This is a genomic window from Clostridium phoceensis, assembly GCF_001244495.1.
GTDB lineage: Bacteria > Bacillota > Clostridia > Oscillospirales > Oscillospiraceae > Lawsonibacter > Lawsonibacter asaccharolyticus.
In genome coordinates this window covers 789834-846308 of the sequence record NZ_LN866274.1, presented here as the reverse complement: position 1 = coordinate 846308, position 56475 = coordinate 789834, and the positions used below count along the sequence as shown (strand labels likewise).

53 protein-coding genes (1 of these 53 cut by a window edge) are annotated in these 56475 nt (G+C 62.5%); 26 read left to right on the top strand and 27 right to left on the bottom strand.

Annotation, left to right across the window (positions count from 1 at the left end; all coding sequences use genetic code 11):
• Together BN1969_RS04905 and BN1969_RS04895 are read left to right on the top strand one after the other, a co-directional pair.
• A protein-coding gene (locus tag BN1969_RS04905) for an aldehyde dehydrogenase family protein (RefSeq protein ID WP_050622458.1) crosses the window boundary here: on the top strand, positions 1 to 465 show its 3' portion. Its footprint begins 972 nt before the window's first position; the window shows 465 of its 1437 coding nt (coding positions 973-1437); the start codon falls outside the window, past its left edge; the stop codon is at positions 463 to 465.
• Positions 466 to 895: 430 nt separating this feature from the next.
• Positions 896 to 1864: a LysO family transporter gene (locus BN1969_RS04895; protein WP_050625391.1), complete on the top strand. Its 969-nt coding sequence runs from the start codon at positions 896 to 898 to the stop codon at positions 1862 to 1864.
• 51 nt (positions 1865 to 1915) lie between these two features.
• On the opposite strand, the gene BN1969_RS04890 is transcribed toward BN1969_RS04895, so the two are convergent.
• A complete protein-coding gene (locus tag BN1969_RS04890; protein ID WP_050623283.1) occupies positions 1916 to 2218 on the bottom strand; it encodes a helix-turn-helix domain-containing protein in 303 nt (100 codons plus the stop codon).
• A 125-nt stretch (positions 2219 to 2343) separates the two neighbouring features.
• Here BN1969_RS04890 and BN1969_RS04885 point away from each other — a divergent pair, with 125 nt between their 5' ends.
• The 4 genes from BN1969_RS04885 to BN1969_RS19035 all read left to right on the top strand — a co-directional run bounded on the left by BN1969_RS04885 (position 2344) and on the right by BN1969_RS19035 (position 5274).
• Entirely contained in the window at positions 2344 to 2853 is a 510-nt protein-coding gene (locus BN1969_RS04885) for a hypothetical protein (protein ID WP_050623282.1), read from the top strand.
• Between the two features lie 165 nt (positions 2854 to 3018).
• Complete coding sequence (locus BN1969_RS04880) at positions 3019 to 4290, top strand: putative DNA modification/repair radical SAM protein (protein ID WP_050623281.1); 1272 nt, start codon at positions 3019 to 3021, stop codon at positions 4288 to 4290.
• On the top strand, positions 4287 to 5135 hold the full coding sequence (locus BN1969_RS04875) for a TIGR03915 family putative DNA repair protein (RefSeq protein WP_050623280.1): 849 nt from the start codon (positions 4287 to 4289) through the stop codon (positions 5133 to 5135). The genes BN1969_RS04880 and BN1969_RS04875 overlap by 4 nt, the downstream gene beginning before the upstream one ends.
• Positions 5101 to 5274 carry a DUF4130 domain-containing protein gene (locus tag BN1969_RS19035; RefSeq protein WP_419185499.1) on the top strand — a complete coding sequence of 58 codons (174 nt, stop codon included), beginning with the start codon at positions 5101 to 5103 and terminating at the stop codon, positions 5272 to 5274. Before BN1969_RS04875 ends, BN1969_RS19035 begins: the two co-directional genes overlap by 35 nt.
• A 64-nt stretch (positions 5275 to 5338) precedes the next feature.
• Here the strand turns inward: BN1969_RS19035 and BN1969_RS04870 are convergent, their stop codons facing one another.
• The 3 genes from BN1969_RS04870 to htpG form a co-directional block, all read right to left on the bottom strand.
• Entirely contained in the window at positions 5339 to 6511 is a 1173-nt protein-coding gene (locus BN1969_RS04870; RefSeq protein ID WP_050623279.1) for an iron-containing alcohol dehydrogenase, read from the bottom strand.
• 12 nt (positions 6512 to 6523) lie between these two features.
• Complete coding sequence (locus tag BN1969_RS04865) at positions 6524 to 7063, bottom strand: flavodoxin family protein (RefSeq protein ID WP_050623278.1); 540 nt, start codon at positions 7061 to 7063, stop codon at positions 6524 to 6526.
• Between the two features lie 314 nt (positions 7064 to 7377).
• Positions 7378 to 9282 carry a molecular chaperone HtpG gene (htpG, locus tag BN1969_RS04860; protein ID WP_050623277.1) on the bottom strand — a complete coding sequence of 635 codons (1905 nt, stop codon included), beginning with the start codon at positions 9280 to 9282 and terminating at the stop codon, positions 7378 to 7380.
• Between the two features lie 236 nt (positions 9283 to 9518).
• Here htpG and BN1969_RS04855 point away from each other — a divergent pair, with 236 nt between their 5' ends.
• The 3 genes from BN1969_RS04855 to BN1969_RS04845 all read left to right on the top strand — a co-directional run bounded on the left by BN1969_RS04855 (position 9519) and on the right by BN1969_RS04845 (position 11630).
• Positions 9519 to 10325 carry an EcsC family protein gene (locus tag BN1969_RS04855; RefSeq protein WP_050623276.1) on the top strand — a complete coding sequence of 269 codons (807 nt, stop codon included), beginning with the start codon at positions 9519 to 9521 and terminating at the stop codon, positions 10323 to 10325.
• A 187-nt stretch (positions 10326 to 10512) separates the two neighbouring features.
• Complete coding sequence (locus tag BN1969_RS04850; RefSeq protein ID WP_050623275.1) at positions 10513 to 11097, top strand: DUF3793 family protein; 585 nt, start codon at positions 10513 to 10515, stop codon at positions 11095 to 11097.
• Positions 11098 to 11198: 101 nt separating this feature from the next.
• The gene (locus tag BN1969_RS04845) at positions 11199 to 11630 is read left to right on the top strand and encodes a flavodoxin (protein ID WP_050623274.1); all 432 of its coding nucleotides are present in this window, start codon (positions 11199 to 11201) and stop codon (positions 11628 to 11630) included.
• A 64-nt stretch (positions 11631 to 11694) separates the two neighbouring features.
• Here the strand turns inward: BN1969_RS04845 and BN1969_RS04840 are convergent, their stop codons facing one another.
• A complete protein-coding gene (locus BN1969_RS04840; RefSeq protein ID WP_050623273.1) occupies positions 11695 to 12150 on the bottom strand; it encodes a DUF3021 family protein in 456 nt (151 codons plus the stop codon).
• Between the two features lie 14 nt (positions 12151 to 12164).
• Entirely contained in the window at positions 12165 to 12602 is a 438-nt protein-coding gene (locus tag BN1969_RS04835; protein WP_050623272.1) for a LytTR family DNA-binding domain-containing protein, read from the bottom strand.
• Positions 12603 to 12835: 233 nt separating this feature from the next.
• Between BN1969_RS04835 and BN1969_RS04830 the strand changes: the two genes are divergently transcribed.
• The 6 genes from BN1969_RS04830 (at position 12836) to BN1969_RS04805 (ending at position 21029) form a co-directional block, all read left to right on the top strand.
• Positions 12836 to 14095: an HlyC/CorC family transporter gene (locus BN1969_RS04830; protein ID WP_050625390.1), complete on the top strand. Its 1260-nt coding sequence runs from the start codon at positions 12836 to 12838 to the stop codon at positions 14093 to 14095.
• A 115-nt stretch (positions 14096 to 14210) separates the two neighbouring features.
• Positions 14211 to 14873: a hypothetical protein gene (locus BN1969_RS04825; protein ID WP_147577004.1), complete on the top strand. Its 663-nt coding sequence runs from the start codon at positions 14211 to 14213 to the stop codon at positions 14871 to 14873.
• 411 nt (positions 14874 to 15284) lie between these two features.
• The gene (locus BN1969_RS04820; protein WP_050623270.1) at positions 15285 to 16616 is read left to right on the top strand and encodes an MATE family efflux transporter; all 1332 of its coding nucleotides are present in this window, start codon (positions 15285 to 15287) and stop codon (positions 16614 to 16616) included.
• Positions 16617 to 16663: 47 nt separating this feature from the next.
• Positions 16664 to 17353, top strand: a complete 690-nt coding sequence (locus BN1969_RS04815) for an anaerobic ribonucleoside-triphosphate reductase activating protein (RefSeq protein ID WP_050623269.1) — start codon at positions 16664 to 16666, stop codon at positions 17351 to 17353.
• Between the two features lie 277 nt (positions 17354 to 17630).
• Positions 17631 to 20006, top strand: coding sequence for a ribonucleoside triphosphate reductase (locus tag BN1969_RS04810; RefSeq protein ID WP_050623268.1), 2376 nt, complete (start codon positions 17631 to 17633; stop codon positions 20004 to 20006).
• Positions 20007 to 20120: 114 nt separating this feature from the next.
• Positions 20121 to 21029 (top strand): NAD(P)/FAD-dependent oxidoreductase, encoded by a 909-nt coding sequence (locus tag BN1969_RS04805; protein ID WP_077138695.1) that lies wholly within the window; start codon positions 20121 to 20123, stop codon positions 21027 to 21029.
• Positions 21030 to 21097: 68 nt separating this feature from the next.
• Here BN1969_RS04805 and BN1969_RS04800 read toward each other — a convergent pair whose 3' ends face one another.
• The 4 genes from BN1969_RS04800 to BN1969_RS04785 are packed head-to-tail and all read right to left on the bottom strand — an operon-like array spanning position 21098 to position 25427.
• Positions 21098 to 22327 (bottom strand): pyridoxal phosphate-dependent aminotransferase, encoded by a 1230-nt coding sequence (locus BN1969_RS04800; RefSeq protein ID WP_050623267.1) that lies wholly within the window; start codon positions 22325 to 22327, stop codon positions 21098 to 21100.
• 4 nt (positions 22328 to 22331) lie between these two features.
• Positions 22332 to 23627, bottom strand: a complete 1296-nt coding sequence (locus BN1969_RS04795) for a GntP family permease (protein ID WP_050623266.1) — start codon at positions 23625 to 23627, stop codon at positions 22332 to 22334.
• Positions 23628 to 23681: 54 nt separating this feature from the next.
• On the bottom strand, positions 23682 to 24062 hold the full coding sequence (locus tag BN1969_RS04790) for a RidA family protein (RefSeq protein ID WP_050623265.1): 381 nt from the start codon (positions 24060 to 24062) through the stop codon (positions 23682 to 23684).
• A gap of 42 nt (positions 24063 to 24104) precedes the next feature.
• Entirely contained in the window at positions 24105 to 25427 is a 1323-nt protein-coding gene (locus tag BN1969_RS04785; RefSeq protein ID WP_050623264.1) for a metal-dependent hydrolase family protein, read from the bottom strand.
• 239 nt (positions 25428 to 25666) lie between these two features.
• Here BN1969_RS04785 and BN1969_RS04780 point away from each other — a divergent pair, with 239 nt between their 5' ends.
• Positions 25667 to 26326, top strand: coding sequence for a helix-turn-helix transcriptional regulator (locus BN1969_RS04780; RefSeq protein WP_050623263.1), 660 nt, complete (start codon positions 25667 to 25669; stop codon positions 26324 to 26326).
• Positions 26327 to 26451: 125 nt separating this feature from the next.
• Here the strand turns inward: BN1969_RS04780 and rpsI are convergent, their stop codons facing one another.
• Together rpsI and rplM are read right to left on the bottom strand one after the other, a co-directional pair.
• Positions 26452 to 26856, bottom strand: a complete 405-nt coding sequence (gene rpsI, locus BN1969_RS04775) for a 30S ribosomal protein S9 (protein ID WP_050623262.1) — start codon at positions 26854 to 26856, stop codon at positions 26452 to 26454.
• Between the two features lie 18 nt (positions 26857 to 26874).
• Positions 26875 to 27303, bottom strand: coding sequence for a 50S ribosomal protein L13 (gene rplM, locus BN1969_RS04770; protein WP_050623261.1), 429 nt, complete (start codon positions 27301 to 27303; stop codon positions 26875 to 26877).
• Between the two features lie 266 nt (positions 27304 to 27569).
• On the opposite strand from rplM, the gene BN1969_RS04765 reads away from it, so the two are divergent.
• The 3 genes from BN1969_RS04765 (at position 27570) to BN1969_RS04755 (ending at position 31751) form a co-directional block, all read left to right on the top strand.
• Positions 27570 to 28334, top strand: coding sequence for a tRNA 2-thiocytidine biosynthesis TtcA family protein (locus tag BN1969_RS04765; RefSeq protein WP_050623260.1), 765 nt, complete (start codon positions 27570 to 27572; stop codon positions 28332 to 28334).
• A gap of 155 nt (positions 28335 to 28489) precedes the next feature.
• Positions 28490 to 29197 carry a coenzyme F420-0:L-glutamate ligase gene (locus tag BN1969_RS04760; protein WP_050623259.1) on the top strand — a complete coding sequence of 236 codons (708 nt, stop codon included), beginning with the start codon at positions 28490 to 28492 and terminating at the stop codon, positions 29195 to 29197.
• A gap of 202 nt (positions 29198 to 29399) precedes the next feature.
• Positions 29400 to 31751, top strand: coding sequence for a stalk domain-containing protein (locus BN1969_RS04755; RefSeq protein ID WP_050623258.1), 2352 nt, complete (start codon positions 29400 to 29402; stop codon positions 31749 to 31751).
• Positions 31752 to 31913: 162 nt separating this feature from the next.
• Here BN1969_RS04755 and BN1969_RS04750 read toward each other — a convergent pair whose 3' ends face one another.
• The 9 genes from BN1969_RS04750 to BN1969_RS04710 form a co-directional block, all read right to left on the bottom strand.
• Positions 31914 to 33239: a hypothetical protein gene (locus BN1969_RS04750; RefSeq protein WP_050623257.1), complete on the bottom strand. Its 1326-nt coding sequence runs from the start codon at positions 33237 to 33239 to the stop codon at positions 31914 to 31916.
• A gap of 2 nt (positions 33240 to 33241) precedes the next feature.
• Positions 33242 to 34150, bottom strand: a complete 909-nt coding sequence (locus BN1969_RS04745) for a PstS family phosphate ABC transporter substrate-binding protein (RefSeq protein WP_050623256.1) — start codon at positions 34148 to 34150, stop codon at positions 33242 to 33244.
• Positions 34151 to 34297: 147 nt separating this feature from the next.
• Positions 34298 to 34870, bottom strand: a complete 573-nt coding sequence (locus BN1969_RS04740; RefSeq protein WP_050623255.1) for a prolyl-tRNA synthetase associated domain-containing protein — start codon at positions 34868 to 34870, stop codon at positions 34298 to 34300.
• A 206-nt stretch (positions 34871 to 35076) separates the two neighbouring features.
• The gene (gene eno, locus BN1969_RS04735; protein WP_050623254.1) at positions 35077 to 36378 is read right to left on the bottom strand and encodes a phosphopyruvate hydratase; all 1302 of its coding nucleotides are present in this window, start codon (positions 36376 to 36378) and stop codon (positions 35077 to 35079) included.
• Between the two features lie 109 nt (positions 36379 to 36487).
• The gene (gene gpmI, locus BN1969_RS04730) at positions 36488 to 38002 is read right to left on the bottom strand and encodes a 2,3-bisphosphoglycerate-independent phosphoglycerate mutase (protein ID WP_050623253.1); all 1515 of its coding nucleotides are present in this window, start codon (positions 38000 to 38002) and stop codon (positions 36488 to 36490) included.
• Between the two features lie 203 nt (positions 38003 to 38205).
• Positions 38206 to 38979 carry a triose-phosphate isomerase gene (tpiA, locus tag BN1969_RS04725; RefSeq protein WP_050623252.1) on the bottom strand — a complete coding sequence of 258 codons (774 nt, stop codon included), beginning with the start codon at positions 38977 to 38979 and terminating at the stop codon, positions 38206 to 38208.
• A gap of 314 nt (positions 38980 to 39293) precedes the next feature.
• A complete protein-coding gene (locus tag BN1969_RS04720) occupies positions 39294 to 40490 on the bottom strand; it encodes a phosphoglycerate kinase (RefSeq protein ID WP_050623251.1) in 1197 nt (398 codons plus the stop codon).
• A 54-nt stretch (positions 40491 to 40544) separates the two neighbouring features.
• The gene (locus BN1969_RS04715) at positions 40545 to 41033 is read right to left on the bottom strand and encodes a tRNA (cytidine(34)-2'-O)-methyltransferase (RefSeq protein ID WP_050623250.1); all 489 of its coding nucleotides are present in this window, start codon (positions 41031 to 41033) and stop codon (positions 40545 to 40547) included.
• 85 nt (positions 41034 to 41118) lie between these two features.
• On the bottom strand, positions 41119 to 41301 hold the full coding sequence (locus BN1969_RS04710; RefSeq protein WP_050623249.1) for a hypothetical protein: 183 nt from the start codon (positions 41299 to 41301) through the stop codon (positions 41119 to 41121).
• 109 nt (positions 41302 to 41410) lie between these two features.
• Between BN1969_RS04710 and BN1969_RS04705 the strand changes: the two genes are divergently transcribed.
• The 4 genes from BN1969_RS04705 to BN1969_RS04690 all read left to right on the top strand — a co-directional run bounded on the left by BN1969_RS04705 (position 41411) and on the right by BN1969_RS04690 (position 46339).
• The gene (locus BN1969_RS04705; RefSeq protein ID WP_050623248.1) at positions 41411 to 42022 is read left to right on the top strand and encodes an MBL fold metallo-hydrolase; all 612 of its coding nucleotides are present in this window, start codon (positions 41411 to 41413) and stop codon (positions 42020 to 42022) included.
• Between the two features lie 173 nt (positions 42023 to 42195).
• Positions 42196 to 43251 carry an ABC transporter ATP-binding protein gene (locus tag BN1969_RS04700; protein WP_077138694.1) on the top strand — a complete coding sequence of 352 codons (1056 nt, stop codon included), beginning with the start codon at positions 42196 to 42198 and terminating at the stop codon, positions 43249 to 43251.
• On the top strand, positions 43248 to 45284 hold the full coding sequence (locus BN1969_RS04695; RefSeq protein ID WP_077138693.1) for a DUF7088 domain-containing protein: 2037 nt from the start codon (positions 43248 to 43250) through the stop codon (positions 45282 to 45284). The genes BN1969_RS04700 and BN1969_RS04695 overlap by 4 nt, the downstream gene beginning before the upstream one ends.
• Positions 45284 to 46339 carry a DUF4340 domain-containing protein gene (locus BN1969_RS04690; protein WP_050623247.1) on the top strand — a complete coding sequence of 352 codons (1056 nt, stop codon included), beginning with the start codon at positions 45284 to 45286 and terminating at the stop codon, positions 46337 to 46339. The genes BN1969_RS04695 and BN1969_RS04690 overlap by 1 nt, the downstream gene beginning before the upstream one ends.
• A 44-nt stretch (positions 46340 to 46383) precedes the next feature.
• Here BN1969_RS04690 and BN1969_RS04685 read toward each other — a convergent pair whose 3' ends face one another.
• The 6 genes from BN1969_RS04685 to BN1969_RS04660 all read right to left on the bottom strand — a co-directional run bounded on the left by BN1969_RS04685 (position 46384) and on the right by BN1969_RS04660 (position 53030).
• Positions 46384 to 46950 carry a chromate transporter gene (locus tag BN1969_RS04685; protein ID WP_050623246.1) on the bottom strand — a complete coding sequence of 189 codons (567 nt, stop codon included), beginning with the start codon at positions 46948 to 46950 and terminating at the stop codon, positions 46384 to 46386.
• Positions 46947 to 47555 (bottom strand): chromate transporter, encoded by a 609-nt coding sequence (locus BN1969_RS04680; RefSeq protein ID WP_050623245.1) that lies wholly within the window; start codon positions 47553 to 47555, stop codon positions 46947 to 46949. Before BN1969_RS04680 ends, BN1969_RS04685 begins: the two co-directional genes overlap by 4 nt.
• Before the next feature lie 101 nt (positions 47556 to 47656).
• Positions 47657 to 49579: an NAD(+) synthase gene (locus tag BN1969_RS04675; protein ID WP_050623244.1), complete on the bottom strand. Its 1923-nt coding sequence runs from the start codon at positions 49577 to 49579 to the stop codon at positions 47657 to 47659.
• 108 nt (positions 49580 to 49687) lie between these two features.
• Positions 49688 to 51607, bottom strand: coding sequence for a M56 family metallopeptidase (locus tag BN1969_RS04670; protein ID WP_050623243.1), 1920 nt, complete (start codon positions 51605 to 51607; stop codon positions 49688 to 49690).
• A 1-nt stretch (position 51608) separates the two neighbouring features.
• Complete coding sequence (locus tag BN1969_RS04665) at positions 51609 to 51983, bottom strand: BlaI/MecI/CopY family transcriptional regulator (protein ID WP_050623242.1); 375 nt, start codon at positions 51981 to 51983, stop codon at positions 51609 to 51611.
• 123 nt (positions 51984 to 52106) lie between these two features.
• Positions 52107 to 53030: an SH3 domain-containing protein gene (locus tag BN1969_RS04660; protein ID WP_050623241.1), complete on the bottom strand. Its 924-nt coding sequence runs from the start codon at positions 53028 to 53030 to the stop codon at positions 52107 to 52109.
• Positions 53031 to 53283: 253 nt separating this feature from the next.
• Here BN1969_RS04660 and BN1969_RS04655 point away from each other — a divergent pair, with 253 nt between their 5' ends.
• The 3 genes from BN1969_RS04655 to BN1969_RS04645 form a co-directional block, all read left to right on the top strand.
• A complete protein-coding gene (locus tag BN1969_RS04655; RefSeq protein ID WP_050623240.1) occupies positions 53284 to 54687 on the top strand; it encodes an AAA family ATPase in 1404 nt (467 codons plus the stop codon).
• 45 nt (positions 54688 to 54732) lie between these two features.
• The gene (mtaB, locus tag BN1969_RS04650; RefSeq protein WP_050623239.1) at positions 54733 to 56025 is read left to right on the top strand and encodes a tRNA (N(6)-L-threonylcarbamoyladenosine(37)-C(2))-methylthiotransferase MtaB; all 1293 of its coding nucleotides are present in this window, start codon (positions 54733 to 54735) and stop codon (positions 56023 to 56025) included.
• Positions 56022 to 56475: MBL fold metallo-hydrolase (locus tag BN1969_RS04645; protein ID WP_050623238.1), on the top strand; the 454-nt coding region annotated here is incomplete at its 3' end. The genes mtaB and BN1969_RS04645, both read left to right, overlap by 4 nt.

Sequence of the window (56475 nt, the reverse complement as noted above, 5' to 3'; positions counted from 1 at the left end):
AAGTTCATCGCTGTGACCGGCGGCGGCATCGAGAACGTGGGCAAGGAGCACTTCTTCTCCAGCGAGAAGCTGACCACTCTGCTGACCCTGTTCAAGTACTACGGGGAGTTTGAGAACGCACTGACCATGATGCAGGCCATGTTCAACGTGGGCGGCAAGGGCCACAGCTGCGGCATCTACTCCTTCGACGACGACCACATCCATCGTCTGGGCATGTGCGCCCCCGTGTCCCGCATCATGGTGCGCCAGCCCAACAACCGCGGAAACTCCGGTTCTTCCACCAACGGCATGCCTCCCACGTCTTCCATGGGGTGCGGCACCTGGGGCGGCAACATCGTGTCCGAGAACATCTGCCTGAAGCACTACATGAACACCACCTGGGTGGCCCGTCCTCTGCCCGAGGATATGCCCAGCAACGAGGAGCTATTCGGCGAGTTCAACAAGCCGGACATGGACGTGGAGTGATCTGAGAGCCAGTTCTGATCCATTCCGTGCCGGCCCGGCCGGGCCGGCACGGTTTTCCAGAGAGGCGGCGCGAGGCCGCTGAAAGGTCCAAGGCGGAAAGCCGAGGCCGGGGCCCCGAAGGGGGCCGCTGACCTCCGTTTCCATCGCTACCCCTGTACAGAAGGCCGCCGGACATGCCTGCCAGTCGGCAGGCCGGGGCCCGGTCCCCTTTTGTATTGTCTCCTTCTTCCCACAAACGCCCGGTCCGAAAGGACCGGGCGTTTGTGGTGTTTCCCAATGAGGCGGGACTGGCCGCGGGGACTTCCTCCATTTTTCTGGACTTTTTTCTTCACCCATGCTATAATAATTTTTTGTCCGCGTCCGGAGGGCAGGAGACCCGCCCTCCGTTTCTTTTCGTCTATTCATGTCAGGAGTGATCCCGTTGCAGCAGATGTCCGGCACCCTTCTTGATCTGATCCTCTATCTGGCTCTGGTGGCTCTTGGGGCCTTTCTGGGCTCCCGCCCCCAGATCCAGTCCCTTCCCATGCCCTGGCTGGGCCGGTTTCAGACGGCGGCTCTGCTGCTGCTGATCGTGACCCTGGGGGCCGAGCTGGGGGCCAACGAGGAGATCATCTCTTCCCTGGGCACCATTGGGCTCAACGCCCTGGCGGTCACCCTCACCTCCATGGTGGGCAGCATGCTGGCTGTCCACGCCCTGAGAAAATATCTGCTGAAGCTGAACGCTCAGGGCCGTTCCTGCCAGGAGGCACCGGAGGACAGCGACCCGGGTTCCGGGGAGGCGGTCCACGTGGACCACAGCCTGACCTTCGCCATCGTCTTCACCGTAGCGGCGGGCATTCTGGCGGGCCGCTTCCTGCTCCCCGACGCCGCCGTAGCCCACTGTGGCACGGTCATCCGCTGGGGGCTGTACCTGCTCCTCTTTCTGGTGGGCCTGGATATGGGCCGGCAGGGCAGCCTGATCCGGGATATTCGGGCCGCCGGGTTCCGGGTCCTTCTGGTCCCGCTGGCAGTTATGGCGGGCACCTTTGCGGTGACGGCCCTGGTAGGGCTGTTCCTGCCCCTGGGCCCCAAGGACTGCGTAGCGGCAGCGGCCGGATTCGGCTGGTATTCCCTGGCCCCCACCCTGCTGGCTCCGTACTCCCTCACCGTATCTGCCACCGCTTTCCTGTCCAACATCATGCACGAGCTGTTTTCCATTGTGGCCGTCCCCATCGTGGCCCAGAAGCTGGGCTATATCGAGGCGGTGGCCCTCCCCGGTGCCACAGCTATGGATACCCTGCTACCGGTGGTAGTCAGCGCCACTGCCGACCGCATGGCCATCTACTCCTTTGCCTCGGGACTGATTCTCTCCCTAGCCGTCCCAGTGCTGGTCCCCGCCATCATCGCGCTCCCCCTCTGAACACTTTCCAGAACAAGAGCACCGGCTCAGGCCCACGCCCAAGCCGGTGCTCTATTTTTCCCGCATGGCGTCCACCAGACGCTCCAGCGCCTCCGCCTCCCGCTCCGAAAGGCCGTCCATCCGCAGACACCTGCTCTCCTCCCTGCTCTGGAACACCAGAGCATCCACGGAGAGATCCAGAAGCTCCATCATCTGGAACAGAAGAGGCACCGAGGGCTTCCGACGGGAGCCCTCGATATTCTTCAAATGAGTGGGCGTGATATCCAGAAGCTCCGAAAGCGCATCCTGAGTCAGCCCCTTCTTCATGCGGGCCGCGCGGATGGCATCCCCCAGGGCCCTTGTTTCCATGCTCATTTCTGACAACTCCCTCTCCGTTATCTTACAGATAATCTTTTCCCTTGCGAATTATCTGAAAGAGTGCTAGCATAGTATCTATAAGATAACTAAAAAAGATACCTGAGACGAAGAGGCCGCCGTCTATGATGAAGTCCGTCATTCTGCTTTTGATGATATTAGGGGTAGGAGGATGGGTCCTTTCTCACAGTGCCTCTTATATCGCCCACAGGAGGGCGGCTCATGGGCCGCTGACCCGAGACTTTTTTCATGGAAACTCAGAGATACCCCCGGCATTCCGCCAGGCCCTGGAGGAGACCATCGTCTTCCTGGATAACCGGCGGGACTGGGCCGCCGGGAGTGCGCTGGACGCCGGCACGACGGACCTGTGCTGGATTGAGATCAAGGACCGTGACCTCTTGCTCCGGGCTGGTCTCTTTTCTCCTGGAAACTTGGGCCGCCTCCAGATCCGCAGGCGTCTGCCCCTCCTGCCCTCGGGTGCGCTGCCCCTCAGCGGATCGGAGGCGGCCCAACTGACTCATTTTCTCCTCGCCGCTCTTCAGGTGTATTACCGGGGCGCACCGGAGGTCACTTCCGCCGGCCCCCGGTGTCTCCGTGCGGACTTCTCCCCTCTCCATGGCACTCCAGAGCACTAAAAGGGCGCGGGGCCCGATCCGCAGATCGGGCCCCGCGCTCCTCCAATATGGGCACCGTATCACCTTCCCCCATTGGAAAGGTTTTGGCATGTTCTCTCCCCTTGACAGAAACATATGTTTGGTTTATTATAATACATATGTTCGATTTCAAGGGAGGGAGACCCCATGGACCTGATGGACAAGCTGACCATCCTGGCGGACGCCGCCAAGTATGACGCCGCCTGCACCTCCAGCGGACTGGACCGGGCCGGACGGGCGGGCCGGCTGGGCTCCACCATGGCGGCGGGCTGCTGCCACTCCTTCTCCGCTGACGGGCGGTGCATCTCCCTCCTGAAGATCCTCTATACGAACATCTGCGCCTACGACTGCCAGTACTGTGTCAACCGCCGGTCCAACGATCCGCCCCGGGCTGCTTTTACTCCCCGGGAGCTGGCCGAACTCACCATCCAGTTCTACCGCCGCAACTATATTGAGGGGCTCTTTCTCTCCTCCGCCGTGCTGCGGGACCCGGATTATACCACCGAGCGGATGATCGAGGCACTGCGCCTGCTCCGCCAGGATTATGGCTTCGGCGGCTATATCCACGCCAAGGCCATCCCGGGTGCAGACCCCCTCCTCACCCAGCAGCTGGGCCTGCTGGCCGACCGGCTCAGCGTCAACATCGAGCTGCCCAGCGCCAAAAGCCTGGCCCTGCTGGCCCCGGACAAGGGCCGGGCCGGTATCCTGGCCCCCATGGCCCAGATCCGGGATGGGATCACCCAGTCCCGGCAGGAGCTGGCCAAATACCACCATGCCCCCCGCTTCGCCCCGGCGGGCCAGTCCACTCAGATGATCGTAGGTGCCACGCCGGAGAGCGACCGCCACATCCTGATGCTCACCCAGGGGCTCTACGACAAGTACCATCTGAAGCGGGTCTTCTACTCCGCCTATATCCCCGTCTCCTCCAGCTCCCTGCTCCCCGCTCCCCAGGGCTTTCAGCCGCCCCTGCTGCGTGAGCACCGGCTGTATCAGGCGGACTGGCTGCTGCGCTTCTACCACTTTCGGGCCGAGGAGCTGCTGGACGAGGGGCGGCCCGACTTCGACCTCCGTCTGGACCCCAAGTGCGGCTGGGCCCTGCGCCACCTGGACCAGTTTCCTGTGGAGGTCCAGCGGGCTGACTATGAGGCCCTGCTCCGGGTGCCCGGCATCGGGGTCACCAGCGCCAAGCGCATCCTCACAGCCCGGCGGGCCGGACCCCTGTCCTTCTCCGGCCTGAAAAAGCTGGGGGTGGTCCTCAAGCGGGCCCAGTACTTCATCACCTGCTCCGGCCGCATGTTGGCGGGTCTGCGAGTGCGGGAGGAGGGCATCCTGTCCCATCTGGCTGCCCTGGATCGCCCCGCCCTGGCCCAGGTCCAGCCGGAGCAGCTCTCCCTCTTTGGAGAGGAGGGGGCCTCATGAGCTGGCAGCAGGTCTGCTTCGATTATGACGGCAGTTATCCCGGCTTTCTCACCTGTGTGTTTGAGAGCTATGCCCACCGCGAGGAGGCCGTCTGCTTCACCTCACCGGAAGAGGACCACCTCACCCTCTGGCCGGAGCGGCATGTGGACACCGACCAGGCCAAGGCGGAGCGGGTGTACCGCTCTCTGTCCAAAAAGATCTCCCCCCAGGCCTGCCGGCTGGTGACCCAGGCTTTTCTCACCTGTCTGCCCGAGCGGGAGCTGCACATGTACCGTTTCCTGCGGCTGGGCTACCAACGTGGGGCGGACATCACCCGGGATCTCACCGACGACCGGGTCCACGTGCTGTGGAAGGCGGTGCAGCACCTGGGGAGCGAGGCCCATCTGCTCAAGGGGTTCCTCCGCTTCTCCGATCAGCAGGGGGTGCTGGTAGGGGAGATCGAGCCCAAAAACCGGGTGCTTCCCCTCCTCCGCCCCCACTTCTGCACCCGGTACTCCGGGGAGCACTTCCTCATCTACGACCGCACCCACCGGGAGCTGCTGATCCATCAGCCCAGTCGGTGGGCCATTCTGCCCGCGGAAGACTTTGCCCCTGCCCCGCCGGGGCAGGAGGAGGTGACCTACCGGCGTCTGTGGAGGCGGTTCTATGACACCATCGCCATCCGNCCGCCCCCACTTCTGCACCCGGTACTCCGGGGAGCACTTCCTCATCTACGACCGCACCCACCGGGAGCTGCTGATCCATCAGCCCAGTCGGTGGGCCATTCTGCCCGCGGAAGACTTTGCCCCTGCCCCGCCGGGGCAGGAGGAGGTGACCTACCGGCGTCTGTGGAGGCGGTTCTATGACCCCACCGCCATCCGGGAACGGGAAAATCCCCGGTGCCGGATGACCAACATGCCAAAGCGGTTCTGGGGCACTATGACGGAATTCCAGCCCGACGAGGGCGCACTCCCCGCCCCTGGACCGCGGCGGGAGGGATGGTGAAAAAAGCGCAGCGCCTGGAGAATACTCCGGGCGCTGCGCCTTATTTGCAGAGCTTTCTGTCTGGTCAGCCCAGGCTCTCCCGGAAGATCTGAAGGATCTCCTCCCGATCCAGATCCTTGTAGCCCCCGGTGAGGTGGATGGTCACGTCAGCCAGCCCCTCCAGCATGTCCTCCGTCACGCCCAGCGCACTGGTATTCATGGTCAGCCCAAGCTCCTTCATCCAGCCCTCCATGGCCGCCAGCCCCTCCTCCGCCGTCTGGAGGTCGGTCTTGTCCGCCGGGTCCACTCCCCACACCTGGACGGCGAACCGCTTGAATTTGTCCAGCCCATAGGGGAGGATGTGCCGGTAGTAGGGCAGGGAGACCGCCGCCAGCGTCATGCCGTGGGTGGCGTTGGTGTAGCCCCCCACCGCCTGGCCCAGCATGTGCACCATCCAGTCGGTGGACTTGCCCCGGGACACCAGGGTGTTCAGCGCCCAGGTGGCGGTCCACATGATGTTGCTCCTGGCCTCGTAGTCCTGGGGATCCCGGTTGGCAGCCCGGCTGGAGCACAGGAGGGAGCGCATCAGCCCCTCGCTGAGATAGTCGCTGGTGTTGTCATCCTCCCCGGAGAAGTACTGCTCGCAGATGTGGTTGAAGATGTCGTAGATACCCGCGACCATCTGCTCCCGGGGCAGGGTGAGGGTGAAGCGGGGATTCAAAATGGAGAAGCGGGGCATCACCGCCTCGTCAGCAAAGACGTGGCCGATCTTCTGCCGGGTCTCCTGGTTGGTGATCACCGAGCCGGCGTTCATCTCTGAGCCAGTGCCCACCATGGTGAGCACACAGCCCACCGGCAGGATGGGGCAGTCTGGCTCCTCAAAGCGGAGATAGTATTTCTCCCATGGGTCCTCCGGACAGTGGACCGACACAGCGACCGCCTTGGCATAGTCGCACACCGAGCCTCCGCCCACCGCCAGCAGCAGGTCAGCCTGGTGCGCCCGAGCGACCCCAATGCCCTCATACAGTTTGGCCAGGGTGGGGTTTGGCATGACTCCAGCGATCTCCGCCACCTGTTTTCCCTCCTGGTCCAGAATGGCCCGCACGGCGTCATAGATACCGTTGCGCTTGATGGAGCCCCCGCCGTAGATGAGGACCACCCGGTCCCCATATTTGGGCAGCTCCTTGTGGAGCCCCTCCAGCGACTGCTCTCCAAAGTACAGCTTGGTGGGGTTGCAGTAAGTAAAATTTCCCAGCATGACAGTTCCTCCTTATACTTGACGGCCCATGGCCCGGGCCCGCTCCAGGGCGGGATGCCCGGCAGTCTCCCCCGGTCCATTCACCCCTCCGGCAAAGACTGTCCCTGCCAGTCTGGCCTTTTCAAAACAGTCGATCCACCCGGTCAGGCCGCTCTCCGCCCTCGCCGGGACCTGGTCATCCTCCTCCGCCGCCGCGGTGAGCAGATAGATGTCCCGGAAGGCGTAGTCCGACGCAAACAGGGCATTGGCTCGGTCCAGCAGGGTCTTCATCTGCCCGCTCATCTCGTAGTAATAAATGGGGGTGGCAAAGGCGATGACCTCTGCCCGGCCCATTTTCTCCGCGATCTCCACTGCGTCGTCCTGGATCACACACTGGCCGGCGCTTTGACAGGCCAGACAGCCCATGCAGAAGGCGATGGATCTTCCCCGCAGGGAGATCTGCTCCACCTGGTGACCCGCCTCCCGCGCGCCGGCGGCAAAGGCGTCCCCCAGGGCTTGGGAGTTGCTCTTCTCCCTCAGGCTGGTGCTGATGACCAAAATTCGTTTTGACATATTCGTTCCTCCTTATTCCTGTTCTGCTGCATCTGCGGACCCATCATAAACCCTGGAGTCCACTTCAAGTCAAGCGTTTTTTTACTGATTTTTTTGGGGGGAGCCGGTCTCCCGTCCCCCGATGTCCCCTGAAGCAAAACAGGCCGGCCGGCGCAGCTCTTTGGCTGCGCCGGCCGGCACAAAAATCGTGCGTTTTCAGTTTTCTTGATCTCGATCGCACTCCCGGGACAGAGCCCTCCCCCGGTGTCCCCATCTCCCGGTGGCGGGGACTCAAAAACAGATCGAGACTTGGAACTTGGGGAAAGCCTTCCGGCTCACACCATCAGGGAGCAGACCAGCTGCGCGTACTCCGCCGGGTCCTCCAGCGGCAGATCTGCCAGCAGGAGAGCCTGTCCGTAGAGCAGCTTGGCGTATTTGGAGACCGTATCCTTGTCCCCTGCCTCCACCGCCTTTTGGAGCGCGGCAAAGGGAGCGGAATCTGGGTTGAGCTCCAGCACCCGCTGGGCCCGGGCGGCGCGGTCCCCATCCACCTTCCGCATATACTTCTCCATCTCCAGGGAGACCGGGCCGTCAGCCGTCAGGCACACCGCCCCCGACTTCAGGATGGAGGAGGCACGGACCTCCTTCACCTCCTCGCCCAGGGCCTCCTTGACAGCCTCCAGCACAGGTTTGCCCGCCTCCGCCTTCTCCTCGGCCATCTTCTTCTCCTCATCGCTCTGGGGCAGGGCATCCTCGTCATTCACCGACTTGAACGCCTTCCCGTCGATCTCTCCCAGGCCGCGCATGACAAAGTCATCCACGTCCTCGGTGCAGTACAGGATCTCGTACCCCTTGTCCAAAATGCGCTCCACCTGGGGCAGCTTTGCGATCTTCTCAGCGCTCTCGCCGCAGGCGTAGTAGTAATAGGGCTGATCCTCTGGCATCCGCTCCCGGTACTCCGCCAGGGTGGTGTCCTTCCCCTCCTTAGAGGACCAGAACAGCAGCAGATCCTTGTGCTGGCCGTACTCGGCTACCACGCCATACTTGATCTGGGTACCGAAGGACTTCCAGAATGTCTCGTACTTCTCCCGGTCCTCCTTCTGGAGCTTCATCAGCTCCCCCTTGATCTTCTTCTCCAGGGCAGAGGCAATGACCTTCAGCTGGCGGGTGTGCTGGAGCACCTCCCGGCTGATGTTCAGGGAGAAATCCTGGGAGTCCACCACGCCCCTGACAAAGCGGAAGTGGTCAGGGAGCAGGTCGGCACACTTGTCCATGATGAGCACGCCGGAGCTGTAAAGCTGAAGCCCTTTCTCATACTCCCGGGTATAGAAGTCGTAGGGGGTGTGGGAGGGGATATAGAGCATGGCCTTGTAGGTGACGGCGCCCTCGGCGCTGGTGTGGATCACGGTCAGGGGGTCCTGCCAGTCCCCAAATTTCTCCTTGTAGAAGGCGTTGTACTCCTCCGGCTTCACTTTGCTCTTCTGCCGCTGCCACAGGGGCACCATGGAGTTGAGGGTCTTCCACTCCTTCACTGTCTCCCACTCGGGCTTGTAGTCCTCTCCGGCGTCGGCGGGCTTCTCCTTCTGACGGTAGTCCTCCACCTCCATCACGATGGGATAGCGGATATAGTCGGAGTATTTTTTGATCAGCTCTTGTAATTTATAGGTCTCAAGATACTGATCGTAGTTCTCCTCGTCGGCGTTGGGCTTGATGTGCATGATGATATCGGTGCCCGGCGTCTCCTTCTCGCACTGGGTGACGGTGTAGCCATCCGTGCCAGCGGACTGCCACATCCACGCCTCCTCCGCGCCATAGGCCCGGGAGATGACGGTGACCGCGTCCGCCACCATAAAGGCGGAGTAGAAGCCCACGCCGAACTGACCGATCACATCCACCTTGGAGGCCGCCTTGTCGTCCCGCTCCAGCTCCTGCTTGAACTGGAGGGAGCCGCTCTTGGCGATGGTGCCCAGGTTGGACTCCAGCTCGTCCTTCGTCATTCCCACTCCGTTGTCGGACACGGTGAGGGTCCGCTTCTCCTTGTCGGGAACGATGGTGATCTTCAGATCCTTGCGCTTGACCTCTACGCTGTCATCGGTGAGGGCACGGTAGGCCAGCTTGTCCTCCGCGTCGCTGGCGTTGGAGATGATCTCCCGCAGAAAGATCTCCTTGTGGGTGTAGATGGAGTTGATCATCAGATCCATCAGCCGCTTGGACTCCGCCTTGAACTGTTTCTTTGCCATGATGGATGCCTCCTATATTGTAAAATCTAAGTTTTTGTAAATTTAGCACTCAATATTTATGAGTGCTAAATTACTATACCGCCACTTGCGGAAAAATGCAAGAGCGTTCATAATTTTTTTACAAAATTTCGTCATTCGGGCCGGGGAAGTGACAAGTTTTAATCCCAATTTCAGGACAGGCGCCCCGGCTGTGTGATATCCTCACCTCATCCATTATGCACAGAGGAGGGAGAGCCGTGCCGCAGAAGAAAGCTGTCACACCTTGGGAAAAGGAATTTGCCCGGCTGGAGCGCCGCAGGAGAGCCTATCAGGCCCGCCATGCCCGTCCGCCGGAGTCCAGGCTGGACCGGGCGCTGGAGGACAAGGTGCCGCCCAAACTCCGGGAGGCCCTTAACTCCGCCTTTGTCAAGGCATTTGATCTGGTCTTCCAGCGGGGGACCGGGCTTCTGGAGCGCACCTTTGATGCCGAGGCGGCCCGGCAGCAGTTTGAGATCGACCAGTTTGCCGCCCAGCTGAAGGGGGACCGGAGCTCTCTGCGGGTCTTTTCCCGCCGAGCGGGACGGACCGGGGCCCTCAATTTGGCCCTTTCCGGGGCCGAGGGCACTCTCCTGGGGCTGCTGGGGATCGGCCTGCCCGATATCCCGCTCTTTACCGGCGTCCTGCTGAAAAGCCTCTACCAAATGGCTGCCCGTTACGGCTACGGGTGGGATACCCCGGCAGAACGGTACTATCTGCTCCTTCTGGTCCAGGGCGCCCTGTCCTATGGGGAGGAGCTGGCCGCATGCACCGCGCTGCTGGACGAGTTTGCCCTCACCCCCTGTCCGCCGGAGGACTATGACCAGGGGACACAGATCCGCCGGACTGCCTCTCTCCTAGCCGACCGCCTGCTGGTGATGAAATTTGTCCAGGGCATCCCCATCCTAGGCATGGCTGGGGGCATCTCTGACGCCCTCTGTCTGGAAAGGGTCCAGCGCTATGCCGGGTTAAACTATCATCGCCGCTTTCTCCTGGACCACCGGCCCGATCCCCGGCCTTTCGCATAGAGCAGGGTCATGTCCCTCCCGCATCCCAGGTGCCCGCCCCCGCCAAAACGGGAGCGGGCAAAATCAGTGGTTGACAGGAAGGAAAAACTGTGGTAGATTTTTATTGGTTAGCACCAGCTAACGAAAGGGACTAAAATTTTACAGCCAAACGCCGAAAGGCGTGATTTTTCAAAGGAGAGATTAGCTTATGCTAACTTCTGAGGTCCGGCCGGCCGAAGCGCGCTTTGAGCTGACCCTGGCCTTTCACTGTGCGCCGGCCCTGGCAGGCATCAAGCCTGCGGATCTCATTGCCCTCCCGGGGGAAGGAGATGAGACCGACGCCCTGCTGGCGTCCTACTCCGCCGCCCTGGCCGGGGCGGGGATCTCTCTGCGGCCCCTGTGCCGGTGCCGCAGCCGCTGTCTGGTACTGGTGTACCGGCGGGACCGCCTGGAGCGCCAGCTGGAGCAGGAGGAGGTGGCCCGTCTGCTGGAACGGGACGGCTATCCCCTGGCCGGCGGGCTGGAGGCCATGCTGGACCACCTGGCGTCCCGGATGGCGGGGAGCGGTGGGTTCCCCCATGAGGTGGGGCTGTTCCTGGGATATCCCGCCGAGGATGTGGAGGGCTTTCGCCGGCATGGCGGCCAGGGCTATAAATACAGCGGGCTGTGGAAGGTCTATTCCGACGTGGAGAGGGCCCAGAGATGCTTCCGGCAGTACGGCTGCTGCCGAAGGGCCCTGTGCCGCCGCCTGGAGGCCGGCTGCCGGCTGGTCCAGCTGTTTCGGACAGCTTGACGGAGATAGGGGATAGAGGCGGGGAGATCCGCGGCGCCCGGATGGGCCCGCCCCCCCGTTTGCTATACAAACCAAATTTTTATTTTCAGGAGGTCACATACATGAGCAGGATGGCAGTGATTTACTGGTCCATGACGGGCAACACGGAGGCGATGGCCAACGCCATCGCGGAGGGGGCCGCCGGGGCCGGAGCTGAAGTGGATGTGAAGCAGGTGTGCGACACCACGGTGGACGAGGCGCTGGGCTATGGACTGCTGGCACTGGGCTGCCCCGCCATGGGGGCGGAGGTGTTGGAGGAGGCGGAATTTGAACCCTTCTTCACCGAACTGGAGGGCCGTCTGGGCGGCAAAAAGGTGGCTCTGTTCGGCTCCTATGACTGGGGCGACGGTCAGTGGATGCGGGACTGGGCCCAGCGGGCGGACAGTGCCGGAGCCAATGTGTACCAGGACGAGGGCCTGATCCTCCACCTGACCCCCGATGAGGAGGGGCTGGAGCAGTGCCGCACCTTCGGGGCGGGCTTTGCCAAGTATTAAAGGGATCGGATCAAGAAAAAGAGGACGGATGTCTCCCCAAGAGGGCATCCGTCCTCTTTTTTCTCTAACTCTCCGGTCCCCGCTTCTGGTACTCGCTCAGCTTCCGGTTCAGGGAGCGGGTGTCCCGCCGCAGGGCCACATGGAGGCCGAACCACATGGCGGACAAGCCCCACTCCAGGAAGAGCACCAGGAAGATGCCTCCCCAAAGCGGCACATTGGAAAACCAGCCCAGGGCCAGCGCGCCGCCCACAAACCCCAGGTTGCACAGCAGCCCCCACCAGACGGTCCGCACCCGCAGGGCGGACGGCTCCAGCTCCCGGCCCTCCGGGAAAAGGAAGGACTCCAGAATGGCCACCGCCATGGAGACCAGCAGCATCTGGAGCATGGTGAGCGAGGATACGGAGCCCTCGCCGGCCAGGGCGTTGAAGATGGCCTTGAAAAAGACCAGCGCCAGGGTATAGACAGCCATATGAAATTTCATGGACAGGCCCCAGCTGTAGAAACGGATAAATTCTCCCATGATGGACCTCCTTTTTATAGTCCCAGCCGCTCCCGCAGCAGGGGCGCGTAGTGCCGGGAGACCACCAGCCGCTCCCCGTTCTCCAGGGATGCCTCGATGCGGCCGCCAGTCCGGCTCTTCAGGCTGCGGATGCGGTGCAGGTTGATAACAGCGGACTTGCTGACCCGGAGATAGCCCAGCTCTCCATACCGCCCCTCCAGCTCCGCCAGGGTGAGGGCCGTCTGATAAAAGGCAGAGGCGGTATAGAGAAAGGTATGTTCGTCCACACTCTCACAGTAGAGCGTCTCATCCGGGCTGAGCAGGATGATCTCCCGGTTTTCATCCCATACGCACAGCTTCTGAAGGCCGGAGCGCACCAGAGACAGGACGCGGAGCATCTCCTGATCCAGCCGGGGGCAGCGCAGGACCACCTCGTTTTCCAGCACGGGTGCGTATTCCACCCTCACTTTCATAGAAAAACCTCCCTTCTCTGTGAGCATACCAGAACCGGGACGCCAGAGCAAGCCAGGAGCCGCCAGGATGCCATTTGGGGCCGGCAGCCTGCCTCCAGGCCAAATTTTGCCGGGATACAGCGGAATTTGTCCGGTATAAGATTTGCATTTTTTTAATATCTGTGATATACTCCTGTGCTAAGCACCCGGAAGACCGGGAATTTATGACAGAAAGCTGAGTTGATTTGTCCCCCATGGACAGTACCAGTATTGGAATGACCGTTGCTCTTGTCATCCTCGTGGCCATGTCCGCTTACTTCTCCGCCACAGAGACCGCCTTTACCTCCCTGAACCGGATCCGCCTGAAGAGCCGGGCGGACAACGGGGACCAGCGGGCTGCCAGGGCCCTGGCTCTGGCGGAGGACTATGACAAGCTGCTGTCCACCATCCTCATCGGAAACAACATCGTCAACAACGTGGCCACCACCATCGGCGCGGTGCTGTTCATCCGGCTGCTGGATGACGTGCGGGGGCCCACGGTGTCCGCCATCGTGCTCACTGTGGTGATCCTGATCTTTGGCGAGGTCTCGCCCAAGAGCCTAGCCAAGGAGAGCCCGGAGGCCTGGGCCATGCTCTCTGCCCCCCTGCTGCGGGCCTTTGTAGCCGTGCTGACCCCGGCCAATTTCCTGTTCACCCAGTGGAAGCGCCTGCTCTCCCTGATCATCCACAAGCGGGAGGAGGACGGCATCACCGAGGAGGAGCTGGTCACTATGGTGGACCAGGCGGAGAACGAGGGCGGCCTGGACGAGCACGAAAGTGAGCTGATCCGCAACGCCATCGAGTTCCACGACCTGGAGGTGTCCGAGATCCTCACTCCCCGGGTGGATATCGTGGCGGCGGAGGAGAACAGCACCATGGAGGAGGTGGGCTCCCTCTTTGCGGAGAGCGGTTACTCCCGCCTGCCCATCTATCAGGACAGCATCGACAATATCGTGGGCGTGATCCATGAGAAGGACTTCTACGCCGCCCGCTACCGGGGGGAGACCATGATCTCCGCCCTGAAGGCCCCGGTGCTCTACACCACCGGCAACACCAAGATCTCCGAGCTGATGCGCATCCTCCAGCGGAACAAGGCCCACATGGCCGTGGTGGTGGATGAGTACGGGGGCACGGAGGGCATTGCCACCCTGGAGGACATCGTGGAGGAGCTGGTGGGCGACATCTGGGACGAACACGACGAGGTCATCGAGGAGTTCAAAAAGCAGGAAGACGGCAGTTATCTCATCGCCTGCTCCGCCGACCTGGACGATATGTTCGACCTGTTCGCCGTCAAGGGCGCCTGCGCCGCCACCACCGTCTCCGGCTGGGTGATGGAGCAGGTGGGCCGGGTCCCCGAGGAGGGGGACCACTTCCAGGCCGAGGGCCTGGATGTCATCGTTACCCGGGTGGAGCACCGCCGGGTCATCGAGATCCAGGTGCGGGTACTGCCCGAGGAGGAGCCCGAGACTAAATAAAGAACACTGCCCCTGCCTGCGGCTCCGCGGGCGGGGGCTTTTCGCACCCGGGCCGTTGCGTCTAGGGGAGAAGCGTGGTATCATAGCCCTGATTTGAGAGACGGGAGGAATGGCCGTGAAACGGGACAAGAGCTCCCCTTGGGAATTTCTGTGGTACGCCCTGTACGCCTTCGCGGGACTGGGACTGGAGCTGGTGCTGATGGGCGGAGTGGAGCCGGCCCTCTTCGGCGGTACGCCGCCCTCCCGCTATACCGCCGCCCATACGCTTCTCCACTGGGGGATGACTATGGCCTGCTGGGGGCTGACGGCCGCCCTGCTGGTGAGACAGGCGGAGAAAAAGCTGGGCTTTTCCCTGCTGGAGGCCAGGCCTGTCCCCCGGAAGGGGGCGGGGCTCGCCATTGGGCTGGCCGCCCTGTGCATCCTGCTGAACGCGCTGGACTGGGGGACTCTGAAGGTGATCGGAGAGTTTCAGAAGAAGGGGCCCCTCCTGTTCGCCGGCCAGTATCTCTACTACGCCTTTGAGGTGGTCCTGGTCCTTCTGATCGCAGCCTTTGGACAGCGGTTCTGGGAGGCGCTGAGGAAAGGGCGGAGCCGGTTCCCCTTCGGCGGCGTGGTGCTGTGCTGCACCTGGGGCGCCATCCACACGCTGTCCAGGGGGAGCCTCTCCACCGGCCTGGGGGTGATGGCCTTCGGGCTGATGTACGGGGCGATATATGTCCTGCTGGGGCGGGATGCCCGCACCTCCTATCTGGCTATGCTGGCGGCCTTTGTCATCTGAAGCGGCGCGGACCTTGGGCGGTCAGTCCTCCGGACTGGCCGCCTTTTTGTGCCTGTTTCAAGCCCACCGCCCCCGATCCCGGTTGACAGATCCGCCCGCCGCTTTTATAATAGAGCTATCCACCAGGAGAGGAGGGCTCCCATGAGGCTCTACGGAAAATTTGCCATTGTATCCGGCTCCGGACGACCCGATGTGACAGAGCGTTGTACGGAGCCTGACGGGATGGGATCTGGCACGCGCAGGCCCGCAAGAAGGGCTTGAGCGCCTTTTTGATCCCTTCTGTTCCATTCTCATGACTCAGGCCGCGGACAGTGTTCTGTCCGCGGCTTTTTCGCGCCCGTTTCCGGCGGAGGGCCTGTATCCCCGCCCTTCGCCCACTTCTATACCTGTCTTGAGAAAGGAACGATGGATATGAACTCCGATACGCTGGATCTGACCCGGGGGAGCGTCCCCCTCTGCCTGATCCGATTCTCCTTCCCACTCCTGCTGGCCAATCTGCTCCAGTCCTTTTACAGCATGGCGGATCTGCTGGTGGTGGGCCGCTTCGTGGGTGAGACCGGCCTGGCCGCTGTGAGCAGCGCCTCCACCCTGTGCTTCCTCCTCAACGCGGTGTGCATGGGCTTTTCCGCCGGTGGGACGGTCCTCACCGCCCGGGCCCGGGGCGCCGGGGACCGCCTGGAAGAGGAGGAGGCCGCCGCCGCGCTGCTCCTGCTGGCGCTGGCGGGCTCCGCCCTGCTGACGGCGGCCGCCCTGCTCTGCTACTGCCCGCTGTTCACCCTGATGGCCCTGCCTTCCCGGGCTATGGGGGACGCCTGCGGCTATATGGCCATCCTCTGCTGGGGCACCCCCTTTGTCTTTGGATACAACGCCGTCTGCGCCATCCTGAAGGGCCGGGGCGACTCCCGCGGTCCCCTCCGGTTCGTGGCCGCCGCCGCTGTGGTCAATCTCCTCCTGGATCTGATCCTGGCAGGTCCCTGCGGCCTGGGAACCGCCGGGACCGCCTGGGCCACCGTGGCGGCCCAAGGCGTCTCCTTTCTGCTCTCTCTGGCCCACCTGCACCGCTGTGTCCCCCTCTCCCTCCGGCGTCTCCCCCTCCGCCCCGCCGCCCTCCTCTCCCTTCTCCGGCTGGGCCTCCCCTCTGCCGTCCAGATGGCGGTGGTCAACCTCTCCTACCTGATCCTCACCGGCCTGCTCAACCCTTTCGGCGTCTCCGTGGCGGCGGCGGCCGGCATCGGCCTGAAGGTCAGCACCTTCGCCGGGATGCCCTGCTGGGCGCTGGGCTATGGGGTGACCGCCATGGTGGGGCAGAACCTGGGTGCCGGCGATCCGGACCGGGTGCGTCAGGCCGTCAGGAGCGGCCTTCTCCTCAGTCTGGGGGCCACTGCCCTTCTGACCGCCCTCGTCCAGCTGGCCGCCGCCCCCATCATCGCCCTCTTCGAACCGGAGAACGCGGCCGTGACGGCAGAGGGGGTGCGCTATCTCCGCATCTGCTGCTCCGTCAACGGACTGATCTACGCTGCCATGTATGTCTTCGACTCCTTCGCCATCGGCTCTGGGGCTTCCTGGGTGGCTATGTGCAATGCCATGCTGGACGCGGCCCTGCTCCGTCTGCCCCTGTGCTGGCTACTGGCCTTCCCCCTCGCCCTGGGCCCCGCCGGCATTTACTTGGGCCAGGCGTTCTCCCCCATCCTGCCCGCCCTGGCGGGGCTGTGCTATTTCCGTCTCCGGTGCCGCCGGTCTTGACGGCTCCCCCTCCCGCCGCTACAATAGAGCTAAAAGGAGCGCTGACCATGGACATTCAGGGACTGCAAAAATTGACGCTGCTGGACTGGCCGGGCCGGGTGGCCTGCACGATTTTCCTGGGGGGCTGTGACTTCCGCTGCCCCTTCTGTCACAACCGGGACCTGGTGACCGGCCCCCTCCCCGCCGCCATGGACAGCGGGGAGCTGCTGGCTTTCCTCGCCAAGCGGAAGGGGCTGCTGGACGGGGTCTGTGTCACCGGCGGAGAGCCCCTGCTCCGCCCCGGGCTGGAGGGACTTCTGGAGGAGATCAAGGCCCTGGGCTTCCCCATCAAGCTGGACACCAACGGCAGCCACCCCCAGCTCCTGGCCAGGCTGTGGTCCCTGGGGCTGGTGGACTACGCCGCCATGGACATCAAAAATTCCCCGGAGCGGTACGGAGAGACCGCAGGGGTCCCCGGCCTGGACCTGGGGCCCATCCGGGAGAGCGTGTCCTGGCTGCTGGAGGGCCATGTGGACTATGAGTTCCGCACCACCGTGGTGCGCCAGTTCCATGACAGCGCCTCCTTCCGCGCCATCGGCCCCTGGATCTCCGGCGCCCGGCGGTACTTTCTTCAGGCCTTCATCGACCGGGACACCGTGCTCCGGCCCGGTCTGAGCGCCTGGTCCCGGGAGGAGATGGAGGGGTTCGCCGCCCTGGTCCGCCCCTGGGTCCCGGCAGTGGAGCTGCGGGGCATCTGAATCCCCCCTCCGCGTTTTTGGCTAATTTTTATGGCAGAGCACTCCCGTCCCACGGGGCGCGGGAGTGTTCTTTTTCAGAAAAATCGCCGGTTTTTGCCCCGTTTCTTCCCAAAACATGTGCCGGCGCTTCCTGCTTTTTTGCTCCAGGAAAACAAAATATTGTGTTTCCGCCGGAATTTTGCACAAGATATTGACGGGCCATTTCCTTCATGGTATAGTAGGAGCAGTCGCGGCGGCCAAGCCGCCGCGGGACTGAAGAATGTGGAGGGACCGTGTGATGTATCAGGTGACCAAGCGGGACGGCACCGCCGCCCAATTTGAGATCGGCAAGATCAGCGCCGCCATTACCAAAGCCTTTGAGGCGCTGGAAAAGCAGTATCATCCCAGCGTGATCGACATGCTGGCTCTGCGGGTCACCGCCGACTTCGAGCCCAAGATCCGGGACAGCCGCATCGCGGTGGAGGACATCCAGGACAGCGTGGAAAAGGTGCTGTCCGAGGCGGGCTACGCCGATGTGGCCAAGGCCTACATCCTCTACCGGAAGCAGCGGGAGAAGGTGCGCAATGTCAACTCCACCCTGCTCAACTACCGGGAGCTGGTGGACAACTACCTCCAGATCAACGACTGGCGGGTGAAGGAGAACTCCACCGTCACCTACTCGGTGGGCGGGCTCATCCTGTCCAACTCCGGCGCCATCACCGCCAACTACTGGCTCAGCGAGATCTACGACCAGGAGGTGGCCAACGCCCACCGCAATGCCGAGATCCATATCCACGACCTGTCCATGCTCACCGGCTACTGCGCCGGCTGGTCTCTGAAGCAGCTTATCCAGGAGGGGCTGGGGGGCATCCCGGGGAAGATCACCTCCTCCCCGGCCAGTCACCTGTCTACCCTGTGCAACCAGATGGTCAACTTCCTGGGCATCATGCAGAACGAGTGGGCAGGGGCCCAGGCGTTCTCCTCCTTTGACACCTATCTGGCTCCCTTTGTCAAGGTGGATCACTTGACTCAGAAAGAGGTCAAGCAGTGCATCCAGTCCTTCGTCTACGGGGTGAACACCCCCAGCCGCTGGGGCACCCAGGCTCCCTTCTCCAACATCACCCTGGACTGGACCGTGCCCAAGGATCTGGAGAACCTGCCCGCCATCGTGGGGGGCAGGGAGATGGACTTCACCTACGGGGACTGCAAGACCGAGATGGACATGGTGAACAAGGCGTTCATCGAGATCATGATCGAGGGCGACGCCAACGGACGGGGCTTCCAGTACCCCATCCCCACCTACTCCATCACCCGGGACTTCGACTGGTCTGAGACGGAGAACAACAAGCTCCTGTTTGAGATGACCGCCAAGTACGGCACCCCCTACTTCTCCAACTACATCAACTCCGACATGGAGCCCTCCGACGTGCGCTCCATGTGCTGCCGTCTGCGCCTGGACCTGCGGGAGCTGCGGAAAAAGTCCGGCGGCTTCTTCGGCTCCGGCGAGTCCACTGGGAGCGTGGGGGTGGTCACCATCAACCTGCCCCGCATCGCCTATCTGGCCAAGGACGAGTCCGACTTCTACCAGCGGCTGGACAAGCTGATGGACATCGCCGCCCGGTCCCTCAAGACCAAGCGCACCGTCATCACCAAGCTGCTGGAGGCGGGGCTCTACCCCTATACCAAGCGCTATCTGGGGACCTTTGACAACCACTTCTCCACCATCGGCCTCATCGGTATGAACGAGGTGGGACTGAACGCCGGGTGGCTCCGGGCCGACCTGACCCACAAGGAGACCCAGCAGTTCACCAAAGACGTGCTCAATCACATGCGGGAGCGGCTGAGCGACTATCAGGAGCAGTACGGCGACCTCTACAACCTGGAGGCCACCCCCGCCGAGTCCACCACCTACCGCTTTGCCAAGCACGACAAGGAGGAGTTTCCCGACATCATCACCGCCAACGAGAACGGAACTCCCTACTACACCAACTCCTCCCACCTGCCCGTAGGCTACACCGAGGACATCTTCTCCGCTCTGGACGTGCAGGACGAGCTTCAGACCCTCTACACCTCCGGCACCGTGTTCCACGCCTTCCTGGGGGAGAAGCTGCCTGACTGGAAGGCGGCGGCGGAGCTGGTGCGGAAGATCGCAGAGAACTATAAGCTGCCCTACTATACCATGTCCCCCACCTACTCCGTGTGCGCCGACCACGGCTATCTGTCCGGGGAGCAGCACACCTGCCCCATCTGCGGCAAGCCTGCGGAGGTGTACAGCCGCATCACCGGTTACTACCGGCCGGTGCAGAACTGGAATGACGGCAAGACCCAGGAGTTCAAGGACCGGAAGGTATATGACCTCACCGCCTCCCACCTGTGGAAGGCGGGCCGGGCCGGCAGCCAGGTGACCTTCTCCCAGGAGGGCGCCCCCCAGGCGTCCGGCGGGGAGTCCCTGCTGTTCACCACCCGTACCTGCCCCAACTGCCGTCAGGCGGAGGCCCTGCTCCAGAAGGCGGGAGTGCCCTATCAGAAGGTGGTGGCAGAGGAGTCTCCCGACCTGACCACCCGGTACGGGGTGCGTCAGGCCCCCACCCTGGTGGTCCAGGGGGAGAGCATCACCGGACTGGGCCCCATCAAGCGGTTCGCGGAGGAGCACCGGGCCCGGGAAGTAGGCTGACCGCGCCTTGATCCCAAGTTCCCTCCCCCCTTGCGGCGGCGGGGGCACTGAGACGGATCGGGACATCAGGAAANGGGCGGCTTTTACAAAGGAGAGAGGACCCTTAGGACTGATATCATCGGGGCGGGGGGCGGCCCCGCCGGCCTCACTGCCGCCCTGTACGCCGTCCGGGCCGGCCGCTCCGTGCTGGTCCTGGAGGAGGCCGCTCCCGGCGGACAGATCAACTTCTCCCCCCTGGTGGAGAACTACCCCGGCCTGCCCGGCGTCAGCGGCCTCCAGCTCTCTGAGGCCCTCACCCGCCAGGCGGAGGAGCAGGGGGTGGAGCTGGACTATGCCCAGGTGCTGGGCTTCCGCCCGGAGGAGGGGGGCTTTGCCGTGGAGACCGACGGCGGCCCCCTCCACTGCCGCGCCCTGATCCTCGCCCCTGGCACCCGGCACCGCCCTCTGGGCCTGGAGGGGGAGGAGGCCCTCACCGGACAGGGGGTGTCCTACTGCGCCGTGTGTGACGGCCCCTTCTATCAGGGCCGGGACACCGCCATCGTGGGGGGCGGGGACACCGCCCTGCAGGAGGCCCTGTTCCTCTCCGGCGTGTGCCGCCGGGTGACCCTGATCCACCGCCGGCTGGAGTTCCGGGGCAGTCCAAAGCTGGCGGAGCGGGTACGGACCCGGGACAATATCCGCCTGCTGCTGGGCTATACACCGCAGGCCCTGCTCCAGGCGGAGGGCAGGCTCACCGGTCTGAGGGTCCGCCAGGCCTCCACCGGACAGACCCTGGAGCTCCCCCTGGACGGGGTGTTCGCCGCCGTGGGGCGGGTCCCCGGCACCGCCCCCTTCCGGGCCCAGCTGGAGCTGGACGATGAGGGCTATTTCCGCTCCGGTGAGGACTGCCGCACCCGCCTCCCCGGCGTCTTTGTGGCCGGGGACTGCCGGGCCAAGGAGGTGCGCCAGCTGGCCACCGCTGTGGGCGACGGCGCGGTGGCCGGCCTGGCCGCCGCCCGGTTCGTAGAGGACGGACAAGGCTGAATCTTCACCCTCCAAAACACAGATCTCCCTCCCCGCCGGAGACACCGGCAGGGAGGGAGATCTCTTTCTTATTCTGTGATGCCCAGCTGGGCGGCCCGCTTGGCCAGAGCTGCGCACAGGCGGTCGATCCCGTCCAGGCTCTTCTGTCGGTCAGCGAACACACCGTAGATGATGCGCAGGTGGCCGGCTCCCTGGTCTCCGTAAAATTTTCCGTCGTTGACCAGCGTCTTGGCCTCCTCCGCCAGATAGGCGGTGATCTCGCTGGAGTCTCCCAAGCGGCTGACATTGACCCAGCCATAGAAGCCCGACTCCATCAGGGGCATGGATACTCCGGGCACCGCATTGAATTTCTCATAGGCATAGCGGCGGCGGAAGTCCTGCTCCGCCACATAGTCCTGAATGAAGGATGTGTCCTCATAGGCGGGGATCATGGCCATCTGGACCATGGTATTGGCCGCACCCTGGATATTCACCGCAGTGGCGTACATGGTGTCCATGATCACATCATCCGCGAAGATATAGCCCACCCGGTAGCCGCTCAGGGCCATGCCCTTGGAGCAGGAACAGACTGTGACCGTGCGCTCCCACATGCCGGGCAGTGAGGCCATGGTGACCATCTCATGTCCCGGAAACGCGGTATCCTCAAAGGCCTGATCGCAGACACAGATCAGGTCATGCTTGATGATGAACTGGGACAGCTCTGTCAGCTCCTCCCGGGTGAACACCCGGCCGGTGGGGTTGTTGGGGGAGGAGAGCAGCACCATCTTCGTCTTGGGCGTCAGCCGCTTCTCATACTCCTCCACCCGCAGGCGGTAGTTGTCCTCCTCATAGGTGGGCACCTTCACCACCACGCCGTTGAGCAGCTGGGGGTCCAGGAAATTGCTTGGATAGCTGGGGTCGTGGACCAGCACCTCGTCTCCCGGCTCAATAAAGGGGGTCATAGCAAAATACAGGCCCACGTCAGAGCCGGGATTGATGATGATGTTCCGCTGGGGGTTTACTTTGATGTGGTTGTCCCGCTCGATTTTTTTCGCAATGACCTCTTTCAGGTCCGCATTGCCGATGGGCGGGGTATAGTGGCAGGCCACCCCCTGCTGGATGACCTCCACACTGCGCTCCAGTACCTTCTGTGGGATCACCCGGTCTGGATAGAAAGGGTCCGCCCAGCACATCAGGGTGCCGCCCTCCGCTTGGAGCTTGGACACCGCATCTCCCACGTCTGCCTTTCCCGCTTTTTCAGAAAACAGGCCGCCGTCCAGGGTACGGAACAGGGGCCGCATCTTGTCTCTTATGCTCATAAGCTCAAATCACTCCCAAATGGGCCATGATGATGTTGACGATCGTGGCCAGTGTGGTGGTAACGACAGTCACCACAAACAGGTGCTTGTAGCCCTCCTTGTGGGTCACGCCGCAGTAGGACAGGGTCAGGACAATCGCGCTGTTGTGGGGCAGGGAGTCAAAGGTGATCTGGGAGATGTTGGCGATCCGGGTCAACGCCTCCGGATTGCCGCCCATAGCTACCAGCTTGTCCGTAAAATTGTCCAGGACAAAGGCCAGGCCGCCGGTGGCGCTGCCCGTAAAGCCAGCAATCACCGCGATGCACACAAACAGCATGATGTATGGGCTGCCAAAAGAGGCCTTTTCCAGCAGGCCCAGCAGCAGGTTGTAGCCGGGCACCGCGCCCACCACAGAGGCCAGGCCGCAGATAGCGGCAGTCTGGATCACAGACTGAGAGTTCTTCGCTCCCTCTGCCATCGTATTGACGATCTTGTGGAAGCCCTCGTATCGCTTCCAGAACATCAGTGCCAGCACAACACAGCCGATAAACAGGGCCGCCCAGGCGGGCCAATGGATCAGGTTGAGCAGAAGGACCACGATACCCATGGGAATCAGCAGGAGGAAGGGGTTGGGCAGTCCCTCAGTGTTCAGATCCACGTCGTCGGTGTCGCCTTCACGGGGGATAAAGCCTTCCCCTTTGGCGATGTACTTCTGTCCTGCCCGGTGGAGATACCACAGGTTGCCGCCGCCCACGATGGCAAAGCCGGCGATAGCCATCCAGAAACCGGCCATGGGAGTGGTGCCGAAGGCATTGGCGGGGAGCACGATGTTGTTGATGGGCATGCCGGGCAGGGTCTGCATTGCCACCGCACCGCCCAATACGCAGGCGGGGATCAGGCTGCGGGAGATGCCGGCAGCCTTAAAGAAGGCAGCGGCCAGGGGATACATGGTGAAAATAATGACGAACACGTCGATGCCGCCCACAGACATGGCCAGGGTAGCCAGATAGACCGCCGCCACCGCGCTGGCGGGCCCCAGCTTGCGGAACACGCCGCTGGCCACCGCCATGGGCAGGCCGGACATCTCCAGCATCTTGCCGAACATCTGGCCGCCCAGGAAGATGGGGAACAGGGCCAGCACCATGTTGGCCACGCCGCCCATATAGACATTGGCGTAATTTTCAAACACATTCACGCCGCCGGTGGCTGCCACCAGCAGAGCCGCCACAGTGGACAGCAGGATCAGGGAATAGCCTCGGACGGAGCCGAGGATGATCAGGATCAGTGCCGCTACGATGCCAATAAAGCTGATAATTTCCATGGAGTTCCCGCCTTTCTAATTTCTATGATTGGGTGGGAGAGCTGGGCCGCAGCATCACAGCGCCGCGACCGCCTCGATTTCGACCAGTGCGCCCTTGGGCAGCTTGGCTACCTCCACAGCGCTGCGGGCAGGCAGGACCTCTCCCTGGAAGAACTGGGCATAGACCTCATTCATCACCGCAAAGTCATCCATATGCTGAATGAATACGGTGGTCTTGACCACCTTGTCCATGGAGGTGCCTGCGGCCTCCAGGATCTGAGACAGATTGGTCAGAGACTGTCTCGCCTGGTCGGCCACGTTGTCCGCGTCGATGCTGCCGGTCTTGGGGTCAATCGGCAGCTGGCCGGAAACGAACAGGAAATTTCCCGCTGCTACCCCCTGAGAATAGGGGCCAATAGCGGCAGGGGCCTTTTCGGTATTGATGCGTTTTGTCATGGTTTCCTCTCCTTTTTACCGTGATATGGTTTGTCTCCTCACTCAGATCAGGCGCCAATCGCAGAAGGTGCCGCCCTTCATCTCATAGCCGGGGGCCAGCACGCTGAAGCGGCGGACATTCAGGTTGGGCAGGGTGCTCCAAATCAGCCTGCAGTGCTTGGCCACCAGGCGCAGCTTCCGCAGATCAGAGATATTTTCATCCGGCTTGCCTTCCACCACAATGAAGTCGCCCATCAGTCCGGGCTTGAGGGTGCCGGTCACATCCTGCAGCCCACACAGCTCCGCACCGGTGGAAGTAGCTGCCTTGATGGCCTCCATCGGAGACAGGCCGCACTGGACCAGCAGCTCGATCTCCCGGACGGTGGCGTTGGTGCCGTCCACCGGGTCAGAGGGCAGAAGATCGGTGCCCACGCAGATCTTTACGCCGTGCTTATGGGCCCAGGTCACGCCCTGCCGGTGGGTCTTGGCGGCCTCGCGCCCCTTTTCCACCTGGTGAGCCGGGCATCCGTGGGCCAGCAGATAATCATCGCTGGAGGAGACAGAGATCGTTGGGACAAAATAGGTGCCGTGCTCTGCCATCAGCTTGGCAGTCTCTTCAGACAGCGTGTAGCCGTGCTCCACCGAATCCACCCCCAGCAGGACGGACTGACGGATGGCCTTGTCGTTGGACAGATGAGCGAAGCACTTCTTTCCGGCCCGGTGGGCCACGTCCACCACTGCCTTTACCTCTTCATCCGTCATCTGCATATCGCACAGGCCCTCATTCGCGGAAGCCATTCCCCCGGTGTACATCATCTTCAGCTGGTCTGCCCCTGCCGCCAGCTGCTCCCGGGCAGCCTTCATAAATGCGTCTACACCGCTGCACATGACCACGGAGTTTTCCTCTGAGCCGTGTCCATTGTGGGCCACCAGTCCCTTTCCGCAGGCAATGATGTTGGGGCCGCAGAGCATGTTCTTGTTGATGGCCTTTTTCAGTCCAATGTCGATGTCATCGGGAATAGCGGCACTGCGGATGGTGGTAACGCCGCAGTCCAGCGCCTCGGCCGCCCGCCGGTAGCTCAGCAGTGTGCGGTAGGGGATGCCAAACTCATCAAAGCTGTTGCCCAGCCCCCGATAGGGGAGCATGAGGTCCAGATGAACATGGCAGTTGATCAGTCCGGGCAGAATGGTGTGCCCGGACAGGTCAAAGACCGCATCCTCCGGCCCCGCCTTGGCCAGGACACTCTGGTCCATTTCTCCCACATACTCCACCACGTCCTCATTGAATTTGTCCTCTATATTGTCAAAGACATAGAGGCCGTTTTCAATGGCCGGTGCGCCGGTTCCATCCACGATGCGGACATTTTTCAGATAGGTGCGTGACATGATTGATGCTCCTTTCAAATTTCTTTCCGTTCTTAGCAGCAAATCACTTGCTCTTCATATACTGTAATAAATTTTATTATATACTGAATTTTTATCATGTCAATGTCTGATTCCTACTATATCTCCCTTTTATTTTTGTTTCTTTTTCATAAATAAACTCTTTTTTTGCAAAAAAGGTTGTGCGCCATTTTCGTTTGTGATATTTTGAATTTAACAGGCTTTCAGGAAAGGAAGATGTTATGGAACAGACAGAAATCGTGTTGACTCCCGCGGAGCGGCTGATCCTGAACTCTTACCGGGATCTGGTGTGCGGTCTGGAGGATTATCTGGGCATAGGATATGAGATCGTGCTGCACAGCCTGGAGTCCATGGAGCACTCTGTCATTGCCATCGCCAATGGGCACTATACAAATCGTCACGAGGGTTCTCCCATTACTGATCTGGCCCTGGATATGCTCCGCTCCATCCAGCAGGAGGATGGGAAAAGCCATATTTCCTATTTTTCCCGCAACCGCAGCGGCGAACCGCTGCGCTCCACTACCATCGTTATCTATGGTGAAAACCGCCGGGCCATTGGCCTGCTGTGTATCAACTTTTATCTGAACACCCCCCTCTATAAACTGATCGGCCATCTGACCGAAGATGCGATGGATGAGCGCCCTATGCTGACAGAAACTTTTGTGGACAATGCGGAGGAACTGCTTACCCGGGTCGTGGAACAAATCAGGGATGAAGTGGAGCAGGACATCCATATTCTTCCTTCTCTAAAAAACAAGGAGATCATCAAGCGATGCAGCAGTCAGGGGATCTTCCAAATCAAGAGCGCAGTCACCAGCGTGGCGAAGATCCTCAACATCTCCAAAAATACGGTGTATCTGCATTTGAAGTCCCTGGATTGATCCGGAAGCTTTTTATTCACAGAACAACAGGCCCCTGACAGCCTATCGGACTGTCAGGGGCCTGCTGGCACAAAAGAGGGACGCCGCAGAAGCGGCGTCCCTCTGGGAGCACTTGTAGGAAAAAATCAGCGCTTGCTGAACTGGGGCGCACGGCGGGCGGCCTTCAGACCGTACTTCTTGCGCTCCTTCATACGAGGATCACGGGTGAGGAAGCCGGCGGCCTTCAGGGCGGCGCGGTTATTCTCGTCAGCCAGCAGCAGGGCGCGGGCCACACCGTGGCGGATGGCACCGGCCTGGCCAGTGACGCCGCCGCCGGAGACGGTGGCCACGATGTCGAACTTGCCCTCGCTACCGGTGGTCACCAGGGGCTGGCGGACCAGCAGCTTCAGGGTCTCCAGGCCGAAATACTCATCGATGTCGCGGCCGTTGATGGTCACGGCGCCAGTGCCGTTGGGGAACAGATGAACGCGGGCCACGGAGGACTTCCGACGGCCAGTGCCATAGAAATAAGGCTTCTTGCTCTTATACATGCTCGTCTACCTCCTTGCTTACAGAGCCCACAGCTCAGGCTTCTGAGCGGCGTGCTCATGCTCACCGCCGCGATAGATCTTCAGGCGGGACATGGAATCCTTGCTGATCACATTGCGAGGCATCATGCCGCGGACAGCCAGCTTCATGGCCAGCTCGGGGCGCTCCCGCATCAGGGTGCTGTACTGCACTTCCTTCAGGCCGCCGATCCAGCCGGAGTGGGTGCGGTAATACTTCTGCTCCAGTTTCTTGCCGGTGAGGACGGCCTTCTCCGCATTGATGATGATGACGAAGTCGCCGCAGTCGGCGTGGGGGGTGTACTCAGGCTTCAGCTTGCCCCGCAGCAGGTTGGCGGCGGCGGCAGCGGTCTTGCCCAGAGGCTTGCCAGCAGCATCGAGGACGTACCACTTACGCACGATGTTCCCCTTGTTGGCCATAAAAGTGGACATAGGTGAGACCTCCATTTTCTTTCCTTATCTGAAAAATCATTTTGCAGACAAAATCAGTCGCTCCCCTGTACAAGCGGAGCGTTTTGTATTATAGTATTTGGGAATCCCAATGTCAACGGGTTTTTCCATCTTTTTTAATTTCTATTTCATAATCTCCCGTTTTCTCTCGCTTTCTGTTATTATCTCTTTTTATCTCATTTTCAATTTGAATTTTATTTTTTGAAAAAAGTTGTGAAAATGAGGAAAAAACCTGAAAAGGAGGCCCTATGAACCGAATCCTTTCTCTGGTCCGCCGCTGTGTGGAGGATTACGACATGATACAGCCTGATGACCGGGTGGCGGTGGGGGTCTCCGGCGGCAAGGACTCCCTCACCCTTCTGGTGGCGCTGGCCAAGCTGCGGGAATTCTACCCCATCCCCTTCACAGTGGAGGCCTTCACCCTGGACATGGGGGCGGCAGAGGGCCGGCCCGGGATGGACTTTTCTCCTATTGCCCAGTTGTGCCGGGAGATGGAGGTCCCCTACACCATCCTCGGCAGTGAAATCCAGCACATCATTTTTGATGTGCGGAAGGAGAAAAACCCCTGCTCCATGTGTGCCAAGATGCGGAGGGGGGCCCTCCACAGTGCCCTGCTGGAGCAGGGCATCCACAAGATCGCACTGGGCCACCACTACGATGACGCAGTGGAGACCTTTTTCATGTCCCTCATCTTTGAGGGCCGCCTGTCCTGCTTCCAGCCCGTCACCTGGCTGGACCGGACTCAGATCACCCAGATCCGCCCCCTGCTTTACTGCGGGGAGAATCTGGTGCGTCACACCGCCCGGCGCCTCTCTCTCCCGGTGGTGGAGAACCCCTGCCCTGCCAACGGCAACACCAAGCGCCAGGAGATCAAGGAGCTGATCTACGAGCTCCAGGGCCGCTACCCCGGGCTCAAGTCCCGGGTCTTCGGCTCCATGCAGCGCCTCCCCCTGCCCGAGTGGGGCCCGGTGGAGCACCGCCGCCGCCCTCTGCCGGAAGAGATCGGCGAATAAGCGGGAAAACTTGCGCCAAAGCGTGGAAAACAGGAGCCCCTGGTGATATAATAGGAAAATCAAATCAACGCACAGGACTGGATGCCCTGGAAAACTGGGCATCCTTACCTTGATACAACGCAGCGGCAGGACTGCCGCCTGAGAGGAGCATCTCCATGAGCGAAGAACAGAGCACCTATTCCGCAAACCCCGGCAAGCAGCTGGTCCGCACGGTGGACGGGGTGGACTACCAGCGTATCCCGGTAAAGACCCACCTGATCACCAACACTGACGACATGGCCGACGTGGTGGTCCGCTACGCCAAGGACCGGATGCAGGAGGGGGACATTCTTTTCATCTCCGAGAAGGCGGTGGCCTGCACCCAGAACCGGGCCATCCCCATGGAGGACATCAAGCCCCGGAAGCTGGCCGTCACCCTCAGCCGCTATGTGACCAAGACCCCCGCCGGCATCGGTCTGGGCATCCCGGAGACTATGGAGATGGCCCTTCGGGAGTGCGGCACCCTGCGCATCCTGTTCGCCGCCTTCTGCAGCGTCATTGGCAAGCTGTTCCGCCGGAAGGGCTGGTTCTACATCGTGGCCGGGCCCAAGGCCCGGGGCATCGACGGCCCCACCGAGGGCACCATCCCTCCCTATGACCACTACGTGGTCCTCACCCCCGCCGACCCCATGGGTACCTCCCGCAGGCTGGCCCAGGCTCTGGGCCACCCGGTGGCAATCGTGGACATCAACGACCTGGGGGCCAACATCCTGGGCTGCTCCCAGAAGGAGCCCTCCATGGCCCTGCTGGCCAGGATCCTGGGGGACAACCCCTTGGGTCAGTCCAGTGAGTGCACCCCAATGGGCATCATCCGCAAAGTATGACATACGAGCCCGCGCCCCGGAGGGAATCCTCCGGGGCGCCGCTTTTTACTCCCTCTTTGTCTTGAATTCATTTATATCTTTCATGAATTTATGCAAAAATTAGAGTTAAAGTTTATTTTATCCGTGATATAATTTATTTATATCTCTCCACTTTTTATTTAAACAGCACAAATCCAGGGATCTATCTGAAAGGAGCATCTTCATGAGGAAATCGATCAAACATCTCTTTGGCCTTACCCTCGGTGTGTCTCTTGCCCTGGGGCTCATCTCCTCCGCCTCGGCAGAGGGCAGTGTTTCTGTGCAGGTAGACGGCAAGACGGTACAGTCCGCCGCATACATTGATCAAAACGACCGCACCATGGTCTCGCCGGATATCGCGGACGCTCTGGGACTGACTCAGAAGCAGGAAGGCTCCAGAGTACAGTTCACCCGGAACGGCGTCAGCACCTATTTCACCGGCAGCGATGCCACTTTTTCCGGCTCTGAGATGGACACTGTCCCTGCTCTGCGGGATGGGACCTTGTACGTCCCCCTCGCTTATCTGGCCCAGGCCTACAACATGCCGGTCTCCTGGGATGCAGGTTCCAAGGCAGTCTCTGTGTCTACCACCTCCACAGGCCCCATCTCGCTGGATGGCGTACCGGCCCCCGCCTTTGATTACTCCGATGCCAACCAGCTGCCCATGACGGGCTATTTCAGCAAGACTTTGACCTATCCCGATCTCCAGGGGAACTCGGCCCAGCGAGAGGCCTACATCTATATCTCCGAGCATGCCTCCTGTCGGCCCTATTTTTACGTGATCGCCCTGCCCGACAAGGTCGATCCCACCCAATTTCTGATGGAAAATGGCTGGTTCGATTTGGCGGAAGAAAACGGCGAATGTCTGTTTGTGCTGGCCCCCGGCAGCGGCGGCTGGGGGTCCGTGGAGGAAGAGTTGCCTTTCTTGACTGCCGCTCTCTCCTGGCTGAACACGCCTGTGGCCGACGAGGCCGATCCCAACGCGCCTGACAAAAACAAAAATTACTGGTCCGCCTTTGGCGAGTGGTATTTTGTAGGCTATGGTGAAGGGTGTGCCCCTCTGGAGGCTTGGTCAGCCAAAAATCCCATCTTCGTCATCGCTCAGGTGTATCTGAACGGCGTCAGCGCCGGCGAGGCATATCTGTCCGAAGTAGGCAGCCAGGTCTATGCGGTAGGCACCAACGGCTATGACATCACAGAGGATGTGAAGAGCCGCCTGGCGGCCCGCGGCGATCAGATGATTACCAATCAGGACATCCCTGTTCCCACTTGGTTCGTCAACTATGATGCCGCGGACCACAGCCTTCAGTATTGGAAGACTGCCAACGACTGCTCCCCTTCCGGCACCCAGAACGCCGACTACGGCACCGTATATGTCCAGGCCGGGGACTCTGACGCCTGGCAGACCCAGTATGCGGGCCCCATCTCCAAGGTGGCTGTGGACAGCCGACAGTCCCTCTCCGGCCGGGAGATCCATGATTTCCTGACCTGCTACACCCGCTATGACAACACTTCCGCCTACGGAAATGCCCTGATGCTGCGGGGGGATTATACCGACGTGATCGTCAACGCCCACAAGTCCCCTGACCGCTATGCTGAACAGAAGGTCACTATGCCCGATGGCGCGACCGCCACAATGATCTGCACCATCGTGGACATTGAGGGCGAGCCCCGCGAGATCCTGTTCTACATCCCTGAGAACGCATCCGAACTCCAGCCCGACGGCGCCCCTGTCATCACCGTCTGGGCTGGCGGCAGCCAGACCAACATCATCTTCTTTGACTCCACCTGCTGGTGGGAAACCGCAAACCAAAACGGCATCGCGCTGATTTTTACCAATGAAGCCTACAACACCTCTGTCGCTGTCACCCCCGCCGATGTGGATGCCTGCTACCACGCCATGCTGGATCTCCTGGAGGGTTGGAATGACTCCGGCAAATTCCAGTTTGATCTCAGCCGGATTTACAGCACCGGCCAGTCCATGGGCTCTATGGAATCTCAGCAGTTTGCCCAGGAGACCCCGGATTACTACGCCGCTGTAGCCTCCACCTCTTTCTATCAGGACTATCCCGACGCCCACTCTGACAAGCCCATCCCCACTTACCTGATCAATGGCGAGGGCAATGGCAAAGATGACACTGGCACCCCCTATGACGACCGCTGGAACCGCACAGACGACTGGGCACAGTATTTCCTGCGAGTCAACGGCTTTGTGTACACCCCGGCGGTTTACGCCGCTGACGGAACAGTCACCACCTTCGGCGTGCCTGTATCCGAGCCTGTTTTCACCGTCACAGGCCCCTATGACCGTTTCGAGACCTATACCTGGATCAATGGACAGGACATTCCCCTGGTCCAGTACACCAACAGCTTGTACCGCCCCCACAACTGCCTGACCTCCGAGATCCCCATGCTGTGGGACTTCTTGGAGCACTACCGCTGTGAGCGGGACGAAGACGGCGCTGTGACCGCCCGCTACTACAGTGCCTCCGCCTTCGAACGGGACGATCAGGTCCTGATCCAGTTTGGCGCCTGATCCTCTAGCACTGCGTCCCGCTCCGCTGATCCGCCAAAGCGTCTGATGATCATCCGCAAAGTATGACACGCGCGCCCCGGAGGCTTTCCTCCGGGGCGCGTGATCTTATGCAGTCTCCATGCCGCCAGAATGGATCCCTCCTGTCCGTCCCCCTGTCAAGGCTCACCAGTCCTCCAAGGGCTCCTGCTGGTCGTCCCCCAGGCCCAGAGTGCGGCGGTAGAGGAGCTCTCCCGTCCTTGTGTCATAGCAGCTCACCACCTGCCGGCCGGAGACCTTCTCCTCCAGCTGCAGGATCTCACCTGTAAGGTAAGGGTAAGTATAGGAGGGCACATCCTCCATCCACAGCGCTCCGTCCTCATCCAGCAGGTCACAGCTCCCGTCAGTCCGCTCCCCCATCAGCAGGACGGGCCCCTCCTCCCCCATCTCGTCCCGCACGAGGGAGATGGATGTATAGGTCCCGGCCTCCACCACCGGCATGCCGTCCAGGCGGTAGACCGCCCCGGACGGAGAGCTCTGCCGGGAGCTGCTGTCATTGAAAAAGAGCAGGCCCCGCTTCAGGGTGCAGTAGAGCTCGGTGCCGCCGTAGGGGATCTCACAGATCTGTCCGCCGATCTCCAGGCGGGTGCAGCTGCCATCGAAGGTGTCCTCCCCGTCAAAGTAGGTGTAGCCCTCCCCCCGGCCCACGAGCCAGGTGTCCTGGATGGCACGCCACTCCCCCGGCTCCTCCTCCCGCACCCGGCCCAGAGACAGGTCCAGCAGCCGATTCCGGCTCCGGCTCTCGTCGGTCCAGCCCATCCACACCAAGTCATCCCGCCAGGTCGGCTCGAACATCAGCCGCTCCCAGTTCATCACCTCGGCCGCCATCTCCGGAACGGCCACCAGCTCCTCCCAGGGCCACTCCCCCTGGACGGTCCCGTCCGTGCCCAGCCAGCAGCACCCCTCCGGCCCGTAGAGGATCAGGCCCTCCGCCCCGGCGGCATAGGTCCACCACCGGGCGGGGGTGCGCCAGCTGCCGTCCCGGGCGGCCACCGCCAAAAGGGTGCCGTCCCCATAGGGCCAGCCTCCCTCTCCCACCGACTTTTTCAGCACCAGCAGGGGGAGAAAGACATCCGTCCCCTCTCTGTCGTAATAGGTAGGGACCTCCACCCGGGTGTACACCGACTCCGTCACCAGCTCCCCCGCCCGGGTCATCAGGCCGTAGGTCAAACTGTCATAGCGAAAGGGACCCCCCTCCCACTCTGCCGCATTGATGACTGTCCCCGCATAGGGGTAGAGGGGGCCGTAGTCCTCCCCGGGGATCAGATCCTCCCCGATCCCGCCCGGCCACGGAGTCTCCACGTCGGGGAGGGACCCCGCCCGGGTCTCCAGAGCCTCCCAGTGGGTCCGCACCCGGACCTCCGGCTCCTCCGGGGGCTCCGCCGCCGGGGCGGGGGCGCACCCCGCCAGCAGCACCAGGGCCAGGACCCAGGCCGCGCCGCGCCCTCTCATATTCACCCCTCCTGTTCCAGAATGGACACATAGCCCTCCTGGGCCACCAGGGACTGGCCCTCCTCTCCCAGCAGCCAGTCGTAGAGGATGCGGGCGGGGCTGTCCTCCGCCTCGTCCTTGTCCATGACAGCGTAGTAAGGATTGAGGAAAGGATATTCCCCGCTGCGGATGGTGTCCGGGCTGGGGGCAGTCCCGTCGATGGAGAGCAGCTTCAGTCCCTGGGCCATCTCCATATCGTGGGCATAGTAGTAGACGGTGTAGCCGATGGCGGCGGGGCTGTTGTCATACTGCCGCACCCCCTCCAGCAGAGAGGACATGGAGCCCGCCGTGTAGTCCACCGGAGGCTCCATCATCTCCAGGCCGTCCATCACCAGCTTCTTCATCAGGGCCTGGCTCCCTGCCTCCGGGTTGCGCTGGAAGGGGATGATGTCCCGGTCCTCGCCCCCCACCTGGCTCCAGTTGGTGATCTCCCCGGTATAGATCTTTTGGAGCTGCTCCGTGGTCAGGCCGTTCACCGGGTTGTCCGCGTTGACTACAAAGACCAGTGCGTCGGTGGCGAAGGGGGTCAGGAGCCACCGGTCCCCCGCCTCCAGCCGCTCCATCACCGCCTGCTCTGGCTCGCCGGCCAGCAGCAGGTCGGCCTCCCCCGCCATAAGTGCCTCATAGGAGGCGGTGGTGCGGGAGAACTGGACCAGATCGGCCACCTCTTCCCGGCTCTCTCCCAGCAGGACGGAGCACACCGCCTCCGCCAGGGGGACGGCGGAGGTGGACCCGTTGAGCCGGGGCATATTCTCCCGGGTAAAGACGAACTCCTCTGTCGGCGGATCGCTCTCCTCCGGCGGAGCGGCGGCGCATCCCGCCAGGATCACCAGGGCCGCCAGCAGGGCGGGCCATACGCGGGTCTTCTTCATCCTGATTCTCCTCTCTTCCAGCATGGCTCGGGGCAAAAGGAAAGCCCCTTTTTCCTTCTGCCTCCATCATACCAGAGCCAGGGGAAAAAGGGGTTGCGAAAGGTTTGCAAACCGGTGGCAAAGAGAGACAAAACGGCTACGATTTCGTTACAGACCTCCGCCCTGCTCCGACAGGCGCGGGTCCGGCAGGTCCAGATAGGTGGGGGTATGGCCGGTGGCCTCCACGAAGCGGATCATCTCCTCCCGCTCCAGGCACAGGGTGGAGGTGGAGATCCCCGGGTGTCCGCTGAGATACCGGTCCTTCAGCAGGTCCCGGTCGATGACCAGCCGTACCTGTGCCTGCGTATCGAACATCAGCTCCAGGGCGCTCACCGAGCCGGGGATGGTGCGCAGCAGGCGCTCCATATGCTCCGGGCCGGCAAAAGAGAGTCGGGAGCAGCCCAGCAGCGGGGAGAGGTCCTTGGTCTTGAAGGGCTTGTCCCCCGGCATCATCAGCAGGTAAAAGTCAGTTTGCTGCCGGTTGCACAGAAACAGGTTCTTGCAGATGCGGGCCCCCAGGGTCCGCTCGATGAGCAGGCAGTCCTCCATGGTGTCGGCATGGTCGTGATCCACCCGGGTGAAGGAGATGCCCAGCTCTTCCAGTTTGTCGTAGACAGCCAGCTCCTGGGGGATACGGTCATCGGAGGGGCGTCCCTGGTAGACGGTGGGGTCGATGTACATAGCGGTCCTTCCTTTTCTTCAATGGTCTTGCTGCATCATACCACAGCCGGAACAAAAAGTACAGTCCGGCGGCACAGAAGGGACTGGAAGGCCGTCGCCGCTTCCCAGTGCACGGCGCGCCCCATCTGCGATGGGGCCCCCAGGAGCTGGACGACAGGAAGAGCAAAGCCGCCCGATTGGGCGGCTTTGCAGCAAAATTTGAAAACTTACTTCAAGTTGAAGAACGCCTTCATGCCGGGGTACTCCGCGATGTCGCCCAGCTCCTCCTCGATGCGGAGCAGCTGGTTGTACTTGGCCACGCGGTCGGTGCGGCTGGGGGCCCCGGTCTTGATCTGGCCGGCGTTGGTAGCCACGGAGATGTCGGCGATGGTGGTATCCTCGGTCTCCCCGGAGCGGTGGGACACGATGGCGGTGTAGCCGGCCCGGTTTGCCATCTGGATGGCATCCAGGGTCTCGGTCAGGGTGCCGATCTGGTTGACCTTGATGAGGATGGAGTTGCCCACCTTCTTCTCGATGCCGGTGGCCAGGCGCTCCACGTTGGTGACGAACAGGTCGTCGCCCACCAGCTGGACCTTGTCGCCGATGGCACGGGTCAGCATAGCCCAGCCCTCCCAGTCGGTCTCGGCCATGCCGTCCTCCAGGGAGACGATGGGGTAGGTGTCGGCAAACTTCTTCCACATGTTCACCAGCTGCTGCTGGGTCAGCTTCTTGCCGGACTTGGGCTGGATATAGCACTTCTGCTCCTCGTCCCACCACTCGGAGGAGGCGGCGTCGATGGCGATCTTGAAGTCCTCACCGGGCTTGTAGCCGGCCTCCTCGATGGCCTTCACGATGACCTTCAGGGCATCCTCGTCCTTCTTCAGGTTGGGGGCGTAGCCGCCCTCGTCGCCCACGCCGGCGGCGGGGGTGCCGTTCTCCTTCAGGGTGTTCTTCAAAGTGTGGAACACCTCAGTGCACATGCGCAGAGCCTCATGGAAGCTGGGGGCCCCCACGGGCATGATCATGAATTCCTGGATCTCCACGTTGTTGGTGGCATGGGCACCGCCGTTTAGGATGTTCATCATGGGCACAGGCAGCATCTTAGCGTTGGTCCCGCCGATGTAGCTGTACAGGGAGACACCCAGGCTCTCTGCCGCGGCCTTGGCGCAGGCCAGGGAGGCGCCAAGGATGGCGTTGGCGCCCAGGCGGCTCTTGTTGGGAGTGCCATCCAGGTCGATGAGCATCTTGTCGATGGCCACCTGGTCCAGCACGTTGGTGCCGATGAGGGCCTCAGCGATCTCGGTATTCACGTTGTTCACCGCGGTCACCACGCCCTTGCCCTGGTAACGGCCCTTGTCGCCGTCCCGCAGCTCGCAGGCCTCATAGATGCCTGTGGAGGCGCCGGAAGGGACCGCAGCGCGGCCCACAGTGCCGTCCTCCAGGTAGACCTCCACCTCCACGGTGGGGTTGCCCCGGCTGTCCAGGATCTCGCGGCCCAAAACGTCTACGATCTCAATGATCTGCTTCATGATAATCAGTCTCCTTTTTTCTTTTATGGGCGGGTCCTCCCGCCCGGAGCGTATATGCCCTGTGCAGCAGCTCCGCACCGGTGCATCGGTCCAGCGGGGGCCCAGTCCGTCAGTTGACGATCAAAGTCTCCCCGTCCATCTCCTTGGGCTTTTCCAGGCCCATCAGGTCCAGCATGGTGGGGGCGATATCGGCCAGACGGCCGTCCCGCAGGCGGACGCTGGCCCCCACGATATAGAAGGGCACCAGGTTGGTGGTGTGGGCGGTGAAGGGCTCCCCATCCTCGTCCGCCATCCGCTCGGCATTGCCGTGGTCGGCGGTAATGAGAGAGACGCCGCCCATGCGGGAGGTGGCTTCCACCACCCGGCCCACGCACTCGTCCACGGCAGTCACCGCCCTGCAGGCAGCCTCATACACGCCGGTGTGGCCCACCATGTCGCAGTTGGCAAAGTTCAGGATGATGACATCATAGGCTCCGCTCTCGATGCGCTTGACCGCCTCCTCCGTCACCTGATAGGCGCTCATCTCCGGCTGGAGGTCGTAGGTAGCTACCTTGGGGGAAGCGATGAGCACCCGGTCCTCCCCGGGAAAGACCGTCTCAACGCCGCCGTTGAAGAAGAAGGTGACGTGGGCATACTTCTCCGTCTCAGCGATGCGCAGCTGGGTCAGCCCCAGCTTGCTGATATACTCGCCGAAGATGTTCTCCAGCTTCTGCCGGGGGTAGGCCACCGTCACATTGGGCATGGTAGCGTCGTACTCGGTGGTACAGACAAAATCCACCGGGACGAAGCCCTTTTTCCGCTCCACATCCTGAAAGTCCTCATCCACAAAGCAGCGGGTGATCTCCCGGGCCCGGTCGGGGCGGAAGTTGTAGAAGATGATGGAGTCGTTGTCCCGGATCTGAGCCCCTTTGGCGCAGACCACCGGCTCCATGAACTCGTCGGTGACGCCGGAGTCATAGGACTTCTGGACAGCGGCGGCGGGGTCCTCCTCAAAGATCCCCTCCCCCAGGGCGATGGCATCATAGGCCCGCTGCACCCGGTCCCACCGCTTGTCCCGGTCCATGGCGTAGTAGCGGCCCATGACGGTGGCGATCCTGCCGGTGCCCAGCTCATCCAGCTTGGCCTGGAGCTGCTCCACATAGCTCTTTCCAGAGCTGGGGGGCACGTCGCGGCCATCCAGGAAGCAGTGGACATACACCTTCTCCAGCCCCTGCTCCTTGGCCATCTTTACCAGGGCGAACAGGTGGGTGATGTGGCTATGGACGCCGCCGTCGGACAGCAGGCCCATCAGGTGCAGGGCGGTCCCCCATTCCCGGCAGTGCTCCATGGCCTCCAAATAGGCAGGGTTCTTGAAGAACTCCCCGCTGTCGATGTCCCGGCTGATGTGGGGCAGGTCCTGGAATACCACCCGGCCCGCGCCGATGTTGGTGTGGCCCACCTCGCTGTTGCCCATCTGCCCCTCAGGCAGGCCCACGTCCAGGCCGGAGGCAGACAGGCGGCACCCGGGACACTCCTTGAAGATATTCTCCAGATGGGGCTTCGGCGTATTTTCCACCGCATTGCCCGGATATTTGGGGCCCAGGCCAAAGCCGTCCATGATGATCAAAGTTGTTGGTGTTTTCATAGAAACCCTTTCTTGAGAGAATCCAGAGGGAAGGGGCATGAAGAGCGGGCTCCCGCTCCGCGTTCCGTGTCTTCCTCTCCGTGTGTTTCGATGGTGCGGGATGGGGAGAGGCAAAATGCCTGCCGCTCCCCCGCTCCGCCTCTCCCAACAAAACCCGCTGCGCTGGGCTTTCGTTGGGGACCCATCCGGCGTGGACGGCTCGCTTACTCCTGGTTTGCCGCGTTGATGATCTCCACGAAGTCCGCAGGCTTCAGGGAGGCTCCGCCAATCAGGCCGCCATCCACGTCGGGCTGGGCCAGCAGCTCGGCGGCGTTCTTGGCGTTCATGGAGCCGCCGTACTGGATGGTGACGGAGCGGGCCACATGGGCGCCGTACAGCTTGCGGATGACAGCACGGATAGCCTGGCACACCTCACCAGCCTGCTCGGCGGTGGCGGTCTTGCCGGTGCCGATGGCCCACAGAGGCTCATAGGCGATGACCACATGGCGCATCTTGTCGGCGGGCACGCCGGCCAAGGCAGCCTTCACCTGATAGGCGATCAGCTCCATGGTCACTCCCAGCTCCCGCTGCTCCAGGCTCTCGCCCACACAGACGATGGGGTTCAGCCCCACCTCCAGGGCGGCGTGGACCTTCTTATTGACGGTGAAGTCGGTCTCGTTGTAGTACTGGCGGCGCTCAGAGTGGCCAATGATAACATACTTGGCCCCCGCCTCCTTGATCATCTCCGCAGTGATCTCACCGGTATAGGCGCCGTGGTCCTCATAGTGGCAGGTCTCCGCGCCAATGGCGATGTGGCAGTCCTTGAACAGGCGGACGGCGGTGGTGATATTGACGGCCGGGACGCACAGGACCACGTTGCACCACTTTCCCCGGGGCATAATGGGCTTGATCTCCTCGGCGAACTGCTTGGTCTGGGAGAGGGTGTTGTTCATCTTCCAGTTTCCGGCAATAATGGTCTTGCGATATCTTCTGTTCATGGCGGTAAAGCCCCTTTCTATTTTTCCTTCTCTTCCTAGTTTGTTACACACTTGAGCCTAGTCTGCCCGGATCTTGGCTTCCCAGCTGTGATTTGTCCCGCACTACGCCGCAAAACTTAAAAGCATCACTACAAGAAGGCCCCCCAGAATGGTCAGAAGGATATTTCTCATTTTTTTGTTCATGCACGATCCCTCTTTCCTGTATCTCAGCGTCGTCAAAGCATGCGCCATATTTTTCACTTTCGCCTGCCGGTGAAAGCCCATCCCCATTTCGCTGGGCTCGCGCGGGTCCCCGGAGCTGCCCGGGCAGTTCTTTATTTATCCAGCAGGCAGGCTACGCCGGGCAGCTCTTTGCCCTCCATGAATTCCAGGCTGGCGCCGCCGCCGGTGCTGATGTGGGTCATCTTGTCGGCATAGCCCAGCTGCTGCACTGCGGCCGCGGAGTCGCCGCCGCCGATGATGGTGATGGCGTCCGTCTTTGACAGAGCCTCGGCCACCGCCTCAGTCCCCTTGGCAAAGGCGGGGAACTCGAACACACCCATAGGGCCGTTCCAGATCACTGTGCCCGCGCCGGCTACGGCGCCGCAGTACAGCTTCACGGTCTCGGGTCCGATGTCCAGGCCCTGCCAGCCGTCGGGAATCTCCCCGGCCTTGACCACCTGGCTGTTGGCGTCGGGTGCAAAGGCGTCGGCGCACACGGTGTCCACCGGCAGAAGCAGCTTCACGCCCTTAGCCGCCGCTTTCTGGACCATCTCATTGGCGTAGCTCTCCCAATCGGCCTCCAGCAGGGAGTCCCCCACCTTGCCGCCCTGGGCGGCGGAGAAGGTGTAGGCCATGCCGCCGCCGATGATGATGGTGTCGGCGATCTCCAGCAGGTTGTTGATGACCCCGATCTTGCTGGATACCTTGGAGCCGCCCAGGATGGCCACCAGGGGGCGCTTGGGATCGGCCAGGGCGCCGCCGATAACTTCCAGCTCCTTCTGGATGAGAAAGCCGGACACAGCGGGCAGGTAGTCGGCCACGCCGGCGGTGGAGGCATGGGCGCGGTGGACCGCGCCGAAGGCGTCGGACACGTACACGTCGGCCAGAGAGGCCATGGCCTTGGCCAGGGCGGGGTCGTTCTTGGTCTCGCCGGGCTCAAATCTGGTATTTTCCAGCAGCAGGATCTCGCCGGGCTTCAGGGCGGCGGCCTTGGCCAGGGCATCGGGGCCCACCACGTCCTCCGCCATGATGACCGGCTTGCCCAGCAGCTCGCTCAGGCGGGCGGCCACCGGCTTCAGAGACAGCTCGGGCTTGACCTCGCCCTTGGGCTTGCCCATGTGGGAGCAGGCGACCACCGCAGCGTTCTGCTCCAGCAGATACTGGATGGTGGGCAGGGCGGCACGGATGCGCTTGTCGTCGGTGATGACGCCGCTGCCGTCCTTGGCCATGGGCACGTTGAAGTCGCACCGCAGCAGCACCTTTTTGCCCGCCACATCGATGTCGCGCACTGTCTTCTTGTTGTAGTTCATTCTTCTATGAGCTCCTTTCTTTCTCGTCAGGCGTGGGAAAGGGAAATAAACAGGTCACAGCCCCTCCGCCATCTCGCCCTGCCCGGACAGCCCGGGAAAGCCCAGCTGGCGCAGGGCCTCGTAGGCCACCACTGCCACAGAGTTGGCCAAGTTCAGGCTGCGGGCGTCAGGGCGCATAGGGATGCGGATGCACCGCTCCCTGTACTCCTCCCGAAAGCCCAGGGGGAGGCCCGCAGTCTCCTTGCCAAAGAACAGGTAGCAGCCATCCCGGAACTGGGCCTGGTCATAGCTTCGGGGCGCCTTGGTGGTGGCCAGCCAGAGGTCGGGAGCGGGATGCTCGGTAAAAAACTGCTCCAGTCCGTCGTAGACCCGCAGGTCCACCATGGGCCAGTAATCCAGCCCGGCCCGGCGCACCGCCTTCTCACTGATGTCGAACCCCAGAGGGCGGATCAGGTGGAGGCGGCTGCGGGTGGCGGCGCAGGTCCGGGCAATGTTCCCGCAGTTCTGGGGGATCTCCGGCTCTACCAATACGATGTTCAGCAATGGGTCCACCTCGCGTTTCGGCTATCATTGTATTCCAATTCGCCCGGAAATTCAACTGTAATTTGGTCGAAAAAATGCAAAAAAATCAAAATTTCCCCCAAAATAGCTTCAAGTGCAATTTTGAAGTTCTTCTATGCGCATTTTCGTTCTCTTTTTCCCGATTCTCTGTTTTTTCCTCTCCTTGTTTTCTTTTCCTTCCCCTCAACCTGCCGCTTCCCCTGCCCATCCGCCCATCAGCAGCTGCCTTCCCGCCTTTTTCCGCCTTCAAAGAAGGGCCTCCTGGATTTTCTGTTTTCAAACGGAGAAAAGCGTGCTATAATTTTATTATTCCTCTCCATATTTTGCCCATCCAAACCCATATCAGGAGGTATTTTGAAATGAAATTGATCTGGAACGGCCACTCCTGCTTCACCCTGGCCACTGAGGCGGGCACCCTTGTCATCGACCCCTATGAGGACGGCTCCGTCCCCGGTCTGTCCCCCCTCCATCTGGAGGCTGACGCCGTCTATTGCAGCCACGAGCACCGGGACCACGGCAACCGGGCCGCGGTGGCCCTCAGCGGGAAGCCCTGTGCCGTGGAGGTGGAAGAGCTGGCCACCTGGCACGACGAGGTTCAGGGCGCCAAGCGGGGCCCGAACACCATGCGCATCTTTTCCGCCGAGGGGCTTCGGGTGGCCCATCTAGGAGACTTGGGCTGCGGCCTGACACCGGAGCAGGCAGAGGCCCTGTCCGGTCTGGACGCTCTGCTCATCCCGGTGGGCGGCTTCTACACCATCGATGCCGGCCAGGCCAAGGCGGTAGTGGACCAGCTCAAGCCCCGGGTGGTCGTTCCCATGCACTACCGCGGCAAGGACTTCGGCTACGAGGTCATCGGTCCGGTGGAGGATTTCCTCGCCCTTCAGAGCGGCGTGGTGCGCTATGAGGGCAACGTCCTGGAGCTGACCCAAGACACCCCCGCCCAGACGGCGGTGCTCACCTATCTGGGCTGAGCCTGCCTGGACAGCCCCTTCCCGCTCTCAGCGCGTCCTGGGACACTTTCGTTCCGGGACGCGCCCTTTTTGTTCCCAAAATGTTTACAAAATTTCGGCCAGCCTTTCAGGTTTCTTTCAGCTTTGGGTGTTATCCTGTTCCTGATCTTTGATTTGGAACGGGAGGTTAGACCGTGATCGAAGTAGAAAATCTGGTGAAGCGGTACGGCGGCCATCTGGCGGTGGACCACCTGAGCTTCACAGTGGAGAAGGGCTGCGTCTGCGGCTTCCTGGGCCCAAACGGCGCCGGGAAATCCACCACCATGAATATGATGACCGGCTATCTCGCCCCCACTGAAGGGGAGGTCCGGGTAGACGGCCACAGTGTGACTCAGGACCCGGCGGGGGCCAAGGCCTGCATCGGCTATCTGCCGGAGCAGCCGCCCCTCTATGTGGACATGACGGTGCGGGAGTATCTGGAGTTCGCCGCCGGGCTCAAGCGGATCCCCAGGGGGGAGCGGGCCGCTCAGCTGGACCGCATCCTGGAGATGACCCGGACCGCCGACGTGTCCGGCCGGCTGATCCGCAACCTGTCCAAGGGTTACCGCCAGCGGGTGGGGCTGGCCCAGGCGCTGATCGGCTTTCCACACATCCTGATCCTGGATGAGCCCACTGTAGGCCTGGACCCCAAGCAGATCCTGGAGATCCGCGCCCTGATCCGGGAGCTGGCCCAGGAGCACACTGTGATCCTCAGCTCCCACATCCTCTCCGAGGTCCAGGAGGTCTGCGACCACATCTTTATCATCCACCACGGCCGGCTGGTGGCCCAGGGCACTCCGGCCCAGCTGGAGCGGGAGCTGGCAGGCACCCCTGCCATCACCCTGCTGCTCAAGGCCGCCCCGGAGGAAGGCCGGGTCCTGCTCTCCGGCGTCCCCGGCGTAGCGGAGGTGGCGCCGCTGCCCTGCGGGGAGGCGGGCGCCGCCCTGCTGCGCCTGACTCCCGCGGAGGGGGCCGATCCCAGGGAGGCCGTCTTCCGCGCCTGTGCGGGGGCGGACCTGCCGATCCTGGAGATGAGGCGGGAGTCCCTGTCCCTGGAGCAGATCTTCCTGGAGCTGACCTCCGACGCCTCCGCCGCCGGACAGGCCGGCGGCCGCAGGCGCCCCTTCGGGCGCAGAGATTCGGCGGAGCCGGAGCCCGCTCCCGCTCCGGAGACAGCCATCACGGAACACGGAGAGGAGGCGGAGCCATGACTGCGGTCTACAAGCGGGAGCTGCGCTCCTATTTCACCTCCATGGTGGGGTATGTGTTCATCGCCATCCTCATCTTTTTTGTAGGCATCTACTTCATGGCCTACAACCTGTTCGGCGGCTACCCCTCCTTCGGCTATGTCCTGCTCAGCTGCACCATCATCTTCATGGTGGCCGTTCCCATCCTCACCATGCGCTCCATGGCGGAGGACCGGCGGGGCAAGACCGACCAGCTGCTGCTCACCTCCCCCGTCTCCCTCACCGGCATCGTCCTGGGCAAATATCTGGCCATGGTCACCGTGCTGCTGGTCCCCATCCTGCTGATCTGCTTCTGCCCGCTCATCATCGCCATGAACGGCTCCGCCACTCTGACGGCGGACTACGCCGCTATCCTGGCCTTCTTCTGCATGGGCTGCGTGTACATCGCCGTAGGCATGTTCGTCTCCGCCCTCACCGAGAGCCAGATCATCGCCGCCGTGGGCACCTTTGCCGCGCTGCTGGTCCTCTACCTGTGGACCGATCTGGTGTCCTTTCTCCCCGACTCCCTGGCCCAGCTCCTCTCCAGCTTCGACTTCCAGGGCGTGCTGGACAACTTCGCCTATTACAGCGTGTTCGATCTGGGGGGACTGCTGCTCTATCTGTCCATGGCGGCCGTCTTCGTCTTCCTCACCGTGCAGGTCCTCCAGCGCCGGAAGGGGATCACCTCCGCCGCTACCACTGCGGTGGTGCTGGCCATCGCCGTGGTGGTCAACCTGGTGGTGGGGCAGCTGCCCTCTGACCTGGTGGAGCGGGACATCTCGGACAACAGTCTCTACACCGTCAGCGACACTTCTGTGGACTACCTCTCCGCCCTGGAGCGGGACGTGGAGCTGGTCGTCCTGGCCAGCGAGGACACCACGGACCAGCGCATCACCAAATTTCTGCACAACTATGCCGCCCTGTCCGGCCATCTCTCCCTCTCCTTCGTGGACCCTGTGGAGCACCCCTCCGCCCTGACGGAGTATGAGGCAGACCAGAACACTGTCGTGGTCCGCTGTGCCGACACCGGCAGGCAGCGGGTGGTCCCCTTCTCCGACATTTTGGTGGCCGATCTCATGTCCTACTACACCTATGGCACCTATACCTATTCCGAGTTCGACGCCGAGGGGCAGCTCACTTCCGCGGTGGACTACGTCACCTCAGACAACAGCCACATCCTCTATCTCGCCGAAAACCACGGGGAGAGCGCCTTGGGCGGCTCGGTCACCGACGCCATCAGCAAGGCCAACCTGTCTACCTCCACCGTCAGCCTCCTGCTGGACAACGGGGTGCCTGACGACTGCTCCCTTCTGGTCTTCAACCAGCCCCAGACCGACCTGTCCGCCGACGAGGCCCAGATGGTCCGGGACTACCTGGAGGGGGGCGGCCAGGTGATGATCCTGCTGACCCGCACGGACCTGGCCAACTTCAATGCCATCCTCGCCGACTACGGCCTCGCCATGGCCCAGGGCTATATCGGGGACACCGCCCGGTACTATGCCCAATACGGCCGCTTCTACTTCAGCGCCACCCTGTCCGCCTCCAGCCCCATCACTGCTCAGTTCGGGGACGACGACCTGACTCTGATCTACGGCGCCCACGGCATGACCCAGTGCGATCCGGTCCGTGACACCATCACCGTGACCCCCTTCATGACCACCACGGAGAGCGGCTACTCCGACGCCGGCGGGCAGACCGGCACCTATATCCTGGGCGCCCAGGCGGAGGAGGAGACCGACGGCGGCACCGCCCGCCTCACCGTCTTCACCACCGAGAGCGTGGTGGACCAGAGCATCCTCACCTTCAACCCCAGCATGGTGAACCTGGACATCTTCCTCAACGCGGCCACCTCCGGCATGGAGGACATCTCCGCCATCTCCATCCCCGCCAAGAGCCTGGAGATCACCTATAACACCGTTCTCAACCCGGGCATGTGGAGCACCCTCTATCTGGCCGTCATCCCCCTGGGGGTCCTGATCGGCGGCCTGGCCTACTGGATCAAGCGGAGGAAACTGTGATGAACCGACAGACAAAACAGCTTTTGGCTCTCGCCGGTGTCCTCGCCGTCGGGCTGGGCGCCTACGCCGCCCTGCGGGTCTGGAACGCGGGGGAGGAGGAGCGGGAGGCCGCCCAGGCCGACTATGTGCTCCAGCTCAGCGATGTCACCGCCCTCTCCTTTGATTCCGGGGACGGCCCCCTCTCCTTCACCCTGGAGGAGACGGGCTGGACCTGGGACGGGGACAGCGAGTTCCCGGTGAACGGCACGGAGCTGGACGCCCTCCGAGAGGACCTGGCCGCCCTGAAGGCGGAGCGGATCATTCCGGAACCCGATGCACTGGCTGACTACGGCCTGGAGGAGCCCGCCTACACCCTCACCGCCCGCACTGATTCCGGGGAGTCCACCACCCTGCTTCTGGGCAGCCTGGACCCTGGGGGCAGCCACCGGTACGCCATGCTCGACGGGGGGACGGAGGTCTACACGGTGGACGGCTCCATCACCTCCTCCCTGGACAGCGAACTGCTGGACCTGATGGAGCTGCCCCAGCTGCCTGACCTGGACGAGAAGAACATCACCTCCGCCCAGCTGGAGCTGAGCGACGGCACTGTCCGCCAGCTGACTTCCGCTGTGGAGACCCGGGAGACGGAGGCGGAGACCGAAACCGGCGAGACCGACGAGAACGGGGAGCCCATCTATGAGACCACCACGGAGACGGAGGAGATCACCCTATGGTCGCTGGACGGGCAGCCGCTGCCCGAGGGGGCCGTCGGGCTGGAGGACTGGCTGTACGACCTGTCCACCCTATACCTGGACAGCTGCTCCGCTTTTAAGGCGGACCAGGAGGAGCTGTCCGCCTGCGGCATGGACGGCGCCTCCCTTCTCACCGTCTCCCTGACCTCCGGCGAGACCTTCACCCTGGCCATCGGCGGCCAGACCGAGGATGGCAGCTACGTCTACGCCGCCCTGGAGGCACCCGCCCCCGGCTGCGACCTCTTCCTCATCTCAGCCGATAAGGCCCGGACCCTGTCGGATCTGAACTATGAGTCCCTGTCCGCCGATGAAGAGGCGGAATAAGAAAGTGCCCTCTTCCCGCCATGGGAAGAGGACACTTTTTTCGTTTAGAGCTGAAGTAAAATGCCGGCTGCCGCTCCTGCCGCAATAAAGGCGATAGGGTGAAGTTTTTTCAGGGGCGTCCACTTCATTGCCGCGAACATCGCCAGCGTCAGCACCACCGCTGTCCACTGAATGGCCGGAAAGCTGTTCGGTGAGAGGGCGTCTGATGCCGTAAAAACTGAATACGCCACACTCAGGCCCGCTGCCGCGATCAGCGCAGTGGAGGCGGGACGCAGCCCGGCAAACACCGCCTCCACGCTCCGGTTGCTCCGAAACTTCTGCAAAAATCCCGCAATTATCAGGATCAGTATGGCCCCCGGCGTGATCACCCCCAGCGTTGCCACAAGCGCCCCGGGGACTCCAGCGGTCTGGTAGCCAACATAGGTGGCCATGTTCACCCCCAGCGGGCCCGGTGTGGACTCGGAAACCGCGATCATAGTAGTCAGATCCTGATTCGTGAACCAGCCGGTGGTCTCCCCCATATGCTGCAGAAAGGGAATCGTGGCCATACCCCCGCCCACAGAGAACAGACCAGTCTTAAAAAACTCATAAAAGAGGCGCAGCAGGATCATCTGTCCTCACCTCCTTGGGATGGGAGCTTCACCCGGCCCAGCAGCCAGCCTGTCGCTCCGGCTGCCACCACAAGGAATGCAGGATTGGAGAGGAGATCCAGCACCGCTCCCAGCGGGGTGGCCGGGTCCACAGCCAGCAGCCCGGACAGCTCTCCCAGCACCAGAACTCCCAAAAAGATGCATACTGCGGGTCTCCCCCTCAAATTTGTCTTTCCCAGCTTGAGCACGCTGACTGCAATCAGTGCCACCACTGCGGCATTGATGCCCGCCAGGGCGTGCTGAACCACCGGATAGGTCGCAAATTTTGTGAGGAATGCGGCTATGATGGTGATGACCACAAAGCTGGGAAACACCACTCCCAGGGCGGCGGCAATTCCTCCTGGGACCCCCCGCTGACGGTGGCCGATAAAAACCGATGTGTTGACGGCGATGATGCCCGGAGTGCACTGTCCGATGGCAAAGTAGTCAGTGACTTCCTCCTCTGTGACCCAGCCCTTTTTCTCCACCACCTCCCGCTGGAGGATGGGCAGCATGGCGTAGCCACCGCCGAAGGTACACACTCCCACCTTGGCAAAGGTCAGAAACAGGTCCAAATAAAGGTTCAACAGATCAACGTCCTCTCCATAAATTTTTCAGCAAAGTGCGGCCCGCCCGGCTCGGCCCCCGCGGTGCCCCGGCCGCGGCGGCCGGCGGATCGGGAGAGCTCTTACTCCAGGCCCTCCAATTCCTCCAGCCACAGCGCCGCCACCGCATCGCTGGGCATCCGCCAGTCGCCCCGGGGGGACAGGGTGACAGAGCCCACCTTGGGGCCGTCTGGCAGGCAGGAACGTTTAAACTGCTGAGTGAAGAACCGGCGGTAGAAGCTGTTCAGCCACTTCAGGATGGTGGCCCGGTCGTAGGTCCGGCCCAAGGCGTGCTCCGCCAGACGGAACACCTTTCTGGGAGGGAAACCCCAGCGGATGGCGTAGTACAGGAAGAAGTCGTGGAGCTCATAGGGGCCCACCAGGTCCTCCGTCTTTTGACTGATCTTCCCCTCGATGGCGGGCAGCAGCTCCGGGGAGACTGGGGTGTCCAGGATGTCGTCCAGTACGGCGGACAGGCGTGGGTCCTCGCTGCCCTTGTCGTCGGAGACGAAGGCCACCAGATGGCGCACCAGAGTCTTTGGGATGCCTGCGTTGACCCCATACATGGACATGTGATCCCCGTTGTAGGTGGCCCAGCCCAAGGCCAGCTCGGACAGGTCGCCGGTGCCGATGACCAGCCCGCCGTTCTGATTGGCGATGTCCATGAGCACCTGGGTCCGCTCCCGGGCCTGGCCGTTCTCGAAGGTCACCGAGTGGTCCTCCATGGACTGGCCGATGTCCTTGAAGTGGACCTTTACCGCGCTGCCGATGTCGATGCGCTTCAGGGTGGCCCCCAGGCGCTCGGCCAGCTCCACGGCGTTATCCCGGGTACGGTCGGTGGTTCCGAAGCAGGGCATGGTCACCGCGATGATATCGCTGGCCGGGCGGTCCAGCAGCTTCATAGCCACTGCGGTGATCAGAATGGCCAGGGTGGAGTCCAGCCCGCCGGACAGGCCCACCACCGCCGTCCTGGCCCCGGTATGCTCCAAACGCTTTTTCAGGCCCAGGGCCGCAATTTTCAAAATTTCATTGCACCGCTCCGCCCGGTCCTCCGCATCAGCGGGGACGAAGGGGGCGGGAGAGACCGCCCGGGTGAGCCGTGTCTCCTCCAGGGGCAGGGAGAAGGAGGCCCGCCAGAGATCCGCCTGTCTCTGGCCGTTGAAGGTGGTCATCCGGCGGCGTTCATAGGCCAGCCGGTCCACATCGATCTCGCTGATGGTGAGCCCCGTGGCAAAGCGCCGCTCCGCCAGCAGGGCACCGTTCTCGGCGATCATGTTGTGGCCGGTGAACACCAGGTCGGTGGTGGACTCTCCTTCCCCAGCATCGGCGTACACATATCCGCACACCAGGCGCCCTGACTGCCCCACCACCAGATTGCGGCGGTATCCAGACTTGCCCACCAGCTCGTTGGAGGCCGACAGGTTCAGGATCACCGTAGCCCCGCCCCGGGCCAGCCGGGCGGAGGGGGGCTCGGTGGCCCACAGGTCCTCACAGATCTCCACGCCCAGGACCAGGTTGGGCACTGTCTCACAGGCAAAGAGCCCCGCGGCGTCCATGTCCACGGTCTCCCCGCACAGGTCCACACTGGTCTCCACACCCGCTCCGGAGGCAAACCACCGCTGTTCATAAAACTCCCCGTAATTGGGCAGATAGGTCTTGGGCACCAGTCCCAGGATCTCGCCGCTCTGGATGACTGCGGCGCAGTTATACAGCTTGTTGTCCCATTTGCACCGCACCGGCAGGCCCAGCACGGTCACCATATCCAAGTTTCGAGTGGCCTCCAGGATGGTCTGAAGCCCCTCCTCCGCCCCACACAGCAGGGTGTCCTGCAAAAACAGGTCCCCACAGGTATAGCCGGTGAGGCACAGCTCCGGCAGGCAGAGGACCTTGACGCCCTGCTTGTCCGCCTCCCGCATCATGGTAAAGATCTGTTCCGCGTTATAGCGGCAGTCCGCCACCCGGATCTTCGGGGTGCCCGCTGCCACTTTGATAAATCCGTCCCGCATAAAAAACCCTCCTTTGTGGTCTTTGCATCAAGGGATATCATACCGTAATTTGGGGGCAAATACAAGGGGAGGGCCCCCGTCCAGGGCCCTCCCCTTAAAAATTTTGTGTTATTCCAGGGGGTAGAGCACCATCCCCCAGGGCGGTGCCGCTGTGAACGCCCGCAGGGAGGGGGAGAACTCCAGCACCGCCGTCAGCTCACCCAGGCTGTTCCCGTACAGGACCGGCGGGCCCTCCAGCGTCAGGGAGGCGGTCCACTCCAGCGCATCCCCCGTTTCGTTCATCCGGATCAGGCTGATCTGCCCCAGGGCTGGTCCCCCTTCCGGCTCCTGGTCAGACTCGGGGCACCACAGGGCTGCTTCCCCCGACTGACCGCCGGGGCCGGTGACCTGATAAATGAGATGATCTTCCCGCCGTTCCAGCCGCTCCGCCCGCACCTGGGAGAGCATCAGCTCCGGGTCCAGGATGATGGGGTACTCCTCCCCGGTAGACAGGTCGAATACCCGGCAGTTGTCCTCCCAGGCGCCGGTCCCGCCGCCGCCCCAGATGTACACCAGCTCCGGGACGCCGTCTCCCGTCAGGTCGGCCAGGGACAAAGAGGCACTCCCCTCTGCGCCGCCCTGGGCCAGCGGAAGGACTGGCATGTCGAAGCCAAAGCTCCGCCTCTGGAACAGGACCTCCGCAGGAAAGGGGTCCCCCTTCCCCGGGCTGAGTCCGACCAGCACCTCCACCCCCTGCTCCTGGTCGGCAAAGCGGTAGCGGACCTCTCCAGCCCACTCCCCCCGGGAAACAGGGAGGGAGCGTCCTCTTTCCCGGTTGTAGGACTCAAACCGCTCTTCCAAGGGCAGCATCTCCCCGGGTCCCGCGTCCGCTCCCGACAGTTCCAACGCGCCTCCGCTGCTCTCTGCCGCGGCGGGCGCACAGCTTACCAGTCCCCCGGCCAGGAAGATCAGGATGGAGGCAGAGGCCAGCAGCAGGCGTCCCCTCCTCTTTGGCGTGGTGTCCATGATGGCCCGAAACCGGAGAAAGATCCCTCCCCGGTCCCCGGTAAAGCCGGTAGTCAGACCGGTCCTCCCCCCTTTTCCGGCGGTCATCTGGTCCAGGATCGCCCGGCCGTAGGCCCGGCGGGCCTCCTGGTCCCGGCCCGCCAGCAGATCATCGTCACAGCACAGCTCCATGTCCCGCCGGGCCGTCCGGACCATGTTCCACACCAGTGGGTTAAACCAATGGATGCACCGGACACAGGTCAGCAGGAGCAGATAGCCTGTATCCCTCCGCTTCAGGTGGGTCAGCTCGTGGGCCAGGGCGGCCTCCCGTCCCCCCTCCTGCAGAGTCTCAGGCAGAAGGATCACCGGGTGGGCAAAACCCAGCAGCAGGGGGGAGCCTGCCTTGGGGCAGCGGTACAGGGACGCCTTTTTCCGGCAGCCCGTCTCCTGCCTGGCCCGCTCCAGCGCGGCCAGATCCTCCTCCCCCGCCGGGGTGCTCCACCGCAGCAGTCGCCGGCGGCCCAGTCCATAGCCCGCAGCCATCCACAGGAGAAAGAGGACGGCCACCCCCCGATATGCTCCATAGATCACCCCCGTCCAGTGGACGGTGTAAGAGGTCACCCCCTCCACAGTGACGGTGCGGAGGTAGTCGTTGTCCCGGATGCTCACCTCCCTGCCCTGCCGGTCTGTATAGTGGACGTGATGACTGTACCACATTGGTTCTCCGCCCACGTAGGTATTTGTCCCCCCTGCTCCGGCCTCCACGATCCGCTGGTTATCCAAATGATAGGCGTTGTACCGGTCATAGGCGCCATGAGCCACCATCTGGGGGACATCCAGCTGAATGGGAGCGGGAAAGAGGGCCCCCAATACGGGGCCGAGAATGGGATAGGCCATCAGGCTGACAGCCACCACGGCCCAGGCCCAATACCGCCAGTGCGGTGAGACCTTCCGCGTCAGCAGAGGGCCCAGGGTCAGCAGCACCAGGATGGCTGCCCCACCCCCCAGGCTGGCCGCCAGCAGGGCCGTCAGTTGCTCCAGCACCTCATTTTCCCCCTTTCTCCAGGATGCGTTCCAGCTCGGCGATGTCCTCCCGGCTCAGCTCCTTCTCTGGGTACAGGGCAGCCATCAGGCTGGACAGGGAACCGCCGTGGACCCGCTCCAGGAAGGATCGGCTCTCCGCAGCCAGATAGTCCGGCCGGTTCACCAGAGGGGTGTAGCCGTTGGACCGCCCCTCCTTCTCCCCCCGGACAAAGCCCCGCTCCTCCAGCCGGGACAGGAGCTTGAGCAGGGTGGGCGCTTTCCAGTCCCGGTCCAGCCGAGCCGCAAGATCGCTGGTGCGGGCCGGATACTCTGGGACGGCCCACAGGGCCTGCATCACCTCCAGCTCCGCGTCGGGCAGACGTGAGATCTGCTTCATGTCATCTCCCCCTTTATTAGACGTTTGTCTTTTTAGATTTTACAACTGTCTAATTATTTTGTCAAGCCGAAAACTGCAAAAATTCCGGGCCGTCCCCTGGGGGACGGCCCGGAACACAGCAGTTCAGGAGACCTTGATATAATCTTTGGACACATAGCCCTCTGTGGCTCTGCCGCCGCTTCCGATAAAGCTGATCCGGTACCAGCCGTTGCCCATGTCCTCCAGAATGGTAACGGTGTTTCCTTCCAGAATGGTGGCAATGGCCTCATTGCCGCTGCCCGGTCCGGAGCGGACGAACAGGCCGCTACCTGCGCCGGTCACTGTTCCGGTGGTGCCGGAGGAGGACGACCCGGCCCCGCCGCCGGCGCGGCAGAAGACGACACATTCCGCCGTCTTGTCCCCGGCGGTGGCGGTGATGGTCACCTTCACCTGGGAGGAGCCGGTGTTCACGTTGGACACCACGCCCTCCGGGCTGACGGTGGCCGCAGACTCGTCGCTGCTGCTCCAGGTGATCTCTGCGTCGGCGGGAACCACGGCGGCCTGGATGGTGGCGGACTCCCCGGCCTGAAGGGTGAAGTCGCTCTTATCCAGCGTCAGGGAGGTCACATCCACCGTCACCGGGGGCTCGGGCTCAGGCTGGGAGATGTCTCCCTGGGAGCCGCTGGGGGTGCTGGAGGCATCAGGACCGGTCTGGCTGGTGGAGGCGCCGGGGTCTGCCTGGCTCCCGCCGGGATCATCCTCTCCCTTGCTGAACAGGGGAGCCAGGGAGGTGAAGACAATATACATGGCCACGATGATGAGCACCAGGGAGCCCACCAGCGCCGCCACCTGAAGGGGGTTGGCCGGCCGGCCGCTCCGGCCTCCGCCGGCCACTCTGCGGCCACCCGCTGTTCTGGGGCGCCCGTTTTTGGCCGGCCGCTCGTCGCAGAACGGGCACCGCTTATATGTGACGGAGTAGTCCTCGCCACAGTTTTCACAGTGGATCACGTCGTTGCGCCGAATGGGCTTCGTCTTCTGCTGCTTGGGATCTTTGGGGCTGCTGGCCATGGCACGCACCTCCGCCTTAATCTTGGATCAGGATGGCCCGGCCTGCGGCCTGGCAGCCGGGTACTTGTCTCTATTTTAGCGTGAATTTACAGGTGCGTCAACGGAAAACCATGAAATAATTGTTTTTCTCCGTTTTTATGTCTACTTCTTTCTTCCCTCACCCTTGACCGCCGGGGCCCGGCCTCTTATAATGAAATCTGTCAGCCCGCTGGGGCCCCGGCCCCGCACCACTAACCCTGAAGAGGTGACCGCTATGAAAGGAACCATGTCCGCAGCTACCGTCCACAAGCAGTACAATGAGGTGGTCTCCGCATTCCGCAGGCTCATCGCGGACCCGGCCCTGCGTGCGCGGTTCGATGGGGAGGCGGACGGCTATTTCCGCCGCTGCGCCCTGGGGGTGTGGCAGGCGGACAACGCCAGCTCCATCACCCCCCGTCATGTGGAGTTCTACAACGCCATCTATACCAACGGCTCCTCCGCCCCCTCCGCCCTGTACTGGGAGGTGGCCACCGGGGTAGCCGGCTTTGACCAGTTCCAGCCCCCCGCCTTTTTTGACCGTCTCCGGGAGTATGACCGCCTCACCCACAGCCGTCTGTCCCGCACCTTCATTGACCAGCTGACACTGCTCCTGCTGCTCTTTGCTGCGGTGGATGACGTGGTCAGCGAGCCGGAGGCCGGCTTTGTCAATGCCTGCTCCGACCTCCTGCTGGCCCTGTGCGGAGGCCTGGAGGGAGACCGGCCCGCCCTGAAAGCAGACGAGTTCGTCACCCGGCCCCGGACCAGCGCTCCACCGGAAGAGGAGCCCGCCCCGGCGGAGGACAAGCCTCTCCCTCCCCCGGACCTGGACCAGGTGCTGGCCGAGCTGGACGCCCTGTGCGGCCTGGAGCGGGTGAAGAAGGATGTCAAGAGTCTCATCAACCTGGTGAAGGTGCAGAAGCTGCGCCAGGAGCAGGGCCTGCCCGTCTCGCCCATGTCTCTCCATCTGGTCTTTCTGGGCAACCCGGGCACCGGCAAGACCACCGTAGCCCGTCTGCTGGCCAGGATCTACCACGCCATCGGCATCCTCTCCAAGGGCCAGCTGGTGGAGGTGGACCGCTCCGGCCTGGTAGCCGGCTTCGTGGGCCAGACCGCCATCAAGACCCAGGAGGCCGTCCAGAAGGCTCTGGGGGGTGTGCTGTTCATCGACGAGGCCTACGCTCTGGTCAACCAGGAGAACGGCAACGACTTCGGCCGTGAGGCCATCGAGGTCCTGCTGAAAAACATGGAGGACCACCGGGATGACCTGATCGTCATTGCGGCGGGCTACTCCGGTCTGATGGAGAAGTTCATCCACTCCAACCCCGGCCTGGAGTCCCGCTTCAACAAATATTTTTATTTCGAGGATTACACCGGTCCCCAGCTCATGGAGATCTTTCAGTCCATGTGCCAAAAAAACGGGTATGTCCTCTCCCCGGAGGCCGCCCAATGGGCGGAGCAGGACTTTCTCTCCCTCTATGAAGGCCGGGACGAGAACTTCGGCAATGCCCGGGACGTACGCAACCTGTTCGAGAAGGCGGTGTCCCGCCAGTCCGACCGGGTGGCCCAGCTGGAGTCCCCCACCCGGGAGCAGCTGATGGAGCTGCGGGTGGAGGACCTGAACGAGACAGAGACGGCGTGATGGGCGCGGCCGCCCCGCTCCGCCGGAACATGAGGTGCCCTGACCATGAAGATCGCGTTTTATACCCTTGGATGCAAAGTGAATCAATATGAGACCCAGGCCCTGGAACAGGTGCTCACCGGCCGGGGCCACACCCTGGTCCCCTTCGACGGGGAGGCCGACGCCTATATTATCAATACCTGCACTGTCACCGCCGTCAGTGACAAGAAATCCCGGCAGATGATCCGCCGGGCCCGCAAGGCCGCCCCCGACGCTGTCATCGCTGTGTGCGGCTGCTATCCCCAGACCCACCCGGACGCCATGGACGGCCTGGGGGTGGATCTGGTGTCCGGCACCGGGGACCGGCTGGGCTTCGCCGGTCTGCTGGAGCGCACCTGGCAGGAGCGCCAGCCCGTCACCGCCCTGGACAACGCCTTCGACCGCCGCTCCTTTGAGATCCTGCCCGCCGGCGGCCTGGAGGGCCGCACTCGGGCCATGCTGAAGATCGAGGACGGCTGCGTCAACTTCTGCTCCTACTGCATCATCCCTTACGCCCGGGGGCGAGTGCGCTCCCTCTCCCCCCAGGACACCCGGCGGGAGCTGGAGCGGCTGCTGGAGGCGGGGTATCGGGAGATCGTCCTCACCGGCATTGAGATCTCCTCCTGGGGACAGGACCTGCCAGGGGAGCAGACCCTTATCGACCTGCTGGAAACCGTCTGCCGGGACCTGCCCGGAGAGGTCCGCATCCGCCTGGGCAGCCTGGAGCCCCGCACCATCACCCCTGACTTCTGCCGCCGGGCGGCCGCCCTGCCCAATCTGTGCCCCCACTTCCATCTGTCCATGCAGTCCGGCTGTGACGCCGTTCTGGCCCGGATGAATCGGAAATATGATTCCGCGCGGTATTATGAGAGCGTCCAATTGCTCCATGGATACTTTGACCGCCCCGCCATTACCACAGACCTGATCGTGGGCTTCCCCGGTGAGACGGAGGAGGAGTTCCAACAGACCCTGACATTCCTCCATAGGTGCGCCTTCGCCGCCATGCATATCTTTCCCTACTCCAAGCGCCCCGACACTCCGGCGGCCAAAATGCCCGGCCAGGTCCTCAACGCCGTGAAGGAAGAGCGGGCCCGCCGGGCCGCTGAGACAGCCGCAGAGATGGAGCACACCTATCTGTCCCAGTGGGTGGGGCAGACCGTTCCGGTGCTTTTCGAGGAGGAGCAGGGCGGTCTCTGGCGGGGCCATACCGCCCACTACTGCGCTGTGGCCGCTCCCAGTCCCCGGGATCTTCACAACTGCCTGGTACAGGTACAGCTGGAGGGGCTGGAGGGGAACACCCTCAAGGGGGTGGTCCTGTGAGGGGCATCCGCCGCATCCCCTGCGGCAATGTGAACTGCTATCTGGTGCAGGGGGAGGAGGGCGCCGTCCTGGTGGACACCGGCTACACCGGCTACGTGGAGCGCCTGCTGGATACCTGCTTGGGGGCCGGGGTGCGGCTGATCGTGCTGACCCACGGCCACTTGGACCACATTCAGAACACCGCCCTGCTCATGGAGCGGCTGGGCGTTCCCGCCGCCCTCCATCCGGCGGATCTGGGCCTGCTCACCGATCAGCAATCTCAGCCCCTGTCCGCCCAGGGACCGGCGGGCCGGCTCCTGCTGTCTCTCTCCCGTCACAGCTTCCAGACCCAGGCGTTCCTCCCTTTTACACCCACAGTGGAGCTGCGGGAAGGGGACAGCCTGGCCCCCTGGGGTGTGGACGCCCGGGTTCTGGAGCTGCCCGGCCATACGGCGGGCTCCATCGGCTTGG

What these genes read in the sequence shown, in the direction of transcription:
- BN1969_RS04895 (WP_050625391.1), top strand. Translation starts at nt 896, where the DNA reads ATGTCCGGCACCCTTCTTGATCTGATCCTCTATCTGGCTCTGGTGGCT.
- BN1969_RS04890 (WP_050623283.1), bottom strand. Translation starts at nt 2,218, where the DNA reads ATGAGCATGGAAACAAGGGCCCTGGGGGATGCCATCCGCGCGGCCCGC.
- BN1969_RS04885 (WP_050623282.1), top strand. Translation starts at nt 2,344, where the DNA reads ATGATGAAGTCCGTCATTCTGCTTTTGATGATATTAGGGGTAGGAGGA.
- BN1969_RS04880 (WP_050623281.1), top strand. Translation starts at nt 3,019, where the DNA reads ATGGACCTGATGGACAAGCTGACCATCCTGGCGGACGCCGCCAAGTAT.
- BN1969_RS04870 (WP_050623279.1), bottom strand. Translation starts at nt 6,511, where the DNA reads ATGCTGGGAAATTTTACTTACTGCAACCCCACCAAGCTGTACTTTGGA.
- BN1969_RS04865 (WP_050623278.1), bottom strand. Translation starts at nt 7,063, where the DNA reads ATGTCAAAACGAATTTTGGTCATCAGCACCAGCCTGAGGGAGAAGAGC.
- htpG (WP_050623277.1), bottom strand. Translation starts at nt 9,282, where the DNA reads ATGGCAAAGAAACAGTTCAAGGCGGAGTCCAAGCGGCTGATGGATCTG.
- BN1969_RS04850 (WP_050623275.1), top strand. Translation starts at nt 10,513, where the DNA reads ATGCTAACTTCTGAGGTCCGGCCGGCCGAAGCGCGCTTTGAGCTGACC.
- BN1969_RS04845 (WP_050623274.1), top strand. Translation starts at nt 11,199, where the DNA reads ATGAGCAGGATGGCAGTGATTTACTGGTCCATGACGGGCAACACGGAG.
- BN1969_RS04840 (WP_050623273.1), bottom strand. Translation starts at nt 12,150, where the DNA reads ATGGGAGAATTTATCCGTTTCTACAGCTGGGGCCTGTCCATGAAATTT.
- BN1969_RS04835 (WP_050623272.1), bottom strand. Translation starts at nt 12,602, where the DNA reads ATGAAAGTGAGGGTGGAATACGCACCCGTGCTGGAAAACGAGGTGGTC.
- BN1969_RS04830 (WP_050625390.1), top strand. Translation starts at nt 12,836, where the DNA reads ATGGACAGTACCAGTATTGGAATGACCGTTGCTCTTGTCATCCTCGTG.
- BN1969_RS04820 (WP_050623270.1), top strand. Translation starts at nt 15,285, where the DNA reads ATGAACTCCGATACGCTGGATCTGACCCGGGGGAGCGTCCCCCTCTGC.
- BN1969_RS04815 (WP_050623269.1), top strand. Translation starts at nt 16,664, where the DNA reads ATGGACATTCAGGGACTGCAAAAATTGACGCTGCTGGACTGGCCGGGC.
- BN1969_RS04810 (WP_050623268.1), top strand. Translation starts at nt 17,631, where the DNA reads ATGTATCAGGTGACCAAGCGGGACGGCACCGCCGCCCAATTTGAGATC.
- BN1969_RS04800 (WP_050623267.1), bottom strand. Translation starts at nt 22,327, where the DNA reads ATGAGCATAAGAGACAAGATGCGGCCCCTGTTCCGTACCCTGGACGGC.
- BN1969_RS04795 (WP_050623266.1), bottom strand. Translation starts at nt 23,627, where the DNA reads ATGGAAATTATCAGCTTTATTGGCATCGTAGCGGCACTGATCCTGATC.
- BN1969_RS04790 (WP_050623265.1), bottom strand. Translation starts at nt 24,062, where the DNA reads ATGACAAAACGCATCAATACCGAAAAGGCCCCTGCCGCTATTGGCCCC.
- BN1969_RS04785 (WP_050623264.1), bottom strand. Translation starts at nt 25,427, where the DNA reads ATGTCACGCACCTATCTGAAAAATGTCCGCATCGTGGATGGAACCGGC.
- BN1969_RS04780 (WP_050623263.1), top strand. Translation starts at nt 25,667, where the DNA reads ATGGAACAGACAGAAATCGTGTTGACTCCCGCGGAGCGGCTGATCCTG.
- rpsI (WP_050623262.1), bottom strand. Translation starts at nt 26,856, where the DNA reads ATGTATAAGAGCAAGAAGCCTTATTTCTATGGCACTGGCCGTCGGAAG.
- rplM (WP_050623261.1), bottom strand. Translation starts at nt 27,303, where the DNA reads ATGTCCACTTTTATGGCCAACAAGGGGAACATCGTGCGTAAGTGGTAC.
- BN1969_RS04765 (WP_050623260.1), top strand. Translation starts at nt 27,570, where the DNA reads ATGAACCGAATCCTTTCTCTGGTCCGCCGCTGTGTGGAGGATTACGAC.
- BN1969_RS04760 (WP_050623259.1), top strand. Translation starts at nt 28,490, where the DNA reads ATGAGCGAAGAACAGAGCACCTATTCCGCAAACCCCGGCAAGCAGCTG.
- BN1969_RS04755 (WP_050623258.1), top strand. Translation starts at nt 29,400, where the DNA reads ATGAGGAAATCGATCAAACATCTCTTTGGCCTTACCCTCGGTGTGTCT.
- BN1969_RS04750 (WP_050623257.1), bottom strand. Translation starts at nt 33,239, where the DNA reads ATGAGAGGGCGCGGCGCGGCCTGGGTCCTGGCCCTGGTGCTGCTGGCG.
- BN1969_RS04745 (WP_050623256.1), bottom strand. Translation starts at nt 34,150, where the DNA reads ATGAAGAAGACCCGCGTATGGCCCGCCCTGCTGGCGGCCCTGGTGATC.
- BN1969_RS04740 (WP_050623255.1), bottom strand. Translation starts at nt 34,870, where the DNA reads ATGTACATCGACCCCACCGTCTACCAGGGACGCCCCTCCGATGACCGT.
- eno (WP_050623254.1), bottom strand. Translation starts at nt 36,378, where the DNA reads ATGAAGCAGATCATTGAGATCGTAGACGTTTTGGGCCGCGAGATCCTG.
- gpmI (WP_050623253.1), bottom strand. Translation starts at nt 38,002, where the DNA reads ATGAAAACACCAACAACTTTGATCATCATGGACGGCTTTGGCCTGGGC.
- tpiA (WP_050623252.1), bottom strand. Translation starts at nt 38,979, where the DNA reads ATGAACAGAAGATATCGCAAGACCATTATTGCCGGAAACTGGAAGATG.
- BN1969_RS04720 (WP_050623251.1), bottom strand. Translation starts at nt 40,490, where the DNA reads ATGAACTACAACAAGAAGACAGTGCGCGACATCGATGTGGCGGGCAAA.
- BN1969_RS04705 (WP_050623248.1), top strand. Translation starts at nt 41,411, where the DNA reads ATGAAATTGATCTGGAACGGCCACTCCTGCTTCACCCTGGCCACTGAG.
- BN1969_RS04695 (WP_077138693.1), top strand. Translation starts at nt 43,248, where the DNA reads ATGACTGCGGTCTACAAGCGGGAGCTGCGCTCCTATTTCACCTCCATG.
- BN1969_RS04690 (WP_050623247.1), top strand. Translation starts at nt 45,284, where the DNA reads ATGAACCGACAGACAAAACAGCTTTTGGCTCTCGCCGGTGTCCTCGCC.
- BN1969_RS04685 (WP_050623246.1), bottom strand. Translation starts at nt 46,950, where the DNA reads ATGATCCTGCTGCGCCTCTTTTATGAGTTTTTTAAGACTGGTCTGTTC.
- BN1969_RS04675 (WP_050623244.1), bottom strand. Translation starts at nt 49,579, where the DNA reads ATGCGGGACGGATTTATCAAAGTGGCAGCGGGCACCCCGAAGATCCGG.
- BN1969_RS04665 (WP_050623242.1), bottom strand. Translation starts at nt 51,983, where the DNA reads ATGAAGCAGATCTCACGTCTGCCCGACGCGGAGCTGGAGGTGATGCAG.
- BN1969_RS04660 (WP_050623241.1), bottom strand. Translation starts at nt 53,030, where the DNA reads ATGGCCAGCAGCCCCAAAGATCCCAAGCAGCAGAAGACGAAGCCCATT.
- BN1969_RS04655 (WP_050623240.1), top strand. Translation starts at nt 53,284, where the DNA reads ATGAAAGGAACCATGTCCGCAGCTACCGTCCACAAGCAGTACAATGAG.
- mtaB (WP_050623239.1), top strand. Translation starts at nt 54,733, where the DNA reads ATGAAGATCGCGTTTTATACCCTTGGATGCAAAGTGAATCAATATGAG.